Source organism: Streptomyces spinosus, from assembly GCF_020400655.1.
GTDB classification, from domain to species: Bacteria; Actinomycetota; Actinomycetes; order Streptomycetales; family Streptomycetaceae; genus Streptomyces; species Streptomyces argyrophylli.
Genome location: NZ_JAINRC010000015.1, coordinates 223262 through 280029 on the forward strand (window position 1 = coordinate 223262; position 56768 = coordinate 280029).

General features: G+C 72.9%; 53 protein-coding genes (2 of these 53 running past the window's edge). 21 read left to right on the forward strand and 32 right to left on the reverse strand.

Annotation, left to right across the window (positions count from 1 at the left end; translation table 11 throughout):
* Both htpX and LG395_RS28310 read right to left on the reverse strand, forming a co-directional pair.
* Positions 1-731, reverse strand: partial view of a zinc metalloprotease HtpX gene (gene htpX / locus LG395_RS28305; RefSeq protein WP_171156968.1) — the 5' portion only. The gene continues 190 nt to the left of window position 1, outside the view; only the first 731 of its 921 coding nucleotides appear in the window; the start codon lies at positions 729-731; the stop codon falls past the left edge of the window.
* A gap of 99 nt (positions 732-830) precedes the next feature.
* On the reverse strand, positions 831-1085 hold the full coding sequence (locus tag LG395_RS28310) for an SCO2583/SCO2584 N-terminal domain-containing protein (protein WP_225811670.1): 255 nt from the start codon (positions 1083-1085) through the stop codon (positions 831-833).
* A 161-nt stretch (positions 1086-1246) separates the two neighbouring features.
* On the opposite strand from LG395_RS28310, the gene LG395_RS28315 reads away from it, so the two are divergent.
* Complete coding sequence (locus LG395_RS28315; protein ID WP_225811671.1) at positions 1247-1447, forward strand: hypothetical protein; 201 nt, start codon at positions 1247-1249, stop codon at positions 1445-1447.
* A gap of 115 nt (positions 1448-1562) precedes the next feature.
* Here the strand turns inward: LG395_RS28315 and glnA are convergent, their stop codons facing one another.
* Entirely contained in the window at positions 1563-2972 is a 1410-nt protein-coding gene (gene glnA / locus LG395_RS28320; RefSeq protein WP_171156973.1) for a type I glutamate--ammonia ligase, read from the reverse strand.
* Between the two features lie 210 nt (positions 2973-3182).
* Here glnA and LG395_RS28325 point away from each other — a divergent pair, with 210 nt between their 5' ends.
* The gene (locus LG395_RS28325; RefSeq protein WP_171156975.1) at positions 3183-3653 is read left to right on the forward strand and encodes an RDD family protein; all 471 of its coding nucleotides are present in this window, start codon (positions 3183-3185) and stop codon (positions 3651-3653) included.
* Between the two features lie 169 nt (positions 3654-3822).
* On the opposite strand, the gene LG395_RS28330 is transcribed toward LG395_RS28325, so the two are convergent.
* On the reverse strand, positions 3823-5481 hold the full coding sequence (locus LG395_RS28330) for an FAD-dependent oxidoreductase (RefSeq protein ID WP_171156977.1): 1659 nt from the start codon (positions 5479-5481) through the stop codon (positions 3823-3825).
* Positions 5482-5679: 198 nt separating this feature from the next.
* Between LG395_RS28330 and LG395_RS28335 the strand changes: the two genes are divergently transcribed.
* From LG395_RS28335 to LG395_RS28365, 7 genes are read left to right on the forward strand one after another with little or no spacing between them, the layout of a single operon-like run.
* A complete protein-coding gene (locus tag LG395_RS28335; protein ID WP_171156979.1) occupies positions 5680-6762 on the forward strand; it encodes a SchA/CurD-like domain-containing protein in 1083 nt (360 codons plus the stop codon).
* 34 nt (positions 6763-6796) lie between these two features.
* On the forward strand, positions 6797-7234 hold the full coding sequence (locus LG395_RS28340) for a cupin domain-containing protein (protein ID WP_225811672.1): 438 nt from the start codon (positions 6797-6799) through the stop codon (positions 7232-7234).
* Positions 7231-8490, forward strand: a complete 1260-nt coding sequence (locus LG395_RS28345; protein WP_225811673.1) for a beta-ketoacyl-[acyl-carrier-protein] synthase family protein — start codon at positions 7231-7233, stop codon at positions 8488-8490. Before LG395_RS28340 ends, LG395_RS28345 begins: the two co-directional genes overlap by 4 nt.
* Positions 8491-8497: 7 nt before the next feature.
* A complete protein-coding gene (locus LG395_RS28350; protein ID WP_171156983.1) occupies positions 8498-9742 on the forward strand; it encodes a ketosynthase chain-length factor in 1245 nt (414 codons plus the stop codon).
* 23 nt (positions 9743-9765) lie between these two features.
* Complete coding sequence (locus tag LG395_RS28355; protein ID WP_014672284.1) at positions 9766-10020, forward strand: acyl carrier protein; 255 nt, start codon at positions 9766-9768, stop codon at positions 10018-10020.
* A 1-nt stretch (position 10021) separates the two neighbouring features.
* Complete coding sequence (locus tag LG395_RS28360; RefSeq protein ID WP_171156984.1) at positions 10022-10501, forward strand: SRPBCC family protein; 480 nt, start codon at positions 10022-10024, stop codon at positions 10499-10501.
* Positions 10502-10522: 21 nt separating this feature from the next.
* Complete coding sequence (locus LG395_RS28365) at positions 10523-10852, forward strand: TcmI family type II polyketide cyclase (RefSeq protein ID WP_171156986.1); 330 nt, start codon at positions 10523-10525, stop codon at positions 10850-10852.
* Positions 10853-10912: 60 nt separating this feature from the next.
* Here the strand turns inward: LG395_RS28365 and LG395_RS28370 are convergent, their stop codons facing one another.
* The 6 genes from LG395_RS28370 to lipB all read right to left on the reverse strand — a co-directional run bounded on the left by LG395_RS28370 (position 10913) and on the right by lipB (position 16295).
* Positions 10913-11977, reverse strand: coding sequence for a methyltransferase (locus LG395_RS28370; RefSeq protein ID WP_372463474.1), 1065 nt, complete (start codon positions 11975-11977; stop codon positions 10913-10915).
* Between the two features lie 43 nt (positions 11978-12020).
* Positions 12021-13109: a right-handed parallel beta-helix repeat-containing protein gene (locus LG395_RS28375; protein ID WP_225811674.1), complete on the reverse strand. Its 1089-nt coding sequence runs from the start codon at positions 13107-13109 to the stop codon at positions 12021-12023.
* A 78-nt stretch (positions 13110-13187) separates the two neighbouring features.
* Positions 13188-13889, reverse strand: coding sequence for a DUF4191 domain-containing protein (locus tag LG395_RS28380; protein WP_171156990.1), 702 nt, complete (start codon positions 13887-13889; stop codon positions 13188-13190).
* Positions 13890-13967: 78 nt separating this feature from the next.
* Positions 13968-14165: an SCO2195 family GlnR-regulated protein gene (locus LG395_RS28385; RefSeq protein WP_132783798.1), complete on the reverse strand. Its 198-nt coding sequence runs from the start codon at positions 14163-14165 to the stop codon at positions 13968-13970.
* 227 nt (positions 14166-14392) lie between these two features.
* Positions 14393-15352 carry a lipoyl synthase gene (gene lipA, locus LG395_RS28390; RefSeq protein ID WP_225811675.1) on the reverse strand — a complete coding sequence of 320 codons (960 nt, stop codon included), beginning with the start codon at positions 15350-15352 and terminating at the stop codon, positions 14393-14395.
* A gap of 145 nt (positions 15353-15497) precedes the next feature.
* Positions 15498-16295: a lipoyl(octanoyl) transferase LipB gene (gene lipB / locus LG395_RS28395; RefSeq protein ID WP_171156994.1), complete on the reverse strand. Its 798-nt coding sequence runs from the start codon at positions 16293-16295 to the stop codon at positions 15498-15500.
* A gap of 240 nt (positions 16296-16535) precedes the next feature.
* Here lipB and LG395_RS28400 point away from each other — a divergent pair, with 240 nt between their 5' ends.
* On the forward strand, positions 16536-18002 hold the full coding sequence (locus tag LG395_RS28400; RefSeq protein WP_225811676.1) for an NsdA family TPR-like regulatory protein: 1467 nt from the start codon (positions 16536-16538) through the stop codon (positions 18000-18002).
* A gap of 82 nt (positions 18003-18084) precedes the next feature.
* On the opposite strand, the gene LG395_RS28405 is transcribed toward LG395_RS28400, so the two are convergent.
* Positions 18085-19449, reverse strand: coding sequence for an NAD(P)/FAD-dependent oxidoreductase (locus LG395_RS28405; RefSeq protein ID WP_225811677.1), 1365 nt, complete (start codon positions 19447-19449; stop codon positions 18085-18087).
* A gap of 233 nt (positions 19450-19682) precedes the next feature.
* Complete coding sequence (locus LG395_RS28410) at positions 19683-20579, reverse strand: TIGR01777 family oxidoreductase (RefSeq protein ID WP_225811678.1); 897 nt, start codon at positions 20577-20579, stop codon at positions 19683-19685.
* A gap of 74 nt (positions 20580-20653) precedes the next feature.
* Here LG395_RS28410 and LG395_RS28415 point away from each other — a divergent pair, with 74 nt between their 5' ends.
* Positions 20654-21142 carry a GNAT family N-acetyltransferase gene (locus tag LG395_RS28415; protein WP_225811679.1) on the forward strand — a complete coding sequence of 163 codons (489 nt, stop codon included), beginning with the start codon at positions 20654-20656 and terminating at the stop codon, positions 21140-21142.
* A 12-nt stretch (positions 21143-21154) separates the two neighbouring features.
* On the opposite strand, the gene LG395_RS28420 is transcribed toward LG395_RS28415, so the two are convergent.
* The 9 genes from LG395_RS28420 to LG395_RS28460 form a co-directional block, all read right to left on the reverse strand.
* Positions 21155-22339: a MarP family serine protease gene (locus tag LG395_RS28420; protein ID WP_171157003.1), complete on the reverse strand. Its 1185-nt coding sequence runs from the start codon at positions 22337-22339 to the stop codon at positions 21155-21157.
* A gap of 351 nt (positions 22340-22690) precedes the next feature.
* Positions 22691-23209: a DUF4240 domain-containing protein gene (locus tag LG395_RS28425; RefSeq protein ID WP_225811700.1), complete on the reverse strand. Its 519-nt coding sequence runs from the start codon at positions 23207-23209 to the stop codon at positions 22691-22693.
* Between the two features lie 102 nt (positions 23210-23311).
* The gene (locus tag LG395_RS28430) at positions 23312-24295 is read right to left on the reverse strand and encodes a helix-turn-helix transcriptional regulator (protein WP_225811680.1); all 984 of its coding nucleotides are present in this window, start codon (positions 24293-24295) and stop codon (positions 23312-23314) included.
* A gap of 61 nt (positions 24296-24356) precedes the next feature.
* Positions 24357-27059: a pyruvate dehydrogenase (acetyl-transferring), homodimeric type gene (gene aceE, locus LG395_RS28435; protein ID WP_171157007.1), complete on the reverse strand. Its 2703-nt coding sequence runs from the start codon at positions 27057-27059 to the stop codon at positions 24357-24359.
* A gap of 284 nt (positions 27060-27343) precedes the next feature.
* Complete coding sequence (locus LG395_RS28440) at positions 27344-27967, reverse strand: GntR family transcriptional regulator (RefSeq protein WP_132783808.1); 624 nt, start codon at positions 27965-27967, stop codon at positions 27344-27346.
* 174 nt (positions 27968-28141) lie between these two features.
* Positions 28142-29968, reverse strand: a complete 1827-nt coding sequence (gene sucB, locus LG395_RS28445) for a 2-oxoglutarate dehydrogenase, E2 component, dihydrolipoamide succinyltransferase (RefSeq protein WP_225811681.1) — start codon at positions 29966-29968, stop codon at positions 28142-28144.
* Between the two features lie 61 nt (positions 29969-30029).
* Positions 30030-31418 (reverse strand): dihydrolipoyl dehydrogenase, encoded by a 1389-nt coding sequence (lpdA, locus tag LG395_RS28450; protein WP_225811682.1) that lies wholly within the window; start codon positions 31416-31418, stop codon positions 30030-30032.
* A gap of 281 nt (positions 31419-31699) precedes the next feature.
* Positions 31700-33253, reverse strand: a complete 1554-nt coding sequence (locus LG395_RS28455; protein ID WP_171157013.1) for a leucyl aminopeptidase — start codon at positions 33251-33253, stop codon at positions 31700-31702.
* A gap of 207 nt (positions 33254-33460) precedes the next feature.
* Positions 33461-34276: an adenosylcobinamide-GDP ribazoletransferase gene (locus LG395_RS28460; protein ID WP_225811683.1), complete on the reverse strand. Its 816-nt coding sequence runs from the start codon at positions 34274-34276 to the stop codon at positions 33461-33463.
* 179 nt (positions 34277-34455) lie between these two features.
* On the opposite strand from LG395_RS28460, the gene LG395_RS28465 reads away from it, so the two are divergent.
* Entirely contained in the window at positions 34456-35220 is a 765-nt protein-coding gene (locus LG395_RS28465; RefSeq protein WP_171157016.1) for a hypothetical protein, read from the forward strand.
* Here LG395_RS28465 and LG395_RS28470 read toward each other — a convergent pair.
* From LG395_RS28470 to cobT, 3 genes are all read right to left on the reverse strand, one after another.
* Positions 35160-35894, reverse strand: coding sequence for a hypothetical protein (locus LG395_RS28470; RefSeq protein ID WP_225811701.1), 735 nt, complete (start codon positions 35892-35894; stop codon positions 35160-35162). The genes LG395_RS28465 and LG395_RS28470 overlap by 61 nt on opposite strands.
* Before the next feature lie 70 nt (positions 35895-35964).
* A complete protein-coding gene (locus tag LG395_RS28475; protein WP_171157018.1) occupies positions 35965-37758 on the reverse strand; it encodes a phosphatidylglycerol lysyltransferase domain-containing protein in 1794 nt (597 codons plus the stop codon).
* A gap of 64 nt (positions 37759-37822) precedes the next feature.
* Complete coding sequence (cobT, locus tag LG395_RS28480) at positions 37823-38956, reverse strand: nicotinate-nucleotide--dimethylbenzimidazole phosphoribosyltransferase (protein ID WP_225811684.1); 1134 nt, start codon at positions 38954-38956, stop codon at positions 37823-37825.
* 134 nt (positions 38957-39090) lie between these two features.
* On the opposite strand from cobT, the gene LG395_RS28485 reads away from it, so the two are divergent.
* On the forward strand, positions 39091-40074 hold the full coding sequence (locus tag LG395_RS28485) for a class I SAM-dependent methyltransferase (RefSeq protein ID WP_225811685.1): 984 nt from the start codon (positions 39091-39093) through the stop codon (positions 40072-40074).
* A gap of 65 nt (positions 40075-40139) precedes the next feature.
* On the opposite strand, the gene LG395_RS28490 is transcribed toward LG395_RS28485, so the two are convergent.
* Positions 40140-41342, reverse strand: coding sequence for a bifunctional adenosylcobinamide kinase/adenosylcobinamide-phosphate guanylyltransferase (locus LG395_RS28490; RefSeq protein ID WP_225811686.1), 1203 nt, complete (start codon positions 41340-41342; stop codon positions 40140-40142).
* Between the two features lie 127 nt (positions 41343-41469).
* On the opposite strand from LG395_RS28490, the gene LG395_RS28495 reads away from it, so the two are divergent.
* Complete coding sequence (locus LG395_RS28495; RefSeq protein ID WP_030658323.1) at positions 41470-41679, forward strand: hypothetical protein; 210 nt, start codon at positions 41470-41472, stop codon at positions 41677-41679.
* A 36-nt stretch (positions 41680-41715) separates the two neighbouring features.
* Here LG395_RS28495 and LG395_RS28500 read toward each other — a convergent pair whose 3' ends face one another.
* From LG395_RS28500 to LG395_RS28510, 3 genes are all read right to left on the reverse strand, one after another.
* The gene (locus tag LG395_RS28500; RefSeq protein ID WP_225811687.1) at positions 41716-42795 is read right to left on the reverse strand and encodes a S1C family serine protease; all 1080 of its coding nucleotides are present in this window, start codon (positions 42793-42795) and stop codon (positions 41716-41718) included.
* A gap of 56 nt (positions 42796-42851) precedes the next feature.
* Complete coding sequence (locus LG395_RS28505) at positions 42852-43553, reverse strand: class I SAM-dependent methyltransferase (protein WP_171160076.1); 702 nt, start codon at positions 43551-43553, stop codon at positions 42852-42854.
* An 83-nt stretch (positions 43554-43636) separates the two neighbouring features.
* A complete protein-coding gene (locus tag LG395_RS28510) occupies positions 43637-44266 on the reverse strand; it encodes a DUF3043 domain-containing protein (RefSeq protein ID WP_171157026.1) in 630 nt (209 codons plus the stop codon).
* Between the two features lie 254 nt (positions 44267-44520).
* Here LG395_RS28510 and LG395_RS28515 point away from each other — a divergent pair, with 254 nt between their 5' ends.
* From LG395_RS28515 to LG395_RS28535, 5 genes are all read left to right on the forward strand, one after another.
* A complete protein-coding gene (locus tag LG395_RS28515) occupies positions 44521-45312 on the forward strand; it encodes a PspA/IM30 family protein (protein ID WP_171157028.1) in 792 nt (263 codons plus the stop codon).
* A gap of 33 nt (positions 45313-45345) precedes the next feature.
* Positions 45346-45624, forward strand: a complete 279-nt coding sequence (pspAA, locus tag LG395_RS28520) for a PspA-associated protein PspAA (RefSeq protein WP_225811688.1) — start codon at positions 45346-45348, stop codon at positions 45622-45624.
* Between the two features lie 223 nt (positions 45625-45847).
* Positions 45848-47083 carry a sensor histidine kinase gene (locus LG395_RS28525; protein ID WP_225811689.1) on the forward strand — a complete coding sequence of 412 codons (1236 nt, stop codon included), beginning with the start codon at positions 45848-45850 and terminating at the stop codon, positions 47081-47083.
* Positions 47080-47760 carry a response regulator gene (locus tag LG395_RS28530; RefSeq protein WP_171157034.1) on the forward strand — a complete coding sequence of 227 codons (681 nt, stop codon included), beginning with the start codon at positions 47080-47082 and terminating at the stop codon, positions 47758-47760. Before LG395_RS28525 ends, LG395_RS28530 begins: the two co-directional genes overlap by 4 nt.
* 132 nt (positions 47761-47892) lie before the next feature.
* A complete protein-coding gene (locus tag LG395_RS28535; protein WP_225811690.1) occupies positions 47893-50994 on the forward strand; it encodes an efflux RND transporter permease subunit in 3102 nt (1033 codons plus the stop codon).
* A gap of 51 nt (positions 50995-51045) precedes the next feature.
* Here the strand turns inward: LG395_RS28535 and nadA are convergent, their stop codons facing one another.
* Complete coding sequence (nadA, locus tag LG395_RS28540) at positions 51046-52230, reverse strand: quinolinate synthase NadA (RefSeq protein ID WP_225811691.1); 1185 nt, start codon at positions 52228-52230, stop codon at positions 51046-51048.
* 264 nt (positions 52231-52494) lie between these two features.
* On the opposite strand from nadA, the gene LG395_RS28545 reads away from it, so the two are divergent.
* Positions 52495-52851, forward strand: coding sequence for an iron-sulfur cluster assembly accessory protein (locus LG395_RS28545; protein WP_028422454.1), 357 nt, complete (start codon positions 52495-52497; stop codon positions 52849-52851).
* Between the two features lie 116 nt (positions 52852-52967).
* Here the strand turns inward: LG395_RS28545 and LG395_RS28550 are convergent, their stop codons facing one another.
* Positions 52968-54488, reverse strand: a complete 1521-nt coding sequence (locus LG395_RS28550; protein WP_225811692.1) for a hypothetical protein — start codon at positions 54486-54488, stop codon at positions 52968-52970.
* 100 nt (positions 54489-54588) lie between these two features.
* Positions 54589-54798 (reverse strand): hypothetical protein, encoded by a 210-nt coding sequence (locus LG395_RS28555; protein ID WP_171157042.1) that lies wholly within the window; start codon positions 54796-54798, stop codon positions 54589-54591.
* A gap of 180 nt (positions 54799-54978) precedes the next feature.
* Between LG395_RS28555 and LG395_RS28560 the strand changes: the two genes are divergently transcribed.
* A complete protein-coding gene (locus tag LG395_RS28560; RefSeq protein WP_171157044.1) occupies positions 54979-55953 on the forward strand; it encodes a carbohydrate kinase family protein in 975 nt (324 codons plus the stop codon).
* Between the two features lie 19 nt (positions 55954-55972).
* Here the strand turns inward: LG395_RS28560 and LG395_RS28565 are convergent, their stop codons facing one another.
* Positions 55973-56768: the 3' portion of a cysteine desulfurase/sulfurtransferase TusA family protein gene (locus LG395_RS28565; protein ID WP_225811693.1), read on the reverse strand. The gene runs 581 nt beyond the window's last position; the window shows 796 of its 1377 coding nt (coding positions 582-1377); its start codon lies beyond the right edge, outside the window; it ends in the stop codon at positions 55973-55975.

A 56768-nucleotide genomic window follows, 5' to 3' on the forward strand; every position in this document is an offset into this window, starting at 1 on the left:
GCGATCTCCCCGGAGACCTTGGTGAGCGCCGCCGCCAGCGCGGAGGGCCGGCCGGTCAGCTGCGCCGCGGCGCGGTCGGCCGCCAGCTCCCGGTACCGGGACAGCGACCGGATCAGCAGGAAGCTGATCGCGTACACGGCCACCGAGACACCCAGGACGGCGGCGAACACCGCGGCCGTGTTCTGGTCCCGGCGGCCCGCGCCGAAGGCCTGGGAGTAGAAGGCGAAGCGCACGACCAGGCCCGCCAGCACCCCGAGGAACGACGCGACCGTGATCACGGCGACGTCCTTGTGCCGCACGTGCGACAGCTCGTGCGCGAGCACGCCCTCCAGCTCCGCCGGCTCCAGCCGGCGCAGCAGCCCGGTGGTCACGCACACGACCGCGTGCTCGGCGCTGCGCCCGGTCGCGAACGCGTTCGGCATGTCCAGCTCGGACACGGCGACCACCGGCTTGGGCAGGTCCGCGATCGCGCACAGCCGGTCGACCACGGCGTGCAGCCCGGGGTACTCCTCCCGCTCCACGACCCGCCCGCGCATGGCGAACATCGCGATCCGGTCGGAGAACCAGAACTGCGCCACGAACAGCGCCCCGATCAGGACGGCGACCAGCACCCAGGACTTCAGCAGCACGATCAGTGCGGCGACGAAGCCCACGTACAGCAGCCCGAGCAGGAACAGCGTGAGACCCATGCGCACGGTCAGTCGCCGATCGCTCCGGAACCGGCTCCGCATCTTGCATCACCCCGAAAGTCAGGCACTCGTCCCGCTGTCCAGTGTGCACCTGCGCATGCCCATGAAGCGGTCCGGAACCGCTCTAGGCGGGGCAAAGGGTCAGTAGGGGGAACGCATCTGCGCATACCCCAGCAGCACGATGACCGCCGCCACGCAGCCGAGCACCACGGCCGTCGAGACCCAGGAGGACCGGCGCGGGGCCGGGTCCGGGTCGGCGCGGAACGGCGCCGGATTCGGGGGGGTCTCCTTCCAGCGGGCGGCGAGCATCCGGGCCCGGGCGGAGGGCTCCTTGTGCTCGGCGGAGTTCGCCCACCGGTGATCGAACTCGCGCTCCCAGTCGTCTTGTTCCGGCATCCCCGTTCAACCTCTCTCGTCCGACACGATCCGGAGGGATGATCCCCCGACAATAGGAAGTCTGGGAAGCGCGAAAGGTTGCACGGGGGCGGGACGTGGTCCGGAGTGTTTGTGCCGGGGCAGGGAAGGGGTCACAGCGGGAGGGAGGACAGGAGACGGCCGTGACCTTCCTCGCGATCTTCCTACTCATCGTCGGTACGCTCTTGGTCCTGATCGGGGCGCTTGTGGTCCTCGTCGGGACGTTCCTGATCGCCATCGGGGTGGCCTTGATCCTCGCCGGGGCGGCCCTGATCGTAGTGGGCACGTTTCTGCTGGTCCGCAGACTTCTCGGCGCTGATCGAACACGGTCCCGCTCCTGGTGATCGCGGCGCGGGCCCGAAAAAGGCCGTCGGCCGTGCCCTTCCACGCGGGAAGGACACGGCCGACGGCCCACAGACGGCCCAGGGGAGCGGTTGCCCGCTCTTACCTGGGGCGGCATCACACGTCGAAGTACAGCTCGAACTCGTGCGGGTGCGGACGCAGCTGGAGCGGGGCGATCTCGTTCGTGCGCTTGAAGTCGATCCACGTCTCGATCAGGTCGGACGTGAACACGTCGCCCTGGAGGAGGAACTCGTGGTCGGCCTCCAGCGCGTCGAGGACGGCGTTCAGCGAGGTCGGGACCTGGGCGACGTTCGCGTGCTCCTCGGGAGCCAGCTCGTACAGGTCCTTGTCGATCGGCTCGGCCGGCTCGATCTTGTTCTTGATGCCGTCCAGGCCCGCGAGGAGCAGGGCCGAGAAGGCCAGGTACGGGTTGCCGGAGGAGTCGGGCGCGCGGAACTCGACGCGCTTGGCCTTCGGGTTGGAGCCCGTGATCGGGATACGCATCGCGGCGGAGCGGTTGCGCTGCGAGTACACCAGGTTGATCGGCGCCTCGAAGCCCGGCACCAGACGGTGGTAGGAGTTCACCGTCGGGTTGGTGAAGGCCAGCAGCGACGGGGCGTGCCTGAGGATGCCGCCGATGTAGTAGCGGGCGGTGTCCGACAGGCCCGCGTAACCGGCCTCGTCGTAGAACAGCGGGTCGCCGTTGCTCCACAGCGACTGGTGCACGTGCATGCCCGAGCCGTTGTCACCGAAGATCGGCTTCGGCATGAAGGTCGCGGTCTTGCCGTTGCGCCAGGCGACGTTCTTCACGATGTACTTGAAGAGCTGAAGGTCGTCGGCGGCGGCGAGCAGGGTGTTGAACTTGTAGTTGATCTCCGCCTGGCCGGCCGTGCCCACCTCGTGGTGCTGGCGCTCGACCTTCAGGCCGGACCGCTCCAGCTCCAGGGAGATCTCGGCGCGCAGGTCGGCGAAGTGGTCGACCGGGGCCACCGGGAAGTAGCCGCCCTTGTAGCGGACCTTGTACCCGCGGTTGTTCTCGACGGCGCCGGTGTTCCAGGCGCCCGCCTCGGAGTCGATGTGGTAGAAGGACTCGTTCGCGGAGGTGGCGAAACGGACGCTGTCGAAGACGTAGAACTCGGCCTCGGGGCCGAAGTACGCGGTGTCCGCGATCCCGGTCGACGCCAGGTAGGCCTCCGCCTTCTTCGCCACGTTGCGCGGGTCACGAGAGTACTGCTCGCCCGTGATCGGGTCGTGGATGAAGAAGTTGATGTTGAGGGTCTTGTCGCGGCGGAACGGGTCCACACGGGCGGTGGACAGGTCGGCGCGCAGAGCCATGTCGGACTCGTGGATGGCCTGGAAACCACGGATCGACGATCCGTCGAAGGCCAGCTCCTCGTCCGGGTCGAACGCCTCAACGGGCACCGTGAAGTGCTGCATGACGCCCGGCAGGTCGCAGAAGCGGACGTCGACGAACTTGACGTCCTCGTCCGCGATGAACTTCTTGGCCTCGTCGGCGTTCTGGAACATCCAGCTCCTCCTACTCCCGACCGTCCTCGCCGGGGTGGTAGATCGTTCGTGCGGCCAGTGCGGTGGCACACGCTGGTCTCGACCCTAGGGACGGGTGATTTCTCGGGCGTGACCCGTTTGTTTCGCAGAAGTTAACCGGCCACCTGTCCACCGTAGCCCTGACACACCCCTGTGCGTAGTGCCCGAAACCGGGCACAGTACCGTGGAGGCGTGGACAACAGGCAGGCAATCGGATCGTGGCTCTCCGGACCGCGCGCGGCCCTGGAAGAGGCGGGCGCCGATTTCGGGTACCGGGGTGAACAGCTCGGCCTCCCGGAGCACGGGCCGAACTCGGTCGCACGCCCCGGACGGCGCCTGGGCGCGCTCGCCGTGGACTGGGCGCTGTGCGTTCTGATCGCATACGGCCTGATCACGGACGGCTACCGAGCCCCCGCCACCAGTAACTGGGCGCTCGGTGTCTTCTTCGTCATGAGCGTCCTGACCGTCGGCACGGTCGGCTTCACCCCCGGCAAGCGGCTCTTCGGCATCCGGGTCGTGGCCCTGCGGACGGGCACGGTCAACCCCGGGCGCGCCCTGCTGCGCACGGTCCTGCTGTGCCTCGCGATCCCCGCCCTGATCTGGGACCGCGACGGCCGCGGCCTGCACGACCGGATCGCGCAGACGGTCGAGGTGCGGATCTGACGGAGCGCCCCCGCCGCGGAGGCCGCTCGCCCGCGGCCGGTCGCGTCCGCGGGGCCGAGCCGCAGGGGGGCACGGCCCCGCCCTGGCACTGCGCCCCGCCGCCGGGACCCCGCGAGAGCGCCCGGCGCTGGGGGCGGCAGCCACCCGCGGCGGTCCGCCCGCACCGCCGTCACCTCCTCCGCAGCACCGCCGCCAGCACCGACCGCAGCTCCGTCTCCGGGTCGCTCGCGGCGCTCGTCGCGCGCCAGGCGACGAAGCCGTCCGGGCGTACCAGCACCGCCCCGTCCGCCGTCGTGCCGTGCGGCGCGGCCCAGTCGGTGCCGCCCTCGGCGCCGTCCCCGTCGTAGGTGAGGTCGGCGTCCGCGCCCGTACCGATCCGGTACGCCTCCAGCCGTACGCCGTCCGTTCGGGCGATCTTCCGGGCGGCGGCGTGCCAGGCCCCGCCGGCGGCCGATCCGGCGTCGCAGAGGAGCACCAGTGAGCGCTCGTAGAGGTCGATCGTGGAGAGCCGGTCGCCCGCACGGCGCAGCCACAGGTGCGGCGCCCGGCTGCCCGGGTCCGCGGTCAGCCGCACCTCGTCGGGTACGACCGGCTGGGCGGGGTCGGCGCCGATGACGGCCCCCTCCAGATAGCGGTAGGCGAGGACGACGGGAAGGATGCCGCTGCGCGGGCCCCCGCCGACGCCGGGCGTGGGCGCGAAGCCCGGGTGGCTGTGCTCCACCGAACGGGCGGAGGCGCGGGCGCTGGTCGCCAGCGCGACGGGCCGGCGCTCGGTGTCGTAGGTCTCCAGCAGGCCGGGTCCGGCCCAGCCGTCGAGGACGGCGGAGAGTTTCCAGGCCAGGTTGTGCGCGTCCTGGATGCCGGTGTTGGACCCGAAGGCGCCGGTGGGGGACATCTCGTGGGCGGAGTCGCCGGCCAGCACCACCCGGCCGGCCGTGTACCGCTCGGCGACGCGTTCGGCGGCACGCCAGGACGCCTTTCCGGTGATTTCGACGTCCAGGTCGGGGACGCCGACGGCCAGCCGGATGTGCCGCTGGAGCCGCTCCTCGGTGAACTCCTCCAGCCTCTCGCCCTGCTCCGGGTGCCACGGCGCGTGGAAGACCCAGTGCTCCTTGTTGTCGACCGGCAGCAGGGCGCCGTCGGCCTCCGGGTTGGTGAGGTAGCAGCAGATGAAGTGCCGGTCGCCGACCGTCTCGGCGAGCAGTTTGGACCGGAAGGTGACGCTCACGTTGGCGAAGAGGTCGCCGGGGCCGCTCTGCCCGATGCCGAGCCGGCGCCGTACGGGGCTGCGCGGGCCGTCGCACGCGACCAGGTAGTCCGCGCGGACCGTGTACAGCTCGTCGCTGTCCCGGTCCCGGACGAACGCCGTCACTCCTTCGGGGTCCTGTTCGAAGCCCTCCAGCTCGTGGTAGTACCGCAGGTCCCCGCCGAGCGCGCGGGCCCCCTTCAGCAGCACCGGCTCCAGGTCGTTCTGGCTGCACAGGCACCAGGCCGTGGGGCTGAACCTCGCCAGCCCGCCGCCCGGGTCGATGTGCTTGAACAGCCATTCGCCGGCGTCGCCGGCGAGGGTCGGGGTCTGCAGGATGCCGTGGTTGGACGCGAGCAGCGAGGCCGCCGCCTTGATGTCCGGCTCGATGCCGGCGACCCGGTACAGCTCCATCGTCCGCAGGTTGTTGCCGCGGCCACGCGGGTGGATCGAGGTCCCGGAGTGCCGCTCGACGAGCATGTGGGGTACGCCGAGACGGCCCAGGAACAGGGAGAGGGACAGGCCCACCAGTGAACCGCCCACGACGAGGACGGGCACCTGGTGATCGGCTTTGTGCTGCATCAAGGCTCCAGAGGCAGGGGTCGGGATGTGAGGCGCTGCTGTTTCTGTGCCCTCTGGGACGGCTTTCGCGTGCTCAATCACCCACGTGGTTCACGCGAGTCGCGCGTTGTGCGGGAAGCGGCACAGGATCAAGAAGCGCTGACGTCGCGTCATCGGCGGCCGGCGTTCGCCTCTGCCCCCGTGAAGGAGATGCGCAGCATGACCACCTTGTCGGAAAAGATGTCGGACCAGTCGACGCGTGAGGTGTCGACGAGGGTCTCCCAGTCCGTGTTCGACGGCTCCCGTCTCCGGGTCGTCCTGCTCGTGGACGTCCACGACGGCGCCCAGCAGCAGTTCCTGGAGGCCTACGAGCAGCTGTGCAACCAGGTGGCGCAGGTGCCCGGCCACGTCAGCGACCAGCTGTGCCAGTCGATCGAGAACCCCTCCCAATGGCTCATCACCAGCGAGTGGGAGAGTGCCCCGCCGTTCCTCACCTGGGTGAACAGCGAGGAGCACGTGCGGATGGTGGAACCCCTGCACAGCTGCGTCCGGGACACCCGGTCGCTGCGGTTCCACATCGTCCGCGAGACCGGCGGCGAGCCGGCCGGGGCCGCGTCACGGCGCCGGCTCCAGGCGTCCCCGCGGATCGGGGACGGCGTGATCCGGCACGCGCTGACCTTCACGGTCAGGCCGGGCAGCGAGGAGAAGGTCGCGAAGATCCTCGCGGACTACGCCTCGCCCGAGGCGCGCGTCGACGAGAGCACCCGGCTGTGCCGCACCTCCCTGTTCATGCACGGCAACCGGGTCGTGCGGGCCATCGAGGTGCGCGGCGACCTGCTCGCGGCGCTGCGGCACGTCGCCCGGCAGCCCGAGGTGCGGGCCGTGGAGGAGGCCATCAACCCCTACCTGGAGCAGGAGCGGGACCTGAACGACCAGGAGTCCGCGCGGGTGTTCTTCACCCGGGCGGCGCTGCCGGCCGTGCACCACGTCACCGCGGACGAGGTCACAGAGGGCGAGCGGCAGGCGCTGTACTACCCGGCCCGGCCGGACTGCGGGATGCGGCTGGCGGAGCTGCTCGCCCAGCAGGACGAGGCGGCGGCTCAGAACCCGGACAGCCCGGTGCTGCGCAGCACGATCTTCCAGCGCGACGACGTCGTCGTCCGGCTGATCGACGTACGCCCCGGCACGGGCGCCCGCGCCGCGCTGCCGGAGCCCGGCCGTCAGGCCGAGCTGGGCGCCCTGCTGGACGGCGAGCCCGTCGGCATGGACCTCGTCACCGACCGCCGCTCGCCGGACGCCTGAGCCCGGCGGGCCAGCACACCAACGGAGGAACGTCGTGATCAAACCCCTTCCGAAGATCGTGGACCTCAGCGAGATCGAGCCCAACACCCGGCGCGGCGGCGACCTGCGCGCCATGCTCACCCCGGCCACGGTGGGCTCCACCAGCGGCTTCATGGGCGTGGCCATCGTGCAGCCCGGCGACCGCATCGGCGAGCACTACCACCCCTACTCCGAGGAGTTCGTGTACGTCCTGTGCGGACAGCTGGAGGTGGACCTGGACGGTGAGCCGCACCCGCTGCGGCCCGAGCAGGGGCTGATGATCCCCATGAACATGCGGCACCGCTTCCGCAACGTCGGCAACGTGGAGGCGCGGATCGTCTTCCACCTGGGCCCGCTGGCCCCCCGGCCGGCCCTCGGCCACGTCGACACCGAGGAGACGGAGGCCGTCGCCGTGGCCGCCGATCCGGCCGACCGGGCACGGGTCGGCTCATGAACCGGCGCGTGGCGGTCACCGGCATAGGCGTCGTGGCCCCGGGAGGGATCGGCGTACCGGCGTTCTGGGATCTCCTCGCCGACGGCCGTACCGCGACGCGGGGCATCACGTTCTTCGACCCGACCGGGCTGCGGTCCCGGATCGCCGCCGAGTGCGACTTCGACCCCGCCGCGTACGGCTTGGACGCCGAACAGGTCGAACGGGCGGACCGGTACATACAGTTCGCCCTGGTGGCCGGCGAGGAGGCGGTCCGCGACTCCGGTCTCGACCTCGGCCGGGAGGACCCCTGGCGGGTCGGTGTCTCCGTGGGCACGGCCGTCGGCGGCACCACCCGGCTGGAGCACGACTACGTCCTGGTCAGCCATCGCGGGCAGCGCTGGGACGTCGACCCCGCCGAGGCGGAGCCGCAGCTGCACCGGGCGTTCTCGCCGAGCACCGTGGCCTCCGCGGTGGCGGAACGTTTCGGCGCCCAGGGTCCGGTGCAGACCGTGTCCACCGGCTGCACCTCGGGACTCGACGCGGTCGGGTACGCCTTCCACACCGTCCAGGAGGGCCGGGCCGACATATGCATCGCGGGAGCCTCGGACTCTCCGATCTCCCCGATCACCATGGCCTGCTTCGACGCGATCAAGGCCACCTCACCGAACAACGACGACCCCGCGCACGCCTCCCGTCCCTTCGACAACAACCGTGACGGCTTCGTCATGGGCGAGGGCGGCGCGGTGCTCGTCCTGGAGGAGCTGGAGCACGCCCGGGCCCGCGGTGCCCACGTGTACTGCGAGTTCGGCGGCTACGCCACCTTCGGCAACGCCTACCACATGACCGGTCTGACCAAGGAGGGCCTGGAGATGGCGCGGGCCATCGACACCGCCCTGGACCAGGCGCGTCTCGACCCCACGGCGATCGACTACGTCAACGCGCACGGCTCCGGCACCCGGCAGAACGACCGCCACGAGACGGCGGCCGTGAAGCGGGCGCTGGGCCACCACGCCTACGACACCCCGATGAGCTCCATCAAATCCATGGTGGGGCACTCCCTCGGGGCGATCGGCGCCATCGAACTCGTCGCGTGCGTCCTGGCCCTCGCGAAGCAGGTCGTCCCGCCGACCGCGAACTACGAGATCCCCGACCCCGAGTGCGACCTGGACTACGTCCCGCGCGTCGCCCGCGAACGGAAGCTGACCAGCGTGCTGTCCGTGGGCAGCGGGTTCGGCGGATTCCAGTCCGCGGTGATCCTGACCCGGCCGAGGGAGTGAGGACACGATGAGCGAACCGCAGGACCGGCAGGCGGCCATCACCGGCATCGGAGTGGTCGCGCCCAACGGCACCACCACCGGCACCTTCTGGAAGGCCACCCAGGAGGGCCTCAGCGTCCTCGACCGGGTCACCCGCGAGGGCTGTGAGCACCTTCCCCTCAAGGTGGCCGGTGAGGTCCGCGCCTTTGAACCGGCCGCCACGATCGAGGAGCGCTTCCTCGTCCAGACCGACCGGTTCACGCACTACGCCATGGCCGCGGCCGACTTCGCACTGGACGACGCCCGGCTCGCGCTGGCCGACATCCCCGACGCGCCGTACTCCATCGGCGTGGTCACCGCCGCCGGGTCCGGCGGCGGCGAGTTCGGCCAGCGCGAACTCCAGCAACTGTGGGGCAAGGGGAGCCGGTTCGTCGGGCCGTACCAGTCCATCGCCTGGTTCTACGCCGCGAGCACCGGCCAGGTGTCCATCCGCCGCGGCTTCAAGGGACCCTGCTCGGTCGTCGCCTCCGACGAGGCCGGCGGCCTGGACGCCCTCGCCCACGCGGCACGGGCCGTGCGGCGCGGCACCGACGTCATCGTGGCCGGCTCCACCGAGGCGCCGCTCGCGCCGTACTCGATGGTCTGCCAGCTCGGCTACGACGAACTGAGCCGGGAGACGGACCCGTCCCGGGCCTACCGCCCGTTCACGGACGGGGCCTGCGGGTTCGTGCCCGCCGAGGGCGGCGGGATGCTCGTGGTCGAGGCGGCCTGCGCCGCCCGGTCCCGCGGCGCCGACATCAAGGCCGTCGTGGCCGGACACGGGGCGACCTTCACCGGCGCCTCCCGCTGGGACCGGTCCCGGGAGGGGCTCGCGCAGGCCGTCCGGCAGGCCCTGGCGGAGGCCGGGTGCGCGCCCGAGGAGGTCGACGTCGTCTTCGCCGACGCCCTCGGGGTACCGGAGGCCGACCGGGCCGAGGCGCTGGCGATCGCCGACGCCCTCGGCGAGCACGGCACCCGGGTACCGGTCACCGCACCGAAGACCGGGATCGGCCGGGGATACTGCGCGGCCCCCGTCCTGGACACCGCGGCGGCCGTGCTCGCGATGGAGCACGGCCTGGTCCCGCCGACGCCGAACGTCTTCGACGTCTGCCACGACCTCGACCTCGTGACCGGCAGCGCCCGCGCCGCCGAACTGCGGACGGCGCTGGTCCTCAGCCGCGGACTCATGGGGTCGAACTCGGCGCTGGTGCTGCGACGCGGCACCGCGCAGTGAGCACAGAGAAGGAGGAGAGAAACATGCCCCAGATCACCGTGGAAGAACTCGCCGCGCTGATGAAGAAGGCCGCCGGCGTGACCGTCAGCCCCCAGCAGTTGAAGGAGAAGCCGGACACCGGCTTCGACGTCCTCGGTGTCGACTCGCTCGGCCTGCTCGGCATCGTCGGCGAGCTGGAGAACACGCACGGCACCCCGATGCCGGTCGACGCCGAGCGCTGCAAGACACCCCAGCAGTTCCTCAACCTCGTCAACAGCACCCTGATGGCAGGAGCCTGAGATGGCAGGACACACCCAGAACGAGATCACCATCGCGGCCCCGCTGGACCTGGTCTGGGACATGACCAACGACCTGGAGCGCTGGCCCCAGCTGTTCAGCGAGTACGCGTCGGTGGAGGTCCTCAAGAAGGAGGGCGAGAAGACGACGTTCCGGCTCACCATGCACCCGGACGAGAACGGCACCGTCTGGAGCTGGGTCTCCGAGCGCGAGCCGGACCGCGCCACCCGCACCGTCAAGGCCCGCCGGGTCGAGACCGGGCCCTTCGCCCACATGAACATCCACTGGCGGTACGAGGAGGTTCCCGCCGGCACCCGGATGGTCTGGACCCAGGACTTCGCGATGAAGCCGGACGCGCCGGTCGACGACGACTGGATGACCGACAACATCAACAAGAACTCGAAGATCCAGCTGGAGCTGATCCGGCAGAAGATCGAGAAGGCGGCGGCCGGTGAGCGGCCCGCCCCGGCCCTGGCCGACTGAGCCGGACGACAGGAGACGACCGTGCACCAGGCCCTGATCGTCGCCCGCATGGCCCCGGGCTCCGCCCCCGACATCGCCAAGGTGTTCGCGGAGTCCGACCGGGGAGAGCTGCCGCACCTCGTCGGAGTCGTCCGGCGCAGCCTCTTCCAGTTCGGCGACGTGTACATGCACCTGATCGAGTCCGAGCGGGAGCCGGGACCGGCCATCGCCAAGGTCACCTCCCACCCCGAGTTCAAGGAGGTCAGCGAGCGGTTGACGGCGTACGTCAGCGCGTACGACCCGCAGACCTGGCGGTCCCCGAAGGACGCCATGGCAGAGCGCTTCTACCTCTGGGAGCGCGACGCCGGCTGAGCGCTCCGCCGGACAGCGGCGAGGCAGTTCCCCGCGCCCCCTCGGGGCGCGGGGAGCCGGTCATGCGGGGACGATGCAGTCGAACGCGTGCAGGTACGGGTTGACCGGCCGGATGTCGCGGACCGCCAGGCCCGCCGCCTCCAGTCGGCCCACCATGCTGTCGGTGGTGTGCTTGGCCCCGCCGACGTTCAGGAGCAGCAGCAGGTCCATGGCCGTGCTGAACCGCATCGACGGGGTGTCGTCGACGAGGTTCTCGATCACCACCACCCGGGTGCCGGGACCGCCCGCCTCGACCACGTTGCCCAGCAGCCGGGCCGTGGACTCGTCGTCCCACTCCAGGATGTTCTTGATGATGTAGACGTCGGCCTCGACCGGGACGGCCTCCCGGACGTCGCCGGGCACGATCCGCGCGCGGTCGGCGAGGTCGCCGCCCTCGCGCAGCCGCGGCAGGGCGTTCTCCACCACCCGGGGCAGGTCGAGCAGGCTGCCGCGCATCGCCGGGTACTTGTCCAGCAGGCACGCCACCACATGCCCCTGGCCGCCGCCGAGGTCCGCGACCGAGCTGCTGCCGGACAGGTCCAGCAGGGCCGCCACCTCTCGCGCCGACTGCTCGCTGGAGCGGGTCATCGCGCGGTTGAAGACGTCCGCGGACTCGGGAGCGTCCTCGTTGAGGTAGCTGAAGAACTCCTTGCCGTAGAGGTCCTCCACGACGTTCCGGCCGGTGCGCACGGCCTGGTCCAGCAGGGGCCAGGCGTCCCAGGTCCACGGCTCGGTGCACCACATGGCGATGGCCCGCAGGCTGTTCGGGTCGTCCTCGCGCAGCAGCCGCGACATCTCGGTGTGGGCGAACGTGCCGTCCGGCCGCTCGGCGAAGACGCCGTAGCAGGACAGGGCGCGCAGCAGCCGGCGCAGCGGCTTGGGCTCGGCGCGCACCGCGGTCGCCAGGGTCTCCACGGTCATGGGGGCGTCCCCGAGCGCGTCGGCGAGGCCCAGCCGGGCCGCGGCGCGGACCGCGGCGGCGCAGGCCGCCCCGAACACGAGCTCGCGCAGCCGCATCGACGGGTGAGAGGAGGGGGGTGCCCCCGGCTCGGGGGGAGCCGGGGGTGCGCCGGATGGTGCGGTCATGTGCCGCCTTCCTTCCTTGCGTGGATCGGGTACGGCCGTCCGGTCAGCACAGGCCCGCGGGCTTGGAGACCCGGCAGGCGTTGCCGGTGAAGACGTTGCCGGTCTTGGTGGCTTCCTGGTTGACGAGGTCCGCCGGGGAGTTGTCCGCCAGCCGGTTGCCGGTGATCCGGTTCATCTCGCTCGTGGCGCCCACGAAGCTCTTGAACAGGACGATGCCGCCCGACAGCGGGGACTTGCCGGTGTGGCCGGTGACCCTGTTCCGCGTCACCAGGGTCTTCTCGGTGCCGGTCAGCACGATGCCGGAGCCCTTCAGGTAGGGCAGCCGGGCCGTCTTCGGGCAGTACTTGTTGTTCCGCACGACCAGGTTGTCGCTGACGGTGAGGGCACCGGCCCGCGGCTTGTTCTCGTCGCCGACGACGAACACGCCCGCGCAGTTGCCGAGGACGTAGTTGCGCGTGACGGCGAGGTCGCGCAGCCGGCGGACGGTGATGCCGATCCGGTTGTCCTCCAGCCGGTTGTGGTCGACCACCGCGCCCCTGCTGTCCGTGGCCCCCTGCTCGGCCTTGACGTTGTTGGCGAGGAAGAGGCCCGCGTCCCCGTTCCCGCGGGCGGTGTTGTTCCGGAACACCCCGCGGGTGGAGTGCTGCTGGGCGATGCCCCACTGGCCGTTGTTCTCGGCGATCACGCGCTTCACGGTCAGCCGGTCGGTGCCCATGGTGAAGACGCCGGACTTGGCGAAGCCGGTCACCTTGAGGTCGGAGACGGTGACGTCCTCGAGGGGCTTGTCCTTGCCCCCGACCACGCAGATGCCGTTGCCGTCGGAGAGGCAGGTGACGGCGGCCTTCTTGCCGTCGGGGGCGGGCCTGGTCTTCTGCTGGGGGGGCTGGATCACGGTGCCGGGGCCCGCTCCCCGCAGGGTGAGGCCCGCCGTCTTCACCGTGACGCTCTCACGGTAGGTGCCGGCGAGCACGAACACGGTGTCGCCGGCCTTGGCGGTGTTGACCGCCTTCTGGATCGACTGACCCGGCTGCACCACGAGGGTCCTGTGGGCAGCGGACGCCGGAGTGGCGCCGATGACCGTGCCGACGAGGGTCGTGGCGCATGCCAGGTACGCAATGTGTCGTTTTGTCACATGCCGAAGGCTAGGAGCGCATGAGCCGATTACCGGCCGGATACTCCGTTCGGCGGCGTGTCCGCGGCAGGGGCCGGGTCAGCGGCCCCGGGGTCCGCCCTTGGGCAGCTTCATGCCCTTCGGCATGGGGCCCTTCGGCAGCGGCATGTTGCTCATCAGGTCGCCCAGTGCCCGCAGCCGGTCGTTGGTGGCCGTCACCTGGGGGCCGGTCAGCACGCGCGGGAGCTTCAGCATCGTCGTGCGGAGCTTCTTCAGCTCGACCTGGCCCTCGCCGTTGCCGACGATCAGGTCGTGCACCGGCACGTCGGCGACGATGCGGTTCATCTTCTTCTTCTCGGCGGCCAGCAGGCTCTTCACCCGGTTCGGGTTGCCCTCGGCGACCAGCACGATGCCGGCCTTGCCGACGGCCCGGTGCACCACGTCCTGGCTGCGGTTCATCGCCACCGCCGGGGTCGTCGTCCAGCCCCGGCCGATGTTGTCCAGCACGGCCGCGGCGGCGCCCGGCTGGCCCTCCATCTGGCCGAACGCGGCCCGCTCGGCACGGCGGCCGAACACGATCGCGGTCGCCAGCAGGGCGATCAGCAGGCCGAAGATGCCCAGGTAGACCGGGTGCCCGATCAGGAAGCCGATCGCGAGGAAGACACCGAGGGTGCCGATGCCGACGGCCGCGAGTACAAGACCGATCTTCTTGTCGGCCTTGCGGGTCATCTGGTACGTGAGGGCGATCTGCTTCAGTCGCCCTGCGTTCGCGGCGTCCGCCGCGGTTTCCTTCCTCGCCATGCCACGAAGTCTACGTGCCCGCGGGAGTGCGGACGACGGCGGTGCCCGGCGGGCGGGACGGGCCCGCCGGGGGCGGCGTCAGGACTGGCCGGCGGCCTGGTCCAGGAACCGCTGGGCCTCGACCCGGTCCTTGGCGCGGCGGCGGTCCTCCAGGACGGAGGTCCAGGCGTTGCGGCGGGCGGTGCGCTGGCCGCCGCTCATGAGCAGGGACTCCACGGCGCGCAGGGCGCCGGTGAAGGACGGGATGGCGGTGGCGCGTACGGGTGCGGCCTGCATGATCGAGGTCCCCCCTCTGAGCTGGAGATGCGGGGCGTGATATGAGAGTCACTGATTGGTGTTACCAGGGCGTGACCGACCGGTCAAACACGCGTGAAGCCTCGGTGTGAGGGGCTGGAACGCCGGCGCGGCCCCGACGGCGCCCTCATCAGCGAGGACGGTCGGGACCGCGTCGTCTCGGCCATTACTGGCCAGTAGGAACTTGTGCGCGAATTCACACGCGCGGCTCACACCGCCTGGGCGGCGACGTACGTGCCGCGCTTCTCCACGGCCATCTGGTACAGCCGCCCGGCGCGGTAGGAGGAGCGCACCAGCGGGCCGGACATCACACCGGAGAAGCCGATCTGCTCGGCCTCCTCCTTCAGCTCCACGAACTCGTGCGGCTTCACCCAGCGCTCCACCGGGTGGTGGCGCACCGACGGCCGCAGGTACTGGGTGATGGTGACCAGCTCGCAGCCCGCGTCGTGCAGCTGCTTCAGCGCCTCGCTGACCTCCTCACGGGTCTCGCCCATGCCGAGGATCAGGTTCGACTTGGTCACCAGGCCGTAGTCGCGGGCCTCGGTGATGACCTTCAGGGAGCGCTCGTAGCGGAAGCCCGGGCGGATCCGCTTGAAGATCCGGGGGACGGTCTCGACGTTGTGCGCGAAGACCTCGGGACGGGACGCGAACACCTCGGCGAGCTGCTCGGGGACCGCGTTGAAGTCCGGGGCCAGCAGCTCCACCTTGGTCCGGCCGCCCTCGCGCTGCGCCGTCTGCTGGTGGATCTGGCGCACGGTCTCGGCGTACAGCCATGCTCCGCCGTCCGCCAGGTCGTCGCGGGCGACGCCGGTGATGGTGGCGTAGTTCAGGTCCATGGTGACCACGGACTCGCCCACGCGGCGCGGCTCGTCGCGGTCCAGCGCCTCGGGCTTGCCGGTGTCGATCTGGCAGAAGTCACAGCGCCGGGTGCACTGGTCGCCGCCGATGAGGAAGGTCGCCTCGCGGTCCTCCCAGCACTCGTAGATGTTCGGACAGCCGGCTTCCTGGCACACCGTGTGCAGCCCCTCGCTCTTCACGAGGTTCTGCATCTTCGTGTATTCGGGGCCCATTTTCGCCCGGGTCTTGATCCACTCGGGCTTGCGCTCGATGGGGGTCTGGCTGTTGCGGACCTCAAGGCGCAGCAATCGCCGCCCGTCAGGGCTTGGCATTTGCTTCCCGTCGGGTGCGACTGCGGACACGACCGGCTCCCTGTGACTTCGATTCTTCGGCGTACCCCAGGGTACGCCCGTACTGTGTACGCCCTGCCGTTCGGGCCAACCCCGCTGTCGCAGGGCACATTCCCCCGGCGGACGATCAGGCGGACGCCGTCTCGATCACCCGCGGCCTCAGGTCCGCGTTCTCCAGGACGTCCCGCAGGTGCTTCTCGACCACCGGCAGGACCTCCTCGACCGTGATGTCCCGGCCCAGCTCGTTCGCCAGCGAGGTGACCCCGGCGTCCCGGATGCCGCACGGGATGATCCGGTCGAACCAGGCGTTGTCCGGGTTCACGTTGAAGGAGAAGCCGTGCATCGTGACGCCCTTGGCGACCCGGATGCCGATCGCGGCGATCTTCCGGTCCTCACGGCGCTGGCCCGCGTTGGAGGGGGCGTACTCCGGGCCGTTCAGCCGGGGGTCGAACTCCTCGTCGGTCAGCCGCGGGTCGAAGTCCAGGGACAGCCCCCCGAGCGCCGGCCGCCGCTCGACCGGGTCGCCGAGGACCCAGACGCCGCTGCGGCCCTCCACCCGGGTGGTCTCCAGGCCGAACTCGGCGCAGGCGCGGATGATCGCCTCCTCCAGCCGCCGCACGTGCGCGACCACGTCCACCGGGCGGGGCAGCTTCTGGATCGGGTAGCCCACCAGCTGGCCCGGACCGTGCCAGGTGATCTTGCCGCCGCGGTCCACGTCGATGACCGGGGTGCCGTCCAGCGGGCGCTCGCTGTCCTCCGTGCGCCGGCCGGCCGTGTACACCGGGGGGTGCTCCAGGAGCAGCACGGTGTCCGGGACCTCGTCGGCGAACCGGGCCGCGTGCACCCGGCGCTGCTCGTCCCAGGCCTCCTGGTATTCGACGGCATCCGCACCGAACCCCATGCGGACGAACCGCAACTCACTCACGGCAAGCGCCTCCCTCAGCGACCGGTGTGTCAGGCACGTAACGCGCCCTCGCCACTGTACGTCCGACCGGAGTACGTCAGCCCTGCGGGCGTTCCTCACACGATCGGATGAATGCATGGCGAAGTGTGCGACCATCTGCTCACTCTCCGCTACATTCGCGCCGTTCGTGAGGCCATAAGGGCTGCTCAAAGGCAATCCGGGCACATCGACCGGCCCGGAAGGCAGGAGACCGCACCGCAGATGACGGACCGACCCGCGCAGCGCACCCCCAACCGCCAGCTCGCCGCGCTCATCGCAGAAGCGGGGTTCTCCAACGCGGGTCTGGCCCGTCGCGTCGACCAGCTCGGCCTGGAACACGGGCTGGACCTCAGATACGACAAGACCTCGGTCACCCGCTGGCTGCGCGGCCAGCAGCCACGCGGTACGACCCCCGCCCTGATCGCCGAGGTCTTCACGCGCCGGCTCGGGCGCCGGCTCACCGCCCAGGACCTCGGTCTGGACGCGTGTGCGCCGGTGTACGCCGGGCTGGAGTTCGCGGCCACCCCCGAGGAGGCCGTCGACATCGTCAGCGGGCTGTGGCGCAAGGACTCCGGCAGCCACGCCGAGCTGCGCAAGATCGCCTTCACCCCGGCCGGGCTCGTGGTGCCCAGCCGGGACTGGCTGATCGGCAAGGCCGACGACCGGGTGGCCCGCGAGCCGGTGCCCCGGGTGCCGCCGCAGGGCCGGCCCGCCGCGGCCAGGGCGCCGCGGCCGGCGCCGCTGCTCCCGCCGCGGCTGCGGACGCACGCCGAGCGGGCCCCCGGCCACAGGGTCACCGGCGGTGACATCGCCGCACTGCACTCGGTGGGCGAGCTGTTCCGCACCCTCGACGACCGGTTCGGCGGCGGCCACGCCCGGCAGGCGCTGGTGCGCTACCTGGAGCACGAGTGCGAGCCGATGCTGCGCGGCGGCTACGACGAGCAGACCGGCCGCCGGCTGTTCGGCGCCGCCGCCGATCTGACCCGGCTCGCGGGCTGGACCTCGTACGACATCGCCGCGCACGGGCTTGCCCAGCGGTACTTCGTGCAGGCGCTGCGGCTCGCCCAGGCGGCCGGCGACCGGGCCTACGGCTCCTACGTCCTGGTCACCATGAGCCGGCAGGCCGTCTACCTCGGCCACGGCAGGGAGGCCGTCCAACTGGCCCGGGTCGCCCAGCAGGGGGTCGGCACGGGCGCCCCGCCGGTCGTCCAGGCGCTGCTGCACGCCGCAGAGGCGCGGGCGCACGGCGTCCTGGGGGAGGTGCGGGCCTGCACCGCGGCGCTCGTGCGGGCCGAACGCGCGCTCGAGGCGGCCCGGCCCGGGGACGACGTGCCGTACTGGGCCGCCTTCTTCGACGAGGCGCAGCTCGCCGACGAGTTCGGCCACTGCCACCGGGATCTCCAGCAGTTCCGGGCCGCCGCGCAGCACGCCGAGCGGTCCCTCCAGCTGCGGGCGCCCGCCTATGCCCGCAGCCGCCTGTTCTGCCGGGTCGTCCTCGCCACCGCCCGCCTCGGCCTCGGCGAACTCGACCAGGCGTGCGCGATCGCCGCGGAGGCGGCGGGTCAGGCCGCGGAGATGCGCAGCGCTCGCGCGGTGGAGTACGTGAAGGAGTTCGAGCGGCGGCTCGAGCCCTATCGGGACGCGCCGCCGGTGCGGGTGTACCGGGAGAAGGTCGCTGCGCTGGGATAGCGCCGTCGCGGGTGGCGGCCGGCCGCCGGGGTCCGCGCCGCCGTGGTCGTCCGCGCGGTTCCCCGCGCCCCTCGCGGGGCGCCTACGCCGCCCTCGGCATCGTCGGGACCGGGTCCGCGCCGTGCATCGAGCCCGCCGCGCCCAGGTCCGCCAGGATGGCCGACGCGGCGCGGTGGGCCGAGTGCAGGGCGCCCTGGACCGTGCTGGTGTCCCGGTGGTCGCCGCAGACGTAGAGGCCGGCCAGGAGGCGTACCGGGCGGCGCAGGTCGTGGGGCGGACGCATCGACGGGACCGCATCCGGGGTGTGGTGCACGGCCAGCGTCTCCCAGCGGCGCGTGGAGGTGCCGTAGAGGCGGGAGAGGTGGATGCGGACGGCGGTGTCCACCCCTTCCGGGGGCGTGCCCAGCACGGTCGAGGAGATCAGGACGCGGCCGGCCGGTGCCCGGCTCGGGTCCACGTTGCTGAGGACAGCCGTGTGCGCCACCGGGCCGCCCCGGTCGGCGTCCAGCAGCAGCGAGCGGCCCGTCGGAAAGGCCGCCGCCGGCTCGTCCGTGGTGTGGTGGACCACCGTCACCGGGTGGAAGTCCGGCACCCTGAGTCCCGGCAGCAGTCCGGCCGCGGCGCGCGCGTCCGTCGCCAGCAGCACCGCACGGCAGCGGATCTCCCCGTGCTCGGCGGTCGCCACCGAGGTCGTGGACACCGAGGTGACCCGCACCCCGGTGTGCACCGTGCCCGGCGGCAGCCCCCCGGCCAGCAGTTCCGGCAGCACCTCGGCGCCGCCCTCCGGCACGCACAGCCGCCCGCTCGCGAAGGCGCGCAGCGCCAGGTCGGCGCACCTGCTGGAGGTGGTCAGCTCCGGGTCGCACAGCAGCGCGGCGAGCAGCGGGCGCAGGAAGCCGTCGATGGTGCGCGCCGGGATTCCGCGCTGGGCGAGGGCGAGGGCGGCCGGCATCTCGGGGCGGCCCAGGAGGCGTTCGACGGGGGTCGCGGCGATCCGGCCGAGCGCCGCGCCCAGCCGGGCCTGGTCGACCGCGCCGCCCACCGGTGCGCCGGGCGTGACCGCCGTACCCCGGGGCGCGTTCGCGAGGGCGCGCACCACATGGAGTGCGCCCCGTGCGCCCCGCGCGCTCCCGCCGCCCGCCGGCGCGCCCGCGCGATGGGTGCGGCCGTCGCGGTGCAGGAGCACGCCCGGTGCGAAACGGCGCACGGTCAGGGCGTCCAGGCCCGGACTCAGGCGGAGTTCGGGGTAGGACGTGGACAGCAGCTGTCCGATGCGGTCGAGGCGGAAGCCGTCGATCTTCTCGGTCGACATACGGCCGCCGACGTACGGGGCGGCCTCCAGGACCGCGGTGGTGACTCCTGCGCTGGTCAGCCGATGAGCCGCCGAGAGACCGGCGATCCCGGCTCCCACGATGACGACGTCCACCTGGTACGCGGGCTCAAGCACGAGGCCCTCCTGTGGGTTGCGCGGCCGCTGGAGACGTCATGCCCCCAACGGGCCCGAGGGATACCCGAGTTCGGGTCGAGGGTAGGGGCGTGATCGGTCAGAGGCAGTCGCGCATCAACAGGGCACGGTCGCATAGAGGTCGCATACGGTCACTTTCGTTCGCCGGTGTTGTCAGCCGGCTCATCCCGCCGCGACCGCCCCACCCGCACACGCCACCCGCTCACGCCCTCCGCTCATCCCGCCGCGCGGATCGCCTCGTCGATGCCCGGGAACGCGAACCGGAACCCCGACTCCAGCAACCGCCTGGGCACCACCCGCTGACTGCCCAGCACATCCCCGGCCATCTCCCCGAGCGCCGCCCGCAGCACCGGGGCGGGCACCGCGAACACCGCCGGCCGGCGCAGCACCCGCGCCATCGCCTCCGTGATCTCGGCGTTCGTCAGCGGCTGCGGCGCCGTCAGGTTGAACGGCCCGGACAGGCCGTCACCGTCGACGAGATGCCGGATCGCGGCGACCTCGTCGTGCAGCGCGATGTACGACCAGTACTGCCGCCCGTCCCCCAGCCGCCCCCCGAGCCCCGCCCGGAACAGCGGGAACAGCCGCCCCCACGCACCGCCGCCCCGGGCCACCACCAGACCCGTGCGCAGGAACACCGTCCGCACCCCGGCCTCCGCCACGGGCGCTGCCGCCTCCTCCCACTCCACGCACAGCGCGGACAGGAAACCGTCGCCCGGCGGCGCGTCCTCGTCCACCACCCGGTCGCCGGTGTCGCCGTAGAAGCCGATCGCGCTGCCGTTGACGAACACCCGCGGCGGCCGTGGCAGCGAGGCCGCCGCCTCCGCCAGGGCGGCCGTGCCCAGCACCCTGCTGTCCCGCAGCAGCCGCTTGTACTCCGGCGTCCAGCGCCGGTCGCCCACCCCGGCCCCCGCCAGGTTGACCACCACGTCACACCCGGTCAGCCCGGCCGCGTCGACGTGACCGCGCTCCGGGTCCCAGCGCACCTCGTCGGCGCCCCGGGGCTCCCGGCGCACCAGCCTGACCACCTCGTGCCCGTCCGCGGTCAGGGACCGCACCAGAGCGCTGCCGATGAGACCGGACGCGCCGGCCACCGCGATACGTGAACGTTCCATGACCCCAGCATGACCGCACCAGCGGGCGGAAACCCGTTGGGGCCGCCTGGACCGCCCGCCGTATGGTGATCACCATGCCGGAGCCGTACATACGCAACGCCCATGCCGCCGACGAGGAGCCGCTGGCCGTCCTCGACCGGGCCACCTGGTCCCCCCTGCACGCGGTGATGCCCCCGCCGCAGCCGCCGTACCAGCCCTTCTTCGACGAGCGGCACCCGCCGCAGGAGTACCTCGTCGCCGAGGCCGACGGGCGCGTCCTGGGCTACATCCGGCTCACCCACCCGACCACGCTCGCCTCCAACGCGCACGTCCTGGCGATCCAGGGCTTCGCCGTCGCCGAGGAGGCGCGCGGGCGGGGCGTCGGACGCGCGCTGGTCCGGGCCGCCGTCGAGGAGGCACGGCGGCGCGGCGCACGCCGCCTCACCCTGCGCGTGCTCGGGCACAACACCCCGGCCCGGGCGCTGTACGAGTCCGAGGGCTTCGCCGTCGAGGGCGTGCTGCCCGGGGAGTTCCTCGTCGACGGCGCGTACGTCGACGACGTCTGCATGGGCCGAGCCCTGTGAGCCCCGCCGCGCCTACGAACTGACCAGCTCGCCCGTGTCCACCGGCACCGTCGCCGTGGCCGCGCGCCGGGCGTCGTCCGCCACCTCGGCCGCCGTCAGCACGTACCCCGTCTCGGCGTCCGAGGTGGAGCGGGCGAAGACCACCCCGAACACCCGGCCGTCCGTGGTCAGCAGCGGGCCGCCGGAGTTGCCCGGCCGGACCGTGGAGCGGATCGCGTAGATCTCGCGGGTGACCGTGCCGTCGTTGTAGATGTTCTGGCCGGTCGCCCGCACCCGGTTCCCGACCGTCGCCGCCTGGAGGTTCAGGCTCCCGTCCTGCGGGTAGCCCGCCACCACCGCCGAGTCCCCGCGCACCGCACCGCCGTCGAACCGCAGCACCGGGGCACTGAGATCCGGCACGTACAGCACCGCCACGTCCCGGTCCGGGTCGAACAGCACCACCCGGGCCGCGTACGACGGCCCGACCCCGCCGACCCGCACGCTCGGCCGGTCGATGCCGGCCACCACGTGCGCGTTGGTCATCACCCGCCGGGGCGCGTACACGAACCCGCTGCCCTCGCGGCCCTCCGTGCCCACGGCGCCCTCGATCTTCACCGTGCTCAGCCGGGCGGCGTTCGTCGCGGCAGGCGTGACGCTGTCGCCGGTCGGCCGGGCCACCCGGGCCGTCGACTCGTTCTCGAACGGGTTGAACACCTGCGGGAAGCCCGCCTCGGTCAGCGCGGACGTGGCCCGCGAGAACCACGCCGGCGTGGTCCGCGGCATCGCCTCCTGCACCGCGCCCAGCACCGTCGAGTTCCGTATCGCCGTCGCCAGGGTCTGCGACGGCGCCGCGCTCAGCACGCTCGCCGCCACCCAGGCCACGATCAGCACCGCGACCGAGTTCGCCGCCGCGCCCCCCATCCCGTCCGCCACCCGCAGCGGACCCCGGTCCAGCTCCCCGCGCAGCCGCAGTGCCAGCCGGCCCGCCAGTTCGTGCCCCACCACCGCCGGCACCAGCACCGTCAGCACCGCGAGCACCGTCGCCGTCGCCGTGCCCCGCTCCACCTGGCCCGTCACCCACGGCAGCACCCACACGCCGACGGCCGCGCCGCCCACGAACCCGGCCAGCGAGACACATCCGGCCACCAGTCCACGGCGATAACCGGACACCGCGTAGACGACGATCACCAATACGAGCACCAGGTCGAGCAGGTCCACCGAGCCGCCTCTCTCTCAACCTCTCCTACGGACGGGACCGGTCCGCTGATCAGCCACACGCGCGCGAGGCCGCCTCCGGGGCAGCGGAACCGGCCACGCGGGTCTGTACCCGCAGAAACGACCCGGACCCGGACGATGGTTCCACCAGGTGGCACAGCGCACATCGCGGGCACGCGCAGGGGCCCGGGAGCGCGGTCGCGCCGGGGCACCGGGAGGCCGCGCCGGAGCACAGCGGGGCCACCGGCGGCACGCGGCCCGCACCGGGCCGCCCGCTGCGCCCCCGACCAGGCCGACGCGGCCCCGGGGCCCGCCGGACGGACGGGCAGGTGACGACGGAGCCCGGCACCGCCCTCACCCCCGGAACCGCTGCCACAGCCGGGGATAGCGCTGCGCGAGCACCCGGTCGTCCTCCAGGTCCAGGGGCGTGCCCTCCGGCTCGGCCGGCGCCGGGGCGATGCCCAGGTCCGGCGCGACGGTGCCGGTCAGCTGCTCGTACGCCTCGTCCGCCGCGTACCCCAGCTCCTCGCCGTCGCCGTCGACCTCCTCGTCGAAGTCGTCCAGCAGCCCGGCCAGCGCGTCCGGCTCGTGCACCGCGCCCTCGAAGACCTCCCGGCCCTGGCCGATCAGCCAGCACCGGAAGAAGTCGAACGCGTCGTCGCTGCACCCGTCCAGCAGCAGCCAGGCGGCACCCCACAGGTCCCAGCGGTAGGCGCGGTTGTAGCGGGCCTCGAAGTGACGGGCGAAGTCCAGGACGAGATCGGGCTCCAGCTGGAGCAGCCGCTCCACCAGCGCGTCGGCCTGCTCCTCGGGGTCGCCCCCGGCGGCCTCGCGGGTGGCGTCGATCAGCTCCCAGAACTCCGTCTCGTCCATCACGCCACCAGCATCGGGCCTCGGCCGATGCGCCGCACGCGGAACACGGGCGCGCCGCCGCCGGCCCACCCGACGGCACGGCACGGCGCGCCACTCGCGTCGTCAGGTGTCCGATCGGCGGTACAGCGCGGCCAGCCGGGCCGCGTCGGCCGCGCAGCGTTCGCGCAGGCTCGCCGGTGCCAGTACCTCCGCCTCCGGTCCCAGCGCGGTCAGCTGGCCGTGGGCGACCTCCTCCGACTCCACCGGCAGCGTCACGGTCACCCAGCCCTCGGCATCGGGGGCGCCCGCGTCCGCCAGCGCCTCCCGCGCGCCGAGCGGATCGACGGTGTGCGGCAGCCGGCGCACGCCCTCGGGGGACAGCCGTACGACCACCTCCGCGCGCAGCAGCGACCGGGCGAACCGCTCGGCCTGCTCCGCCCAGAAGCCGGGCAGGTCGAACCCCGCATCGCGGTCGAACCGCTCGTCCAGCCCGGCCACCGAGGTGAACCGGTCGATCCGGTACGTCCGGAAGGCGCCGGCCCCGGCGACCCGCGCGCACAGGTACCAGACACCCGCCTTCAGCACGAGCCCGTACGGCTCGAGCCGCCGCCGGACCGTCCCGTCCCCGCGCCGGTAGCCGGCGTCGACCCGCCGGTCGTCCCAGACCGCTTCGGCGATCACGGGGAGCCACGCGGGCGTGCCGGGCTCGCGGAACCAGGCCGGGGCGTCCAGGTGGAAGCGCTGCGCGGCGCTGTCCGGCGCGTCCCGCAGCGAGGGGAGCAGCGCCGCCGACACCTTCAGCCGGGCCGCCGAGGCCGCGTCCTGCAGCCCCATCTCGCGCAGTGCCCCCGGCACCCCGCTCAGGAACAGCGCCTCCGCCTCGCTGCGGGCCAGCCCGGTCAGCCGCGTCCGGTACCCGCCGACCAGCCGGTACCCGCCGGCCCGGCCCCGGTCGGCGTACACCGGCACCCCCGCCTCCGACAGCGCCTGCGCGTCCCGTGTCACGGTCCGCTCCGACACCTCCAGCTCACGCGCGAGCTCGGCGGCGGTCATGGCGGGACGGGACTGCAGGAGCAGGACCATCTTGATCAGACGTGCGGCGCGCATGCGCACATCATGCAAGAGGCCCCCGCCGAAGCGGGGGCCTCCTCACAGGATGCGCGGTGCCTTACAGCCCGTACTTCTCCCGGGCCTCCTTGACCGCGGTCGCCTTCACCTCGCCGCGCCGGGCGAGCTGGGCCAGCGACGCGACGACGATCGACTGGGCGTCGACGCCGAAGTGGCGGCGGGCGGCCTCACGGGTGTCCGACAGACCGAAGCCGTCGGCGCCCAGCGAGGACCAGTCCTGCTCCACCCACTGCGCGATCTGGTCCGGGACCTGGCGCATGTAGTCGGAGACGGCCAGCACCGGGCCCTCGGCGCCCTGGAGCGCCTGGCGGACGTACGGCACCCGCTCCTCGCCGCGCAGCAGCGCCGCGTCGGCCTCCATGGCGTCCCGGCGCAGCTCCGACCAGGAGGTCGCCGACCACACGTCCGCGGCCACGCCCCACTCCTCGGCCAGCAGCTTCTGCGCCTGGAGGGCCCAGTGGATCGCCGTGCCCGAGCCCAGCAGCTGGATGCGCGGGGCGTTGGCGGGCACGGAGACACCCGCGGACTCGGCCGTGTTGAAGCGGTACAGGCCCTTGACGATGCCCTCGTCGATGCCGAGGCCCTGGGGCTTGGCCGGCTGCGGCAGCGGCTCGTTGTAGACCGTCAGGTAGTAGAAGACGTTCTGGTCCTCGCCCGGCTTGGCCTCGCCGTACATCCGGCGCAGACCCTCACGGACGATCACCGCGATCTCGTAGGCGAACGCGGGGTCGTACGTCAGCGCGGCCGGGTTGGTCGCGGCGATGACCGGGGAGTGGCCGTCGGCGTGCTGGAGGCCCTCGCCGGTGAGGGTCGTACGGCCGGCCGTCGCGCCGACGAGGAAGCCGCGGCCGAGCTGGTCGCCGAGCTGCCACATCTGGTCGGCGGTGCGCTGCCAGCCGAACATCGAGTAGAAGATGTAGAACGGGATCATCGCCTCGCCGTGCGTCGCGTACGCGGTGGACGCGGCGATGAAGTCGGCCATCGAACCGGCCTCGGTGATCCCCTCGTTGAGGATCTGGCCGTTCTTGGCCTCCTTGTAGTACATCAGCTGGTCGCGGTCGACCGGCTCGTACGTCTGGCCCTTGGGGGAGTAGATGCCCAGCGACGGGAACAGGCTCTCCATGCCGAAGGTGCGCGCCTCGTCGGGGACGATCGGCACCCAGCGCCTGCCCGTCTCCTTGTCCCGGACCAGGTCCTTGACCAGGCGGACGAAGGCCATGGTGGTGGCCACGTTCTGGGAGCCCGAGCCCTTGTCGAAGGAGGCGAACGCCTTCTCGGCGGGGGCCGGCAGCGGGGCGAGCGCGTGCGTGCGGCGGGCCGGGGCCGGGCCGCCGAGGGCCGCGCGGCGCTCCTGGAGGTAGCGGACCTCCGGGGAGTCGGCGCCCGGGTGGCCGTAGGGCACCACGCCGTCGGTGAAGTCGCTGTCCTTGATCGGCAGGCCGAGCAGGTCGCGCATCGCCTTGAACTCGTCCACCGAGAGCTTCTTCATCTGGTGGTTGGCGTTCTTCGACGCGAAGCCCTCGCCGAGGGTGTGGCCCTTGACCGTCTGGGCCAGGATCACGGTCGGCGCGCCCTTGTGCTCGACGGCGGCCTTGTACGCGGCGTAGACCTTGCGCGGCTCGTGACCGCCGCGCGAGAAGTGGAAGCAGTCGAGGATCTTGTCGTCGCTCAGCAGCTTCGCCATCTCGGCGAGCGCCGGGTCCTTGCCGAAGAAGTCCTCGCGGATGTAGGCGGCGCCGCGGGTCTGGTACGTCTGGACCTGTGCGTCCGGTACCTCGCGCAGCCGGCGTACCAGCGCGCCCGTGGTGTCGAGCTGGAACAGCTCGTCCCAGGCCGAGCCCCACAGCGTCTTGATCACGTTCCAGCCGGCGCCGCGGAACTGGGCCTCCAGCTCCTGCACGATCTTGAAGTTGGCGCGGACCGGGCCGTCGAGGCGCTGCAGGTTGCAGTTGATGACGAAGGTGAGGTTGTCCAGCTCCTCACGCGCGGCCAGCGCGAGGGCCGCCGTCGACTCCGGCTCGTCCATCTCGCCGTCGCCGAGGAAGGCCCAGACGTGGGAGGCGGAGACGTCCTTGATGCCGCGGTTGGTGAGGTAGCGGTTGAAGCGCGCCTGGTAGATGGCGGAGAGCGGGCCGAGGCCCATCGACACCGTCGGGAACTCCCACAGCCAGGGCAGACGGCGCGGGTGCGGGTAGGACGGCAGGCCGTTGCCGCCGGCCTCCTGGCGGAAGTTGTCCAGGTGCTGCTCGCCGAGCCGGCCGTCGAGGAAGGCGCGGGCGTAGATGCCGGGGGAGGCGTGGCCCTGGATGTAGAGCTGGTCGCCGGAGCCGTCCCCCTCCTTGCCCTTGAAGAAGTGGTTGAAGCCGGTCTCGTACAGCCAGGCCGCGGAGGCGAAGGTGGCGATGTGGCCGCCGACGCCGTGCTTCGCGCCGCGGGTCACCATGGCGGCCGCGTTCCAGCGGTTCCACGCGGTGATCCGGGCCTCCATCTCCGGGTCGCCGGGCAGCGCCGGCTCCGCGGAGGTGGGGATGGTGTTGACGTAGTCCGTCTCGAGGAGCTTCGGCAGCGCGATGCCGCCCGCCTCGGCGCGCTCCAGCGTGCGGCGCATCAGGTACGCGGCGCGGTGCGGCCCGGCCTCCCTGGCGACGGCGTCGAGGGAGGCCTGCCACTCGGCGGTCTCCTCCGGGTCGCGGTCCGGGAGCTGGTCGAGCGCGCTCGGCTGGATGGCGTTGGGGTCGGTCATGTCGCCGCCTTCCTCAGTCGAAGGGGTTCCCTCATCGGTAAGGGTTCGGGGGTGCCCTTGGTCTTTGGCAGGACAGGGCAGGCGGACCTCGAAGGCGGCGTCGTTGTGCGACTCCGTCGCGCGTCCGTCGGTGACTGTAACTCCCTGATCGATGATCGATCAAAGGGTTGAGGGCCAAAACCTCTTGATTTGGAGAAAGTCGGCACGCGGTGCCTTCGGTCATGGCACCCGGTGACGCTAATATGCCTTGTTTTCGCAGGTGAGCGTAGGGATGCTCGACTGGGTCAGGCGCGCGGGGCGCACCCCAGCACATGGGCCTTCACCAGCTCGGCGATCCGGGGGTCCCGGCGCTTGAACGCCTGGACCAACTCCTCGTGCTCCTCGGCATAGGACTGCTGGACCGTGCCCAGCCAGCGGATCGACAGCGCCGTGAACACCTCGATGCCGAGGCCCTCCCAGGTGTGCAGCAGCACCGAGTTGCGGGCCGCGCGGACCAGCTCCCGGTGGAAGCCGACCGTGTGCCGCACCTGCGCCGTGCCGTCCGCCTCCCGGTCGGCCTCGTACAGCGCCAGGACGTGCGGCTCCAGTGCCGAGCAGTCCTCAGCGAGGCGGTCGGCCGCCAGCTCCGCCGCGATGGCCTCCAGACCGGCCCGGACCGGGTAGCTCTCCTCCAGGTCCGCCGCCGTGAGGTTCCGTACCCGGACGCCCTTGTTGGGGGCCGACTCGATCAGGCGCAGGGACTCCAGCTCGCGCAGGGCCTCGCGGACCGGGGTCTGGCTGACCTCCAGCTCGGTGGCGATCCGGCGCTCCACGATGCGCTCGCCCGGCTGCCAGCGCCCGCTGACGATCCCCTCCACGATGTGCTCGCGGATCTGCTCGCGCAGCGAGTGGACGACGGGCGCGGTCATGAGGGCTCCTTAGGGAGGGCTGACGTTTAGACAATACGGCCGGTCCGCTCCGCGGGTAGGGCGCGTGGGGGTGCTTTGGTGCAGGTGAGACGAGGCTTACACGCTCCGTATGCCGACAAACGCGAACACCCCGCCCGGAGAGGCTCCGGGCGGGGTGTTCGGGGAGGACAAGCCTTACAGGCCGAGCTCGACCTCGAACTCGCCCGCCTCCAGGATCGCCTTGACCGCCGTCAGGTAACGGGCCGCGTCGGCGCCGTCGACCAGGCGGTGGTCGTAGGAGAGGGTCAGGTAGGTCATGTCGCGGACGCCGATGACCGTGCCCTCCTCGGTCTCGATGACGGCCGGACGCTTGACCGTGGCACCGATGCCGAGGATCGCGACCTGGCCCGGCGGCACGATGATCGTGTCGAACAGCGCGCCGCGCGAACCGGTGTTGGAGATGGTGAAGGTCGCGCCGGACAGCTCGTCCGGGGTGATCTTGCTGGCCCGGACCTTGCCCGCCAGCTCCGCCGTGGCCTTGGCGATGCCCGCGATGTTGAGGTCGCCGGCGTTCTTGATGACCGGGGTCATCAGGCCCTTCTCGGAGTCCACCGCGATACCGATGTTCTCGGTGTCGAAGTAGGTGATGGTCCCCTCGGCCTCGTTGATCCTGGCGTTGATGACCGGGTGGGCCTTCAGCGCCTGCGCGGCGGCCTTGACGAAGAACGGCATCGGGGAGAGCTTGACGCCCTCGCGGGCCGCGAAGGAGTCCTTCGCCTTGGCGCGCAGCTTCATCAGGCGGGTGACGTCGACCTCGACGACCGACGACAGCTGGGCCTGCTCGTGCAGCGCCTTGACCATGTTGTCGCCGATGACCTTGCGGATGCGCGGCATCTTGACGGTCTGGCCACGGAGGGGGGAGACCTCCAGCGCCGGGGCCTTCCTGGCGGCCGGGGCGGCGGCAGCGGCCGGAGCCGGGGCGGCCGCGGCCTTCGCGGCCTCGGCGGCGGCGATGACGTCCTGCTTGCGGATGCGGCCGCCGACGCCGGTGCCCTTGACGGTGGCCAGGTCGACGCCGTTCTCGGCGGCGAGCTTGCGCACCAGCGGGGTGACGTACGCGCCCTCGTCCGTCGCCTGGGTGGCGGTCGGGGAGGTCGGCGCGGTGGCCGGGGTCACCGGAGCCGGGGCGGGCGCCGGCGCGGGGGCCGGGGCAGCGGCGGCCGGGGCCGGGGCCGGAGCAGCGGGCGCCGGGGCGGCGGGAGCCGGGGCCGGAGCGGCGGCGGGCGCGGGGGCCGGAGCGGCAGCCGGAGCCGGCGCGGGGGCCGGGGCAGCGGCGGCGGGCGCCGGGGCCGGTGCGGCGGGCGCCGGGGCGGCGGCCGGGGCGGCACCCGGGGCGCCGATGACGGCGAGCTTGGCGCCGACCTCGGCGGTCTCGTCCTCGCCGACCACGATCTCCAGCAGCACACCGGAGGTGGGCGCCGGGATCTCGGTGTCGACCTTGTCCGTGGAGACCTCGAGCAGCGGCTCGTCGGCCTCGACGCTGTCGCCGACCGACTTCAGCCAGCGGGTGACGGTGCCCTCGGTGACGGACTCACCGAGCGCGGGCAGGACCACGTCGGTGCCCTCGGCGCCACCGGCAGGGGCGGCCGGGGCGGCCTCGGCGGCGGGGGCCGGAGCCGGAGCGGCCGGGGCCTCGGCGGCCGGGGCCGGGGCGGGCTCGGCGGCCGGAGCCGGGGCGGGGGCCTCGGCGGCGGCGGGGGCAGGGGCGGCGGCCGGGGCACCCGTGCCGTCGTCGATCAGGGCCAGCTCGGCGCCGACCTCGACCGTCTCGTCCTCGGCGACCTTGATGGAGGCCAGCACGCCGGAGGCCGGGGCCGGGATCTCGGTGTCGACCTTGTCGGTCGAGACCTCGAGCAGCGGCTCGTCGGCCTCGACGCGTTCGCCCTCGGCCTTCAGCCAGCGGGTGACAGTGCCCTCGGTGACGCTCTCACCGAGCGCCGGAAGGGTTACGGAAACCGCCATGGTTTCGGTTGCTCCTAACGAATTGCGGAAGTCTGTGTCGTCGCGCCCGTTGACCGAAGGCTCAGTCGTGGGAGTGCAGCGGCTTGCCGGCCAGGGCCAGGTGGGCCTCGCCGAGCGCCTCGTTCTGCGTCGGGTGGGCGTGGATGAGCTGGGCGACCTCGGCCGGCAGCGCCTCCCAGTTGTAGATCAGCTGGGCCTCGCCGACCTGCTCGCCCATGCGGTCGCCGACCATGTGGACGCCGACGACGGCACCGTCCTTGACCTGGACGAGCTTGATCTCGCCCGCGGTCTTCAGGATCTTGCTCTTCCCGTTGCCCGCCAGGTTGTACTTCAGAGCGACGACCTTGTCCGCGCCGTAGATCTCCTTGGCCTTGGCCTCGGTGATACCGACGGAGGCGACCTCCGGGTGGCAGTACGTCACCCGGGGAACACCGTCGTAGTCGACCGGGACGACCTTCAGACCGGCCAGGCGCTCCGCCACCAGGATGCCCTCGGCGAAGCCGACGTGCGCGAGCTGGAGCGTCGGGACGAGGTCACCGACGGCGGAGATCGTCGGGACGTTGGTGCGCATGTACTCGTCGACGAGGACGTAGCCGCGGTCCATGGCGACCCCGGCCTCCTCGTAGCCCAGGCCCTGCGAGACCGGGCCGCGGCCGACGGCCACCAGCAGGACCTCGGCCTCGAACTCCTTGCCGTCGGCCAGGGTGACCTTCACGCCGTCCTGGGTGTACTCGGCCTTCTGGAAGAAGGTGCCCAGGTTGAACTTGATGCCGCGCTTGCGGAACGCGCGCTCGAGGAGCTTCGAGCTGTTCTCGTCCTCGACCGGGACGAGGTGCTTCAGGCCTTCGATGATCGTGACGTCCGAGCCGAAGGACTTCCACGCCGAGGCGAACTCGACGCCGATGACACCGCCGCCCAGGATGATCGCGGACTTCGGCACGCGGTCCAGGACGAGGGCGTGGTCGGAGGAGATGACGCGGTCGCCGTCGATCTCCAGGCCCGGCAGCGACTTCGGCACGGAGCCGGTCGCCAGCAGCACGTGACGGCCCTGGACGCGCCGGCCGTTGACGTCCACGGAGGTGGGGGAGGACAGCCGGCCCTCACCCTCGATGTACGTCACCTTCCGGGACGCGATGAGTCCCTGCAGACCCTTGTACAGGCCCGAGATCACGTCGTCCTTGTACTTGTGGACGGCCGGGACGTCGATGCCCTCGAAGGTGGCCTTCACGCCGAACTGCTCGCTCTCGCGGGCCTGGTCGGCGATCTCGCCCGCGTGCAGCAGGGCCTTGGTGGGGATGCAACCCCGGTGCAGGCAGGTGCCGCCGACCTTGTCCTTCTCGATCAGGGCGACGTCCAGGCCCAGCTGCGCCCCGCGCAGGGCCGCGGCGTAACCACCGCTACCACCGCCGAGGATCACTAGGTCGAAAACGGTGCTGGCGTCGTTCGCCACGTCACGTCCTCCATGCATGTGCGCCTTGCGCCGGTCGTCACTGACCGGCGGGCGGCTGGTGTCCGGCCGCTTGATGCTTCGGCCCTTCGGTGGGGGCCCTGTCCTGCCGGGCTCCATCTTCGCACTTGTCGGAGGCGATCGAGACGCGGGGCCGGTGTGTGAGACGTCCCACGTTCCCCGGCGGACCAGGGGCGCGCGGGCGGGGGCGCGGGGAACTGCGCGAACAGTCCCCACGCCCCCGCGGACGCCGTACTACGGACCCGACCGGGTCGTCAGGCGGCTCAGCCCAGGTCACCCGCGGCGGTCAGCTCCGCGAGACGGACCAGCGTACGCACCGCCGTGCCCGTACCACCCTTCGGCGTGTACCCGAAGGGGCCGCCCTCGTTGAACGCCGGCCCGGCGATGTCGAGGTGCGCCCACGAGATCCCCTCGCCGACGAACTCGCGCAGGAAGAGCCCGGCGACGAGGCCGCCGCCCATCCGCTCGCCCATGTTCGCGATGTCGGCCACGGACGACTCCATGCCCTTGCGCAGGTGCTCCGGCAGCGGCATCGGCCAGGCCGGCTCGCCGACCTCCTCCGCCGCCTCGTGCACCGCGGAGCGGAACGCGTCGTCGTTGGCCATCACACCGAAGGTCCGGCTGCCCAGCGCCAGCATCATCGCGCCGGTCAGCGTGGCCACGTCCACGATCGCGTCCGGGTTTTCCTGCGAGGCCGCCCACAGCGCGTCGCCGAGCACCAGCCGGCCCTCGGCGTCGGTGTTGAGCACCTCGACCGTCTTGCCGCTGTACATGCGCAGCACGTCACCCGGGCGCACGGCGGAGCCGGACGGCATGTTCTCGGCCAGCGCCAGCCAGCCGGTGACGTTGACCTGCAGACCGAGGCGCGCGGCGGCCACGACCGCGGCGAACACGGCGGCGGCACCGCTCATGTCGCACTTCATCGTCTCGTTGTGCCCGGCCGGCTTCAGCGAGATGCCGCCCGAGTCGTAGGTGATGCCCTTGCCGACGAAGGCCAGGTGCTTCTCCGCCTTCGGGTGCGTGTACGACAGCTTCACCAGGCGGGGAGCGGCCGCGGAGCCGCCGCCGACGCCGAGGATGCCGCCGTAGCCGCCCTTGACCAGGGCCTTCTCGTCGAGCACCTGCACCTTGATGCCGTGCTCCTTGGCCGCGGCCTGCGCGATGCCGGCGAAGGCGGCGGGGGTGAGGTCGTTCGGCGGGGTGTTGATCAGGTCGCGGGCGCGGTTCAGCTCCTCGCAGACCGCGACCGCGCGGGCGACCGCGCCCTTGTGCGCGGCGTCGCGCGGCTTGCCGCCGAGCAGCGCGGCCTCGGCCAGCGGCGCCCTGCCGTTCCCGGCCCTGCCGTTGCCGCCGTTTTGGGCGTCGCCCTTGTAGGCGTCGAAGGAGTAGGCGCCGAGCAGGACGCCCTCGCCGATCGCGCCGATCGCGCCGGGGCTGTCCACCGGCAGCGCGAACGCGGCCTTCCTCGACCCGGCGAGCGCGCGGGCGGCCACACCGGCGGCCTTGCGCAGCGCCTCGGCGTCGTAGCCGGCGCCGCCGTCCTCGCCGTCCTTGCCGTCGGGCTGCGCGCCCAGGCCCACCGCCACCACGAGCGGGGCCTTGAAGCCGGCCGGCGCGGGCAGCTTCGTCAGCTCGCCCTCGGCACCCGAGGCGCCGAGGGTCTCCAGGACGCCGGCCAGCTTGCCGTCGTACGCCTTGTCCACGGCCTCGGCGCCCGGCGCGACGACGGGCCCCTGGGCGCCCTTGGCGACACCGATCACGATCGCGTCGGCCCGCAGGCCGGGCGCCGCGGCGGTGCTGAGAGTCAGAGCAGTCACGGTGGTGAAATCTCGCTTCCGATGTGAAGTTCGCTGTGGCCGATATGGGGTGGGTCGACCGGGCCCGAGAGCCGACCCTAGGCCCAGGGCTGGGCACTGGTGGCAACCGGGGCCTTCACCCTGTCGGCGAACACCCGTGATGAGACTACGCCCGTTGCCGACGTGCCCCGAAGGGGCGCGGGACGCACGGCCCCGGGCCGCGGGGCGCTAACGGCCCAGCGCCAGCACCACGAGTGCGGTGACCGCGGCCGTCTCCGCGACCGCGCCGAACACGTCGCCGGTGACCCCGCCGAACCTGCTGACACACCTGCGCAGCAGCAGGTCGGCGGCGGCGACGGCGGTGGCCACCGCGAGGGCGGTGCGCGCGGCGTCGTACCCGCCCAGGCCGGCGCCCGCCGCGCCGGCCGCCGCCACGACGGTGAGCGCCACGGCCAGTGCCGTGCCCTTCGGTACCACCCCGGCCACCGCCGCCCCGAGCCCCTCCGGTCGGGCCGCCGGCACCCCGGCGCGGGCGGCCAGGGTGAGCGCCAGCCGGGCCGCGACCGCGGACACCACGGCCGCCAGGGCACCCCGGGCCCAGGAGCCGCCGTAGAGCTGCGCCAGTACGGCGACCTGGGCGAGCAGCACCAGGACGAGGGTGAGCACCCCGAACGGTCCGATGTCCGACTGCTTCATGATCCGCAGGGCGTCCTCGGCGGGTTTGCCGCTGCCCAGCCCGTCGGCGGTGTCGGCGAGCCCGTCGAGATGCAGCCCGCGGGTCAGCGCGGCCGGTACGGCGACCGAGGCGACGGCGGCGAGCAGCGGCCCGGCGCCGAGGAGGAGCAGCAGCAGGCCGAGGCCGGCCGCGCACCCGCCGACGACCAGCCCGGCCACCGGGGCGCACACCATGCCTCCGCGCGCGGCCCCCCGGTCCCAGCGGTGCACCCGCACGGGCAGCACGGTGAGCGTGCCGAAGGCGAACCGGAGTCCGTCCCGCAGGCAGGACGAAGAAGCCGGGGAGGTGGGGGAGGAGGACGAGACCACCGGCGCAGGGTACCCGCCGCCCGCCCTGACCGGCCCGGCCCGGTTCGGCGGCTGGTCCCCGTGGCTCGCGCCCGGTGGCTGCGCCGCTGTGCCCCGAGCGCCACCCGGCGGCGGCCCCGGCCCCGTGCGCAGGGACAGCGCCTCCCTCCCCCCGGCCCCCGGAGGGATAAAGTGCGCACATGGGGCACTGGTGGGTGCGGAACATCGTCGAGCCGGGAAAGCTTCCGTTGCTGCTGGCCCTCGCCGCCTTCGTGCTGACCTTCGTCGTGACCCGGGTCATCACCCGGCTGATCCGGGCGGGCCGGGGACCGTTCGGCGACGTCCGGGCCGGCGGGCTGCACATCCACCACGTCGTCCCCGGCGTCGTCCTCACCGTCGTCGGCGGCTTCGGGGCGGTGGCCAGCGACCGCCACGGCGTCGGCGGGATCGTCTCGGCCGTGCTGTTCGGCATGGGCGCGGGCCTGGTCCTGGACGAGTTCGCGCTGATCGTGCACCTGGACGACGTCTACTGGACCGAGGAGGGCCGCAAGAGCGTCGAGGTCGTCGTGCTGACCGCCGCCCTGGTCGGCCTGCTGCTCGCCGGCTTCGTCCCGTTCGGCGTCAACGACCTCTCCCGGCAGGAGCTGGCCGACCGCGGCACGGCCATCTCCAACATCGTCGCGAACTTCCTCCTCTCCCTCGTCGCCCTGCACAAGGGCAAGGCCCGCACCGCGCTCTTCGGGGTGATCGTGCCGCTGGTCGCGCTCGTCGGCGCGGTCCGGCTCGCCCGCCCCGGCTCCCCGTGGGCCCGCCGCTTCTACGGCCGCCGCCCCCGCGCCCGCGCCAGGGCCGCCCTGCGCGCCTACCGGCACGACCGCCGCTGGGCGCGGCCGAGCCGTGCCGTTCAGGACTGGATCGGCGGCAAGCCCGACCCCCGCCCGGCGCGCCTGCCCGGCCACCGCTGACCACGGGCGCGACCGGCCGGGACCGTGCCGCGCTGCCGTGCCGCCGCCAGCAGGCACAGCAGGCCCACCGCCATCAGCGCGGCCAGGTGCTCCTTGCCCGCCAGGTTCTCCTTGAGCAGCACCTCGAAGACCATCGCCAGCGTCACCGCGCCCGCCGTCACATAGGCGCCGTACCGCCAGCAGACGAACACCGCGAGCCCCACGACGGCCGCCGAGGGGCCGGTGTCCACCACCTGCCCGTCGGTCCACGGCAGCCCGAACGGGGCGTGCGCGCCCAGGGTGATGCCGAGGCGCGCGTACAGGGTTCCGGCGAGCGTGGCGACGTAGGCGATGGTCAGCGTCCGCTTCCAGCCCAGGCACAGCTCGGCGATCCCGAAGACCAGCAGGATCTGCGCCAGCGCCCCCCACACCGGCAGGTCCAGCGCGGGCACGAACAGCGACAGGGGAGTGCGCAGCAGGGCGAGCCACAGCGGGTCGTCGGCCCGTACGGCACCCAGGTCCTGCACCAGCCGGTACCCCCACGGCTGGTTCTGCACGTACTGCAGGAGCGCCGTCAGACCCACCGCCGCGACCGTCAACGGGGCCGCCGCCGGGCCCCGGCGCCGCAGCGGCCCGCGCACGGCGGCGTACAGCGGCCCCCACTCGGCACGGGCCCAGCCGGCCGGCGTCCTCATCGGACGCCCCTCCTCGAACGTTCCCCCGCCGAGCGTCGTGGCCATCGAGCGTTCCCCCGTCGTACGTGTCTCATCGGTGCGTTCCCAGGTGCCTGCGGTGCAGCCACTTGGGAAGACCCGGCGCCTCCAGGAACCCCTCCGCGCGTGCCGACGCGAGGCCGATGCGCGGCAGGTCCGCGCTCTTCTCGAAGAGCAGGAACCGCGGCTCCCAGATGGGCCGGTACTTGGCGTTGGCGCGGTACAGCGACTCGATCTGCCACCAGCGCGAGAAGAAGCTGAGCAGCGACCGCCACAGCCTCAGCACCGGTCCGGCACCGAGGCGCGCGCCACGTTCGAAGACCGATCTGAACATCGCGAAGTTGAGTGAGACCTGCGTGATCCCGATCTCCTCGGCCCGCCGCAGCAGCTCGATGACCATGAACTCCATCAGGCCGTTGTCGGAGTCCCGGTCCCGCCGCATCAGGTCCAGGGAGAGCCCGTGCGGCCCCCACGGCACGAAGGACAGCAAGGCCCGCAGCCGTCCCTCGGCGTCCGTGCACTCCAGCATCACGCACCGGCCGTCCCCGGGGTCCCCGAGCCGGCCGAGCGCCATGCTGAAGCCGCGTTCGGTGGCACCGTCCCGCCAGTCGTCGGCACGCTCCACGAGATGGGCCATCTCGTGGGCCGGGATGTCCTCGTGCCGGCGGATCCGCACCCGGTACCCGGCCCGCCTCACCCGGTTGTACGCCTGCCGGACGGTGCGCATCGCCCGGCCCTCCAGCGTGAACTCGGCGACCTCCACGACCGCCTCGTCCCCGAGTTCCAGCGCGCCCAGGCCGTGCCGGCAGTAGACCGTCCCGGCCTCCTCGCCCGCCCCCATGACGGCCGGGATCCAGCCGTGCGCCCGCGCCTGGGCGAGCCACGGGGCGATCGCCCCCGGCCACGCCTCGGGGTCCCCGATCGGGTCCCCGGACGCGAGACTCACCCCGCCGACCACCCGGTAGGCGACGGCGGCCTTCCCGGTCGGCGACCACACCACACTCTTCTCCCGGCGCAGCGCGAAGTAGCCGAGCGAGTCGCGGTCGCCGTGCCGCTCCAGCAGTTCGCGCAGCCGCTTCTCGTCGTCCTCGGTGAGCGGGTCGACGGCCCGCCGGGACCGGAAGGCGGCGTAGAACACGGCGAGCACCAGGGCCGTACTGAGCACGTTGATGGCCACGTTGGCCCAGTTGGGCGGGTCGATCCCGGGGAAGTGGGACTCCTCGGCCGCCACCGACACCAGACGCAGGGCGCCGTAGTGCCAGCGTTCCGGGAACGAGGACCGGGCCGCGTCCGGCGCCTGGTTCGTGACCGTCACCAGCAGCCCGGCCAGCAGGCTCGCCACCAGCCCGCCGCCGACGGCCACCGTGGCCGCGAGCCGGGGGTTGGACCGGTCGCCCTTGGCGTAGAACTCCCGGCGGCCGGCGAGCAGCGCGCCGACGAAGGCGGCGGTCAGGGCGAGGGAGACCCAGTTCTGCGGGTACCGGCGGATCTCCGGGAACGCCATGGCGAACGCGAACAGCGCCAGGAACAGCCCGCTCATCACCAGGTTGAGGATCCACGCCGCCCGCTTGCGGCGCCGCATGGTGATCGCGAGGAAGGCGGTGAACACACCGGAGGCGAAGCCGGCCGTCAGCAGGTACGGCGTGAAGAAGTCGTCCTGGTTGTGCCGGCGCACGTCCTGGCCGAGCGAGACCCACACCGCGCTGAGGAAGTTGATGAAGGCGACGGTCCGCAGGTACCAGACGGCGAACGCGGCGGCCCGCCGGGAGGCCCCGGTGGACCGCCGCGCCCGCCCCGTCCGCGGCGCCTCGGCTCGCTGCTCACCGGCAATCCGGACATCTCCCATGTCCAGGATCATATGGGTGCGGCTCCGGCGAACCACACCTTTCAGTCCGTCGGTGGCATCGGGCTCACATATCCGTCTTCTCCACCGGCTCCCTCTGCGCCCTCTCCCCCTCCTCCGCCGGCTCCTTCTCCGCGTCCGGCTCCTTCTCCGCCTCCGGCCGCTCCGGAAGCTCCGCCGCCAGCGCGGCGGCGGACCGTACCAGCGGCAGCGCCAGCAGCGCGCCGACGCCCTCGCCGACCCGCACGCCCTGCTCCAGCAGCGGTTCCAGGGCCATCCGGTCCAGCGCCTTCGCCTGTCCCGGCTCCCCGCTGTCGTGCCCGGCCAGCCACCAGTCGGGCGCCCGGAACGCGACCCGCTGCGCGACCAGCGCGCAGGCGGCGGCCACGACCCCGTCGAGGATCACCGGCAGCTTCCGCACCGCGCACTGCAGCAGGAACCCGGTCATCGCCGCCAGGTCCGCCCCGCCCACGGTCGCCAGCAGCTGCAACTGGTCCCCGAGCACCGGCCGGGCCCGCCGCAGCGCGTCCCGGACCGCCGCGCACTTGCGCATCCACGCCAGGTCGTCGATCGCCTCGCCGCCCCGCCCGGTCACCACGGACGCGTCGGTCCCGCACAGCGCGGCGACCAGCACGGCCGCCACCGTGGTCCCGCCCACGCTGACATCGCCGAGCACCACCAGATCGGTCCCCGAGTCGGCCTCCTCGTCGGCGACCGCGACCCCCGCCCGCAGCGCGGCCTCGGCCTCCTGGAGGGTGAGCGCGTCCTCGACGTCGATACGGCCGCTGCCCCGCCGCACCCGGTGCCGCACCACGTCCGCGGGGAAGGCGGCCGGGTCGCAGTCCAGGGCCATGTCCACCACCCGTACGGGCACCTCGAGCCGGCGCGCGAGCACGGCCACCGGGCTCGCGCCCTCCAGCACCGCCCGCACCAGCTGCTCCGCACCGCCCGCGGGCCGCGCCGACACGCCGAGTTCCGCGACCCCGTGGTCGCCGGCGAACAGCACCACCCGGGGCCGCTCGACCGGCCGCACCGGCACGGTGCCGCGCGCGGCGGCCAGCCACTCGCCCAGCTCGTCCAGGCGGCCCAGCGCTCCCGCCGGCACGATCTGACGCTCCCGCCGGGCCTCGGCGTCACGGCGTACGCCCCCGTCCGGGCGCTCGATCAGATCGGTGAAATCGTCCAGATTAAGGCTGCTCATTCGCCGAACAGTACCGCCAGCGGGCGAACGCGCCCGCGCCACATCGCCACCACACCCCTGCGACGTCTTTGCACCCCGAAGCGCGATCCCATACGTTCCGCTTTGCCGCGGAATGTCGCACAGGGAGCACGCCCATGCCGACCTCGCCCCTCACCCCGCAGATCACCACCCCCCACGACCCCTTCCAGGAGCCCCGCCGCGCGGACTGCCCCTGGTGCGGCTCCCCCCGCCTGCGCACCCGGCTGCGCGCGCCCGACCCGCTGCGGCACCGGTCGGGCGGGTTCGTCCTCGACGCGTGCCGGGACTGCGGCCACGCCTTCCAGAACCCCCGGCTCAGCGCGGAGGGGCTCGCCTTCTTCCACCGCGACTTCTACGAAAGGCACCTGGAGGAGTTCGCCGCGCGGATCGTGCCCGACCGGGCGGCGCGCCGCCGGCACCGCACCACCGCCTGGCGGCTGTCCGAGCTGCGGGAACCGGAGAGCTGGCTCGACGTCGGCACCGGCCACGCCCGGTTCCCCGAGGCGGCGAAGGAGTTCTTCCCCTACACCAGCTTCGACGGGCTGGACCCGACGGCCCGGGTGGAGCAGGCACTGCTGGAGGGGCGCGTGGAGGAGGCGCACCGCGGCTACCTCACGACCCCCGGCATGACGGCCCGCCTGCGCGCCCGCTACGACGTCGTCACCATGTTCCACCACCTCCAGCAGGCCCCCGACCCACGGGCCGAACTGCGCGCCGCGCTCACCGTGCTGCGGCGCGGCGGCCACCTGGTCGTCGAAGTCCCCGACCCGCGCTGCCTGTTCGCCACGCTGCTGGGCCGGTGGTGGCTGCCGTACGGCCAGCCGCGCCATCTGCACCTCGTGCCGCTCGCCAACCTCCGCGCGGAACTGCGCTCCCTGGGCTGCACCGTCCTGGTCACGGACCGCACGACCCCGCACGTGCCGTACGACCTCTCGGCGGCCGTGGCCCTCGCCGTGGCCCAGGCCCACCCCGTCGTCCAACTGGCGGCGATCCCCGTCCAGTCCCTGGCCTCGGCCCTGGACCGCGGGTGCGCTCCGCTGGTCCGCCGCACCCGCTTCTCCAACGCCTACCGGGTGGTGGCGCGGAAGGACGCGGGGTAGCCGGGCACCGGAGCCGGCCGCGGGCGCGTCGTCGCGCGCGCCCGGCCGCGGCACCGGGCGCCCCGTCACCCCCGGAGCACCAGCGCCTGGCCCGCCACCACCAGCAGGACCTGCTCGCACTCGCTCGCGAACGCCGCGTTCAGCCGGCCCAGTTCGTCCCGGTAGCGGCGGCCGGAAGCCGTCGCCGGGACGATCCCGGAGCCGACCTCGTTGGACACCGCCACCACGGTCCGCCGGGTGCCCCGCACCGCGGACGTCAGCTCCCGCACCCGCTGCCGCAGCGCCTTCTCACCCCCGCCCGCCCACTCCGCGTCGTCCCACGCCCCCACGGAATCCATCACGTCCGTCAGCCACAGCGACAGGCAGTCGATCAGCACCGGCGGCCCGTCCTGCGCCAGCACCGGCACCAGGTCCGTCGTCTCCGCCGTACGCCACGACCCCGGCCGCCGCTCCCGGTGCACGGCCACCCGGGCCGCCCACTCGGTGTCCCCGCCCCGCGTGCCGCCCGTCGCCACGTACAGCACCTCCGGGAACGTCTCCAGCCGCCGCTCCGCCTCCACCGACTTGCCCGAGCGGGCCCCGCCCAGCACCAGCGTCCGCCGCGGCACGTCCGGCACCTCCTCGTAGGCCCCCACCACCAGCGTCGTACCGTCCGGCACCGCCCGCGCCCCCGCCGCCGCGAGCCGGCGCCGCAACTCCGCGCCGGGCGGAACGTCGTGGTCCAGGTGGACGGCGAGCACATCCGTCGTGGGGCCGACCGAGCCGACCGCGCGGAGCCGGGCGAGCACGTCGGGCCGGCCCACGACGTCCGCGAGGAGCATGTCGTACGACTCCGCCGTCGCCCCCTCCAGCCCCGCCGGCGCCCCGCCCGGCGGCAGGTACAGCAGCCGCTGCCCGTCCGGCCCGGTCACCGCGTACCCGGTACCGCCCGCGTCCATCGCCACGGCCCGCACCCGATGGCCCGTCAGCAGCGCCAACTCCCGCCCGTCCGGCACCCGGCCGGGCTGCGGCAGCCCGGCCGGGACCTCCACCGCCGGGCCGTCGTGCGGGTGCGACAGCAGCACCTGCCGCACCCCGCCCAGCGACTGCCCGGCGCGGGCCGCCGCGAACGCCGCGCCCGGCGTCAGGTCCAGCAGCAGCGTCCCGTCCACGAGCGCCGCCGTCGCGGCCCGCGCGTCCGGACCGAGCGCGGTCGCGCACACGGCACAGGAACAGTCGGGGCGAGGCAGTCCCGCCGGGGCACCGGTACCGAGCAGAGTTACTTCCACGGACCGATTTTCGCCTGCCCCCCGACGTCCCGCGCGACCGGCCACCCGGATGATCCGCCGCCTCTAACGGCCGGCCCGGCGGAGCGCATACGCTGCGGGGGCAGGTGTTGGATCAAAGGAGGCCCAGATGACGGCATGGACGTGGCGGTTCGAGAAGGCCGACGGGACGGAGGTCCAGCCGGCGGTGCAGCCCGAGGAGTTCACCACGCAGGGGGATGCCGAGTCCTGGATCGGGGAGCACTGGAAGGCGCTGCTGGAGGGCGGGGCCGACCAGGTGCGGCTGTTCGAGGAGACGGCCGAGATCTACGGCCCGATGAGCCTGCACGCCGACGCGTGACCCGGCCGTGAACGGGGTGAGGAGGGTTCACCCTCCTCACTGCCCGCCCAGCGTCACCTCGACCGTCCTCTGGGTGCCGTCCCGCTCGTAGGTGACCGTGGTGCGCCGGCCCGGCTTGTCGTCCGCCAGCGCCTCGGCCAGTGAGGTGATGGTGGTGACGGGCCGGTCGCCCACCGCGGTGATGATGTCGCCGGCGCGCAGGCCCGCCCGGTCGGCCGCGCCGCCGGCGCGGGCGGTGACCACCGCCACCCCGATCGGCTCGTAGCGGTCGTTCACGACCGTCCGCGCGGTGATGTCGAGGGCCGCCCGCCCGGACTCGACGACCTTCCCCTCCCGGACGATCTGGCCGGCGACCGTCCGCACCATCGACGCCGGGATCGCGAACCCGATGCCGGGCGCCGCGCCGTTGCCGAAGGTCGGGTCGGCCGCCGCGAGCGTCGGGATGCCGATCACCTGCCCCGCGAGGTCCACCAGGGCGCCGCCGCTGTTGCCGGGGTTGATCGCGGCCGAGGTCTGCACCATGTTCGCGATCGTCGCGCCCGTACCGCCGCCCGAGTCGCCCTCGCTGACGGTCCGTCCGGTCGCCGAGACGATGCCCTGGGTCACACTGGACGACAACCCGAGCGGTGACCCCATGGCCAGCACGATCTGGCCGACCTGCACCTTCTCGGAGTCCCCGAACACCGCCGGCTTCAGCCCGCCCGGCACCCGGTCCAGCCGGACCACGGCGAGATCCTGCTCGGGGTAGGAGTAGACCAGGCTGGCGGTGAGCGGTTCCTCGCTGTTGGCCGTGGTCACCTGGAAGGTCTTCTCCGACCCCACCACGTGCGCGTTGGTGACGATGTGGCCCTTGTCGTCGTACACCACCCCGGAGCCCAGGTCCCGGCTCGCCTGGATCTGCACGACCGACGGCAGGACCTCTCGGATCACCTTCTGGTACTGGCTCTGCAGGTCGTTCGCGGCCGCCGGCAGGGCCGCCCGGGTGGCCGCCGCGGTGTCCCGTCCGGTCTGGGCGGCGGGGGCGGTGCAGCCGGCGGCGAGGGCCGCGCAGCACACCAGCGCGGCGGCCGGGACGGCTCCTCGGAGCCGGGGCGCGCGGGTACGGGAAGGGTCCATGTCCCGAGTCTCACCGCGCGGTGATCAACCGTCCCGCGCTGTTCCCCCGAACGTGCTCAGCCGCGTACCCCGCACAGGTGCAGCAGCGCCGCCACCCCGCGGTAGGGGTCCGTGCGCCCGGCCCGCTCCTCGACCGCGAGCAGGGTCTCCAGGTCGTCCGGGAGCGCCGCGTCGTTCGCCGCCGTGTCCGTGAAGACCCGGACGCCGTACCAGGCGTGCAGCGGGGCGGCGATGCCGTCGAGCGTGGCGGTGAGGGCCGCGAGCCGGTCGGCCCTCACCTCCAGGCCGAGGCGGTTGCGATATGAGGTGGTGTCGAAGGCGGCCAGGGCCGACGACCAGTCCCCGGACAGCCCCGGGCGCACGGCGAGCGCGTCGCCGTTGCGGACCAGGAGGGAGAGGAGGCCGCCGGGCGCCAGCACCCGGGCCAGCCCCGCCACCAGCGGGTCCGGCTCCTCCACGTACATCAGCACGCCGTGGCACAGCACCACGTCGAAGCTGCCCGGCAGGAAGTGCACACCGGTGTCCCGGCCGTCGCCCTGCACCAGCCGCACCCGCTCCCGGATGCCCTCCGGCTCCCGGGCCACGGCGTCGCGCGCGGCGGCGATCATCGTCGCGTCCTGCTCGACCCCGGTCACGTGGTGGCCGAGCCGGGCCAGCCGCAGCGCCTGCGTGCCCTGGCCCATGCCCACGTCGAGCACCCGCAGCCGCTGCCCGACCGGGAACCGTCCGGCTATCTGCTCGTCCAGCTGCCGGGCCACCAGCTCCTGGCGCACGACGTCCCGCAGGCCGCCCAGGCCGTTCAGCCAGGCATCGGCCGCGCCCCCGGTGAAAGCGTCAGCGCTCAGGGCCGCTCTCCGCGCTTGACCTGCGGCTTCGGCAGCCGGAGCCGGCGCATCTGCAGGGACCGCATCAGGGCGTAGGCGACCGCGCCGCGCGTGTTCTCGCCCGGGAAGCGCTCCTGGAGCCGCTTCTTCAGCCGGAAGCCGCTGACCGCCGCGTCCAGCACGATCAGCACGATCACGATCAGCCACAGCAGCAGCGCGATGCTCTGGATCGCGGGCACCCGCACCACGCTCAGCACCAGGATGACCACCGCCAGCGGCAGGAAGAACTCCGCCACGTTGAACCGCGAGTCCACCCAGTTCCGGGCGAACTTGCGCACCGGGCCCTTGTCCCGGGCGGGCAGGTACCGCTCGTCGCCGCTGGCCAGCGCCTGGCGCTGCCGCTCCAGGGCCTGGCGCCGCTCCTCGCGCTGGCGCTTCGCGGCCTCCTTGCGGTTCGTCGGCGTACGGGCGACGCTGCGGCGCTGGGACTGGGCCTCACTGCGCTTGGGAGTGGGCCTGCCCTTCGGGGCCTGCGGGTCGCGGGGCTGCTTGGAGAGGGTCACCGGCGCCTTGTCGGCGGTCGGGGCCTTCTCTTCCTTGGCACGGCTACGGAACACAAAACCCAAGGGTAAGGGCTGCACCGGCATGGACCCCAGCCCGGTGGGGAACGATCCGGCAACACCGGACGTCTCTAGGGGGACAGAGGGGACACACAGAGGGCTTCCGGCGGCATCGGGGTGGATCACCTACTCCCTACGCCGGAGCGGAACGGTCCGCAGTCGTCCTCGGGGATGAGCGCATTACCCCGCGAACAGTGCGGTAATGGAAGCGGGGCCCGTACTGTGGGTCCTGTCGCAGGATCTGTGAGCTGGAGTCCGTCAGAAGGGGGCGCGCGAAGCCCATGAGCGGTGTCATGAAGCGTATGGGGATGATCTTCCGCGCGAAGGCGAACAAGGCCCTTGACCGGGCCGAGGACCCGCGCGAGACCCTCGATTACTCGTACCAGAAGCAGCTGGAGCTGCTCCAGAAGGTCCGCCGTGGCGTCGCCGACGTGGCCACGTCCCGCAAGCGCCTGGAACTCCAGCTCAACCAGTTGCAGCAGCAGTCCTCCAAGCTGGAGGACCAGGGCCGCAAGGCGCTCGCGCTCGGCCGCGAGGACCTGGCCCGCGAGGCGCTGTCCCGCCGTGCCGCCCTCCAGCAGCAGGTCACGGACCTCGAGACCCAGCACGCGACCCTCCAGGGCGAGGAGGAGAAGCTCACCCTGGCGGCCCAGCGCCTCCAGGCCAAGGTGGACGCCTTCCGTACGCGCAAGGAGACCATCAAGGCCACCTACACCGCGGCCCAGGCCCAGACCCGCATCGGCGAGGCCTTCTCCGGCATCTCCGAGGAGATGGGCGACGTCGGCCTCGCCATCCAGCGCGCCGAGGACAAGACCGCCCAGCTCCAGGCGCGGGCCGGCGCCATCGACGAACTGCTCGCCTCGGGCGCCCTGGACGACCCCTCCGGCATGCACAAGGACGACATCCAGGCCGAGCTGGACCGGCTCTCCGGTGGTACGGATGTAGAGCTGGAACTGCAGCGCATGAAGGCCGAGCTGGCCGGGGGCTCCCCGCAGCAGGCCATCGAGGGCGGCACCGGTCAGGGGCAGTCCCAGCAGCAGCCGCAGGACACCCCGCGCTTCGACAAGCAGTAGCCCGGCGCCGGGGCCCTAGCCGAGGAGGCCGACGTGATCGTACGGATCATGGGGGAGGGCCAGGTGACGCTGGACGACTCCCACGTCGCCGAGCTGAACAAGCTGGACGACGACCTGCTGGAGGAGGTGCAGAGCGGCGACGAGGAGGGCTTCCGTCGCACGCTCGGCGCCCTCCTCGACGCCGTCCGCCGGCTCGGCACGCCGCTGCCGGACGACGCGCTGGAACCCTCGGAGCTGATCCTCCCGTCGCCGGACGCGACGCTGGACGAGGTCCGGGAGATGCTGAGCGACGACGGGCTGATCCCCGGCTGAACCCCGACGGTCCCCCCGGGGGCGGGGTGCCTGGTGACCCGGGGCGTCGTGAGGCCGGCCGGGCTCCGTGGCGACGCCCCGCCTCGCGGACCGGGATGTCGTGCGGCCGCGGGTCGCGGGTGACCGGTCGCGCGGTTCCCCGCGTCCCCTCGGGGGGTTCCCGGGTGCACCGAGTGGTCGGCGCCCTGCCGGTGGTCGGTGGCCGGCCCGTACTGTGCACACCGTGAGCACTCTCGAACGCGCCCGGTGCGGCCTCAAGGCACACCCCCTGGCGGCGGACGCTGCGCTCGCCGCCGGCGTGCTGGCCTGCATGGTCGCCGGTTCCTTCGCCGCGCCCCAGGGCCACCACGGCCTCACCTGGGACGTCCACGCCCCCGCCGTCCTCAGCCTCCTCCTCATGCTGGCCGGCTCGGCGGCACTCGTCTTCCGGCGCCGGGCGCCCAAGACGGTCCTCGCCGTCACCGGCACCGTGTCCCTGGTCGAGTGCGTCACCGGCGACCCCCGCGCCCCGGTCGCGATGTCCGCCGTCATCGCCCTGTTCACCGTCGCCGCGACCACCGACCGCTCCACCACCTGGCGCCTCGGCCTGCTCACCATGACCGTGCTGACGGCCGCCGCCATGCTCGCCGGCCCGCTGCCCTGGTACGCCCAGGAGAACCTCGGCGTCCTTGCCTGGACCGGCATCGGCGCCACCGCCGGCGACGCCGTGCGCAGCCGTCGCGCGGTCGTCCAGGCCATCCGGGACCGCGCCGAGCGCGCCGAACGCACCCGGGAGGAGGAGGCCCGGCGCCGGGTCGCCGAGGAGCGCCTGCGCATCGCCCGCGATCTGCACGACGTCGTCGCCCACCACATCGCCCTGGTGAACGTGCAGGCCGGGGTCGCCGCGCACGTCATGGACAAGCGGCCCGACCAGGCCAAGGAGGCCCTCGCGCACGTCCGTCAGGCCAGCCGCAGCGCGCTCGACGAACTGCGCGCCACCGTCGGCCTGCTCCGCCAGAGCGGTGACCCCGAGGCCCCCACCGAACCCGCCCCGGGCCTGAGCCGCCTGGAGGAGCTGGCCGACACCTTCCGCAGCGCCGGGCTGCCGGTGTCCGTGGCCCGCGCCGACCAGGGCACCGAACTGCCCGCCGCCGTCGACCTGGCCGCGTACCGGATCGTCCAGGAGGCGCTGACCAACGTCCGCAAGCACGCGGGCCCCGACGCCGGCGCCGAGGTGAGCGTCGTACGCGTCGGTCCGAACATCGAGGTCACCGTCCTGGACGACGGCCCGGGCACGCCCGGCACCCCGGGAGCCGGCCACGCGTCCGAGGACGGCGGCGGGCACGGGCTGCTCGGCATGCGCGAGCGGGTCACCGCCCTGGGCGGCACCCTGACCACCGGCCCCCGCTACGGCGGCGGCTTCCGCGTCCATGCGATCCTGCCCGTCAAGACGACGACGGCCCAGGGGGAACCCGTATGACCATCCGTGTCCTGCTCGCCGACGACCAGGCACTGCTGCGCAGCGCGTTCCGGGTGCTGGTCGACTCCGAGCCCGACATGGAGGTGGTCGGGGAGGCCTCGGACGGTGCGGAGGCGGTCCGGCTGGCGAAGGAGCACGGCCCCGACGTCGTCCTCATGGACATCCGGATGCCCGGCACCGACGGCCTGGCCGCCACCCGGCAGATCGGCGCCGACCCGTCCCTCGCGCCGGTCCGCGTGGTCATCCTGACCACCTTCGAGGTCGACGACTACGTCGTCCAGGCGCTGCGCGCCGGCGCCTCCGGCTTCCTCGGCAAGGGCAGCGAACCGGAGGAGCTGCTGAACGCCATCCGGGTCGCGGCCGGCGGCGAGGCCCTGTTGTCCCCCGCCGCCACCAAGGGCCTGATCGCCCGCTTCCTCGCCCGGGGCGACGACGGCGACGGCCCCGACCCGGCCCGCTCCGAGCGGCTCGCCGCCCTCACCGGCCGGGAGCGGGAAGTCCTCGTCCAGGTCGCCGGCGGACACTCCAACGACGAGATCGCCGAGCGGCTGGCGGTCAGCCCGCTGACGGTGAAGACGCACGTCAACCGGGCCATGGCCAAGCTGGGCGCGCGGGACCGGGCCCAGCTCGTCGTCATCGCGTACGAGTCGGGGCTGGTACGTCCGAGGACGGACTGATCTCCACCCGCGTCTACTGCGCGCGGAGTAGGGGCCGCCGCGGGAACGGGACCTGGGGCCTACACAACGGCCCTCCGGGATGGCCCAGGGTGGTGGAGACTTCTGCCGCTCACAGAAGAGAGACCCTGATCCATGTCCTGGCTGTCCAGATTCAGCCTCGCCCAGCGCGCCCTCGTGGGGCTCGTGTCCCTCATCGCGCTCGCCTTCGGGCTGATCGCGATACCCCAGATCAAACAGCAGCTCCTGCCCACCATCGAACTGCCCATGGTGTCGGTGATCGCGCCGTACCAGGGCGCCTCGCCCGACGTGGTCGAGAAGCAGGTCGTCGAACCCGTCGAGAACAACCTGCAAGGCGTCGACGGCGTCACCGGTGTCACCTCCACCGCCAGTGAGGGCAACGCCGTGATCATGGCGTCCTTCGAGTACGGCAACGACACCAAGCGGATCGTCTCCGACGTCCAGCAGGCCGTGAACCGGGCCCGCAACCAGCTCCCGGACGACGTCGACCCGCAGGTCGTCTCCGGCTCCACGGACGACATGCCGACCGTGGTCCTCGCCGTCACCTCCGACAAGGACCAGCAGGCGCTCGCCGACCAGCTCGACACGACGGTCGTGCCGGCCCTGAAGGACATCGACGGCGTCGGCCGCGTCCAGGTCACCGGCGTCCGCGACCTCCAGGTCACCGTCACCCCGGACGACGCGAAGCTGGCCCGGGCCGGCCTCACCCCGGCCGCGCTCGGCCAGGCCCTCCAGGCGGGCGGCGCCACCGTGCCGGCCGGCTCCTTCGACGAGGACGGCGCGAACCGCACCGTCCGGGTCGGCGGCGGCTTCACCTCACTGCGCCAGATCGAGGACCTGATGGTCACCGGCGAGGGCGGGACGCGGCCGGTGCGTCTCGGCGCCGTGGCCACGGTCGAGGAGCGGCCGGCCCCGGCCGACTCCCTCACCCGCACCGACGGCCGGCCCAGCCTCGCCGTCAACGTGACCATGGACCACGACGGCAGCGCGGTCTCCATCTCGAACGCGGTCGAGGACAAGCTGCCCGGTCTGCGCGCGGCCCTCGGCGCCGGCGCGAAGCTCACGGTCGTCAGCGACCAGGGCCCGGCCGTGTCCAAGTCCATCAAGGGCCTGACCACGGAGGGCGCGCTCGGCCTGCTCTTCGCGGTCCTGGTGATCCTGGTCTTCCTCGCGTCGGTCCGCTCGACGCTGGTGACGGCGGTCTCCATCCCGCTGTCGGTGGTGCTGGCCCTGATCGTGCTGTGGACGCGTGGCCTGTCCCTGAACATGCTCACGCTCGGCGCCCTGACCATCGCCATCGGCCGGGTCGTCGACGACTCGATCGTGGTCCTGGAGAACATCAAGCGGCACCTCGGCTACGGCGAGGAGCGCAGGGAGGCGATCCTCACGGCGGTGCGCGAGGTGGGCGGCGCGGTCACCTCCTCCACCCTCACCACGGTCGCGGTGTTCCTGCCGATCGACCTGGTCGGCGGCATGGTGGGCGCCCTGTTCGGCTCGTTCAGCCTCACGGTGACGGCGGCCCTGCTGGCCTCGCTGCTCGTGTCGCTGACGGTCGTGCCCGTCCTGTCGTACTGGTTCCTGCGCGCCCCCAAGGGCACCCCCGAGGACGCGGCTCAGGCCCGCCGCGAGGCCGAGGAGAAGGAGGCCGGCAGCCGCCTCCAGCGGGCGTACGTCCCCGTCCTGCGGTTCGCGACGCGCCGCAGGCTCACCAGCGTGCTCATCGCGCTCGTCGTCCTGGTCGTCACGTTCGGCATGTCGGGCCTGCTGAAGACGAACTTCTTCGACCAGGGCGACCAGGAAGTCCTCACCGTCAAGCAGCGGCTGAAGCCCGGCACCAGTCTCGCCGCCACGAACGCGCAGGCCAAGCGGGTGGAGAAGCTGCTCGCCGCCACCGAGGGCGTGAAGGACTACCAGGTCACCGTCGGCTCCTCCGGCTTCATGGCGGCCTTCGGCGGCGGCACCGACACCAACCAGGCGTCGTACCAGGTGATGCTGAAGGACTCCGCGTCCTACGACGACGTGCGCGCACAGCTCGAGGACGGCCTGAAGAAGCTCGAGGGCGCCGGTACGACCACGGTGTCGGGCGGTGACGGCTTCGGCGACCAGAACCTGAGCGTGGTGGTCAAGGCGTCCGACCCCGAGGTGCTGCGGACGGCGGCCGAGCGGGTCCGCTCCACGGTCGCCGGCCTCGACCACGTCACGGACGTCACCAGCGACCTCGCGCAGAGCGTGCCGCGGGTCTCGGTCAGGGCCAACGCCAAGGCGGCGGCGGCCGGGTTCGACGACCAGAAGCTGGGCGCCGCGGTGGCGCAGGCCGTGCGCGGTACGACGGTGGCCAAGGCGGTCCTCGACGACACCGAGCGGGACGTCGTCGTGCGGTCGGCGAAGCCCGCGACCACGCTCGCCCGGCTCAAGGCGCTGCGCCTCGGCCCGGTGAAGCTCGGTGACATCGCCACGGTGAAGCTGGTGGACGGGCCGGTGTCCATGACCCGCATCGACGGGCAGCGCGCCGCCACGATCACGGCCACGCCGACGGGTGACGACACGGGTGCGATCAGCAGCAGGCTCCAGTCGAAGATCAAGGGCCTGAAGCTGCCGGCGGGTGCCACGGCCGAGATCGGCGGGGTCTCCTCCGACCAGGACGACGCGTTCAAGAACCTGGGCCTGGCCATGCTGGCCGCCATCGCGATCGTCTTCATGCTGCTGGTCGCGACGTTCCGCTCGCTCGCCCAGCCGCTGATCCTGCTGGTCTCCGTCCCGTTCGCGGCGACCGGCGCGATCGGTCTGCTGGTCGCCACCGGCACCCCGATGGGCGTGCCCGCGATGATCGGCATGCTGATGCTGATCGGCATCGTGGTGACCAACGCGATCGTGCTGATCGACCTGATCAACCAGTACCGGGCGCAGGGCCACGGCGTGGTGGAGGCCGTGATCGAGGGCGGCCGGCACCGGCTCCGCCCCATCCTCATGACGGCGCTGGCGACGATCTTCGCCCTGCTCCCCATGGCGCTGGGCGTCACCGGCGAGGGCGGCTTCATCGCCCAGCCGCTCGCCGTGGTCGTCATCGGCGGGCTGATCACGTCGACCCTGCTGACGCTCCTGCTGGTCCCGACGCTCTACGCGATGCTGGAGCTCCGCAAGGAGCGCCGGGCGCGGAAGCGGGCGGCGAAGCGGCAGCCGGCACCGGAGAGGGAGCCGGAGCCGGCCGGGGTGTGACGGCATGACGAAGGGCCGGGCCCCCTCGGGGACCCGGCCCTTCTGCGTCCACTACGGCAGCGCGAGCATCCGCTCCAGCGCCAGCTTGGCGAACGCCTCCGTCTCCTTGTCGACCTCGATGCGGTTGACCAGGTTGCCGTCGGCCAGCGACTCCAGCGCCCAGACCAGGTGGGGGAGGTCGATGCGGTTCATCGTCGAGCAGAAGCAGACCGTCTTGTCGAGGAAGACGATCTCCTTGCCCTCCGGCGCGAAACGGTTCGCCAGGCGGCGCACCAGGTTCAGCTCCGTGCCGATCGCCCACTTGGAACCGGCCGGGGCCGCCTCCAGGGTCTTGATGATGTACTCCGTCGAGCCGACGTAGTCCGCCGCCGCCACGACCTCGTGCTTGCACTCGGGGTGGACCAGCACGTTCACGCCGGGGATGCGCGCGCGCACGTCGTCGACCGAGTCCAGGCTGAAGCGGCCGTGGACCGAGCAGTGCCCCCGCCACAGGATCATCTTCGCGGCGCGCAGCTGCTCGGCCGTCAGCCCGCCGTTCGGCTTGTGCGGGTTGTAGACCACACAGTCGTCCAGGGACATCCCCATGTCGCGGACGGCGGTGTTCCGCCCCAGGTGCTGGTCCGGCAGGAAGAGGACCTTCTCCCCCTGCTCGAAGGCCCAGTCGAGGGCGCGCCTTGCGTTGGAGGAGGTGCAGATGGTGCCGCCGTGCTTGCCGGTGAACGCCTTGATGTCGGCGGAGGAGTTCATGTACGACACCGGGACCACCTGTTCGGCGATGCCCGCCTCGGTGAGCACGTCCCAGCACTCCGCGACCTGCTCGGCCGTCGCCATGTCGGCCATGGAGCAGCCGGCGGCGAGGTCGGGCAGCACGACCTTCTGGTCGTCGGAGGTCAGGATGTCCGCCGACTCGGCCATGAAGTGCACACCGCAGAAGACGATGTACTCGGCCTCCGGGCGCGCGGCCGCGTCCCGGGCCAGCTTGAAGGAGTCGCCCGTGACGTCCGCGAACTGGATGACCTCGTCGCGCTGGTAGTGGTGGCCGAGGACGAAGACCTTGTCGCCGAGCCGGGCCTTGGCGGCGCGGGCGCGCTCGACCAGGTCGGGGTCCGAGGGCGACGGGAGGTCTCCGGGACACTCGACGCCCCGCTCGCTCTTCGGGTCGGCCTCGCGGCCGAGCAGCAGCAGGGCGAGCGGAGTCGGCTGCACGTCGAGCTCCGGGGTCTGGGCGGTGGTCACGACACGCACCCTTTCTACTTTTCGTCTAACTGACGCTATCTATCATAACCGGTTCACGTCACTTTGACGATGGCCATAGCGTCCATGTGACGTGAATCCCGCCCGGGTCCCTCCACAGGCCGCTGTCGGCGCCCAGGGCCATGTGCGAGCATGAACCCGGAAGGAAAAACGCGACAACGACAATGCCCGGCCCGGAATGAATCCGCGGAAGCGCCGGTTGCACTCGTCGGCAAGCAGTCTCCGTACAACCCGGGAGAGATGTAGATGTCCGTATCGGACGAGACCACCACCGTCACCGACGGCATCATCCTGACCGACGCCGCCGCGGCCAAGGTCAAGGCCCTGCTCGACCAGGAAGGCCGCGACGACCTCGCGCTGCGCGTCGCCGTCCAGCCCGGCGGCTGCTCCGGCCTGCGCTACCAGCTCTTCTTCGACGAGCGCTCGCTCGACGGTGACGTGGAGAAGGACTTCGGCGGGGTCAAGGTCGTCACGGACCGGATGAGCGCTCCGTACCTCGGCGGTGCCACCATCGACTTCGTCGACACGATCGAGAAGCAGGGCTTCACGATCGACAACCCCAACGCGACCGGCTCCTGCGCCTGCGGCGACTCCTTCAGCTGAGCCGACGGCCGGCGAAGCCGCACGGTCTGCCGGCCGGAAAAGGCGGCGGTCCCCTTCCGGGGGCCGCCGCCTTCACGTTTTCCGCCCGGCTCCCGCGGGCGGGCCGACGCGTCCGGTCAGCGCGGCCGGGCCGACGCGTCCGGCCGCAGGGAGCCCGGCTTCGCCTTCGGGACCGCCGTGCCGTCCGCGCCGACCACCGTCCGTCCGTCCAGCGGCGCGCCCAGGGTCACGGTCTTCACGTACTCCTTGGCGATCAGGACGCACACCCGGCCCGGCCAGGGCCGCTCGGTGACCGTCACCGTCACCCGTTCGCCGCTCTCCCGCGCCGACGTCCGGTAGTCGGCGCACACCCCGCCGTAGAAGCTCAGGGTCAGCGTCCGCCCGTCGGCCGTGTAGCCGTTCACCTTCACGCTCCGGCTCTCCCCGGACGCCGGGGACGACGCGGAGGGCTCAGGCGCCGCGGACGCCGAGGTCAGGTACGCCGGGTCGACCGCCGGATACGTCACCGTGAACGCGCCGCCCGCCGCGGACCCGCGCACCCGGAACAGCCAGGACGGCACCAGCGTCTGCCGCCCGCCCACGGAGTGCGCGGCCAGCCCGAACACCGCCTTCTCCACCGTCACCATGGCCCGGGCCGCCTTCGGTGCCCCCGTCGACGCGCCGCACGGCTGTTCCAGCCGGTCCTTCAGCGGCTCCGGGCTCGCGCACCCCCCGATCCCCATCCGGTGGCCGTCCCCCGCCGTCCCGTTCATCAGCGCCAGCGTCCGCTCCGCGCCCACCACGCGATACGTGTCCCCCTTCACCGGCGCCGCCAGCAGCCCGTGACCGCCGACCAGCTCGCCGTTCCGGTCGACGGTCAGACCGGTCGTCCAGCCGTACGTGGGCAGCCCGCCGACCACCGGGTCCGCGTCGACCACCCGCCGGGCGCCCATCACCCGGCTCGCGTCGAGCTTCGCGCCGTCCAGCCCCGCCGCCTGAAGCACCGGTGCCGCCGCCTTCTCCGCCGCGGCCACGCTCACCGGGTCGCCGGCCGGGGCGCCCGGGTCCTGGGCGCAGACGGTCACCTTCCAGCAGTTGTCGGTGCCGGGCGCGTACCGCTCGAAACTCCAGCCGCCCGGCGCGTCCCGGTTCACCGTCAGCCTCGGCCCGGAGCCGTCCTGTCCGCCGACGCGCCAGATCCGCCCCTCGGCCACCGGCGCCCCGTCGATCCCGAGCGCCTTCGCCAGCCGGACCACCCGCTCCCGGCCGACCTCGGCCCCCGGCTCGTACACCGGCGCCGAACCGGGCCCGTCGGGCAGCTCGCCCTCCGCCACGTACCGGGTGCCGTACGGGTCCGGCTCGCCGGGCGCGATCCCGCCCGTGCCGGAGCGCGCCCAGCCGTCCAGGGCGAGCGGCGGGGGAGTGCCGTGGGCCCCGCCGGGGGCGGCCGGACCGTCCGTACGGTGCTCGGTGCCGCCGCTCGCGGCGAGGTAGGCGCCACCGCCGCCGATCAGGAGGACGGCCGCCGTGGCGACGGCGACGACGACGGCCGTGCGGCGCCGGCCGACGGCCCGTCCCGGTCCCGCCGGCCGCGGGTCCGTGGGGGACTGGTCGCGCTCCTCAGGGGCGCCGGAGTTCTCAGACCGCTCGGTGTTCACCGCATCGCTCCCTCGCTGCCTCGTGTCCCGCGTCCCCCGCGGGGGACGGCGATGGGACGCGGGAGGGGAGCGCGCGGTTCCCGGGCTCGCGCGCCGCGGGTCAGTCGCCGTAGTCCGACATCGCGTCCAGCAGCCGGGCGGACCGCGCCGGCACACGCACCCCGTGGATGCGGGACGGCGGCACCGGCCGGGACTCGCCGTGCTCCGGGACGGCCCAGTGCGGCGCCATCCGGGCGCAGTCGCCGCGCAGCGCGGCGAGGTCGCCGTCGGAGTCGGCCGGGGCGGAAGAGGTGACCTCGAGGTTCGTCATGCCCGCACCGTAGGCACGACCCGGGCTGCGGCAAAAGAGCTACTATCGGGTAGTTTCGCCAGCTTCAGTGGCGGCTTCCGACCGGGTAGCGTGAACTGTCGATCCGCTCCCGTCCCCGCCATCGCCCTTCCCACGAGCGCTCACGCGCGCACCTTCTTATTTCCGCAGGAGAATCCCGTCGTGCGCATCGCAGTCACCGGCTCCATCGCCACCGACCATCTCATGACCTTCCCCGGCCGCTTCGCCGACCAGTTGGTCGCGGACCAGCTGCACACGGTTTCGCTCTCCTTCCTGGTCGACAACCTGGACGTACGCCGCGGCGGCGTCGGCGCCAACATCGCCTTCGGCATGGGCCAGCTCGGCACCGGGCCCGTCCTGGTCGGCGCCGCCGGCTTCGACTTCGACGAGTACCGGGCCTGGCTCGACCGGCACGGCGTCGACACCGAGTCGGTCCGCATCTCCGAGACCCTGCACACCGCCCGTTTCGTGTGCACCACCGACTCCGACCACAACCAGATCGGCTCCTTCTACACCGGCGCGATGAGCGAGGCCCGGCTGATCGAGCTGAAGACGGTCGCCGACCGCGTGGGCGGTCTCGACCTGGTCCTCATCGGCGCCGACGACCCCGAGGCGATGCTCCGCCACACCGAGGAGTGCCGCTCCCGGAACATCCCGTTCGCCGCCGACTTCTCCCAGCAGATCGCCCGGATGGAGGGCGAGGAGATCCGGATACTGCTGGACGGGGCGACCTACCTCTTCTCCAACGAGTACGAGAAGGGGCTCATCGAGTCCAAGACCGGCTGGAGCGACGCGGAGATCCTGGAGAAGGTCGGCCACCGGGTCACCACGCTCGGTTCACGGGGCGTGCGCATCGAGCGGACCGGCGAGGACCCGATCGAGGTCGGCTGCCCGGAGGAGGAGCGCAAGGCCGACCCCACGGGCGTGGGCGACGCCTTCCGCGCCGGATTCCTGTCCGGACTCGCCTGGGGCGTCTCCCTGGAGCGCGCCGCCCAGGTGGGGTGCATGCTGGCCACGCTGGTCATCGAGACCGTGGGCACGCAGGAGTACCAGCTGCGCCGGGGCCACTTCATGGAGCGGTTCGTGAAGGCGTACGGCGACGACGCCGGCCAGGAAGTGCGGGCCCACCTGAGCTGACGCCGGGCCGGCGCCCCGCTCAGCTCACCCTGCGCACCAGGTACGCCGTTCCCCGCTGTGCCGGTTCCTCCCCGACGTACTCCTGCCCCCGCATCTCGCACCACGCCGGGATGTCCAGGCGGGCCGCCTCGTCGTCGGAGAGGACCCGGACGGTCCCGCCCACCGGCACCCGGCCGAACACCTTGGCCAGTTCGATGACCGGGATCGGGCAGCGCTTGCCGAGGGAGTCGACGAGCAGCTCCCGCGGACCGCCCCGGGTGACCGGGGCGGGCGCGCCCAGCTTCTCCCGCACCCCGGCCACCGCCCCGGGCAGCACCTCGAGGAACCGCTCCACGTCCGCCTCCGCCGTGCCGGGCGGCAGGGAGACCCGTACGTTGCCCTCGCTCAGCACTCCCATCGCCTTCAGCACATGGCTGGGGGTCAGCGTGCTGCTCGTGCAGGAGGAGCCGGAGGACACCGAGAAGCCGGCCCGGTCCAGCTCGTGCAGCAGCGCCTCGCCGTCGACGTAGAGGCAGGAGAAGGTGACGATCCCGGGCAGCCGGCGCACGGCGTCGCCGACCACCTCCACGTCCGGCACCAGCTCCGGCACCCGCGCCCGGATCCGCTCCGTCAGCTCCCGCAGCCGTACCGCCTCCTGGGCCGCCTCGGCCCGGACCGCGCGCAGCGAGGCCACGGCCGCCACGATCGCCGGGATGTTCTCGAACCCGGGCGCCCGCCCCGACTCCCGCTCGTCCACCGGGCCTTGGGCGGCGAACCGCACCCCCTTGCGCACGACGAGCAGCCCGACCCCCGACGGCCCGCCCCACTTGTGCGCG

Bases quoted from the DNA above. Each gene is read 5' to 3' on its own strand.
- LG395_RS28330 (WP_171156977.1), bottom strand. From the start codon at position 5,481: ATGCAGCACAAAGCCGATCACCAGGTGCCCGTCCTCGTCGTGGGCGGT.
- LG395_RS28440 (WP_132783808.1), bottom strand. From the start codon at position 27,967: ATGACCGCGCCCGTCGTCCACTCGCTGCGCGAGCAGATCCGCGAGCAC.
- LG395_RS28335 (WP_171156979.1), top strand. From the start codon at position 5,680: ATGACCACCTTGTCGGAAAAGATGTCGGACCAGTCGACGCGTGAGGTG.
- LG395_RS28495 (WP_030658323.1), top strand. From the start codon at position 41,470: ATGACGGCATGGACGTGGCGGTTCGAGAAGGCCGACGGGACGGAGGTC.
- glnA (WP_171156973.1), bottom strand. From the start codon at position 2,972: ATGTTCCAGAACGCCGACGAGGCCAAGAAGTTCATCGCGGACGAGGAC.
- LG395_RS28360 (WP_171156984.1), top strand. From the start codon at position 10,022: ATGGCAGGACACACCCAGAACGAGATCACCATCGCGGCCCCGCTGGAC.
- LG395_RS28530 (WP_171157034.1), top strand. From the start codon at position 47,080: ATGACCATCCGTGTCCTGCTCGCCGACGACCAGGCACTGCTGCGCAGC.
- cobT (WP_225811684.1), bottom strand. From the start codon at position 38,956: ATGAGCAGCCTTAATCTGGACGATTTCACCGATCTGATCGAGCGCCCG.
- LG395_RS28430 (WP_225811680.1), bottom strand. From the start codon at position 24,295: ATGCGCGCCGCACGTCTGATCAAGATGGTCCTGCTCCTGCAGTCCCGT.
- LG395_RS28310 (WP_225811670.1), bottom strand. From the start codon at position 1,085: ATGCCGGAACAAGACGACTGGGAGCGCGAGTTCGATCACCGGTGGGCG.
- LG395_RS28500 (WP_225811687.1), bottom strand. From the start codon at position 42,795: ATGGACCCTTCCCGTACCCGCGCGCCCCGGCTCCGAGGAGCCGTCCCG.
- aceE (WP_171157007.1), bottom strand. From the start codon at position 27,059: ATGACCGACCCCAACGCCATCCAGCCGAGCGCGCTCGACCAGCTCCCG.
- LG395_RS28410 (WP_225811678.1), bottom strand. From the start codon at position 20,579: ATGGAACGTTCACGTATCGCGGTGGCCGGCGCGTCCGGTCTCATCGGC.
- LG395_RS28400 (WP_225811676.1), top strand. From the start codon at position 16,536: ATGACGGACCGACCCGCGCAGCGCACCCCCAACCGCCAGCTCGCCGCG.
- LG395_RS28475 (WP_171157018.1), bottom strand. From the start codon at position 37,758: ATGGGAGATGTCCGGATTGCCGGTGAGCAGCGAGCCGAGGCGCCGCGG.
- LG395_RS28415 (WP_225811679.1), top strand. From the start codon at position 20,654: ATGCCGGAGCCGTACATACGCAACGCCCATGCCGCCGACGAGGAGCCG.
- LG395_RS28465 (WP_171157016.1), top strand. From the start codon at position 34,456: ATGGGGCACTGGTGGGTGCGGAACATCGTCGAGCCGGGAAAGCTTCCG.
- LG395_RS28380 (WP_171156990.1), bottom strand. From the start codon at position 13,889: ATGGCGAGGAAGGAAACCGCGGCGGACGCCGCGAACGCAGGGCGACTG.
- LG395_RS28485 (WP_225811685.1), top strand. From the start codon at position 39,091: ATGCCGACCTCGCCCCTCACCCCGCAGATCACCACCCCCCACGACCCC.
- LG395_RS28345 (WP_225811673.1), top strand. From the start codon at position 7,231: ATGAACCGGCGCGTGGCGGTCACCGGCATAGGCGTCGTGGCCCCGGGA.
- LG395_RS28350 (WP_171156983.1), top strand. From the start codon at position 8,498: ATGAGCGAACCGCAGGACCGGCAGGCGGCCATCACCGGCATCGGAGTG.
- LG395_RS28555 (WP_171157042.1), bottom strand. From the start codon at position 54,798: ATGACGAACCTCGAGGTCACCTCTTCCGCCCCGGCCGACTCCGACGGC.
- LG395_RS28515 (WP_171157028.1), top strand. From the start codon at position 44,521: ATGAGCGGTGTCATGAAGCGTATGGGGATGATCTTCCGCGCGAAGGCG.
- LG395_RS28470 (WP_225811701.1), bottom strand. From the start codon at position 35,894: ATGAGGACGCCGGCCGGCTGGGCCCGTGCCGAGTGGGGGCCGCTGTAC.
- LG395_RS28535 (WP_225811690.1), top strand. From the start codon at position 47,893: ATGTCCTGGCTGTCCAGATTCAGCCTCGCCCAGCGCGCCCTCGTGGGG.
- LG395_RS28370 (WP_372463474.1), bottom strand. From the start codon at position 11,977: ATGACCGCACCATCCGGCGCACCCCCGGCTCCCCCCGAGCCGGGGGCA.
- LG395_RS28510 (WP_171157026.1), bottom strand. From the start codon at position 44,266: ATGCCGGTGCAGCCCTTACCCTTGGGTTTTGTGTTCCGTAGCCGTGCC.
- lipA (WP_225811675.1), bottom strand. From the start codon at position 15,352: ATGCCAAGCCCTGACGGGCGGCGATTGCTGCGCCTTGAGGTCCGCAAC.
- LG395_RS28355 (WP_014672284.1), top strand. From the start codon at position 9,766: ATGCCCCAGATCACCGTGGAAGAACTCGCCGCGCTGATGAAGAAGGCC.
- sucB (WP_225811681.1), bottom strand. From the start codon at position 29,968: ATGGCGGTTTCCGTAACCCTTCCGGCGCTCGGTGAGAGCGTCACCGAG.
- LG395_RS28385 (WP_132783798.1), bottom strand. From the start codon at position 14,165: ATGCAGGCCGCACCCGTACGCGCCACCGCCATCCCGTCCTTCACCGGC.
- LG395_RS28545 (WP_028422454.1), top strand. From the start codon at position 52,495: ATGTCCGTATCGGACGAGACCACCACCGTCACCGACGGCATCATCCTG.
- LG395_RS28425 (WP_225811700.1), bottom strand. From the start codon at position 23,209: ATGGACGAGACGGAGTTCTGGGAGCTGATCGACGCCACCCGCGAGGCC.